Consider the following 57,671-nt stretch of genomic DNA (forward strand, 5'->3'; position numbering starts at 1 on the left):
GGCTCGCCCCCCAAGGACGGGTTTACGGCATCTTTACTGTCTGCCTGTTCTCTCCGTGGTCAGCACGTTATCATTAACCTCAACAAGAGCTACTGAGTGGTAGCTCTTTTGCTTATTAAGCAATAACCTCTACATTAGCTAAATAACTGGCTGAGTTTCATCATCACGAAATCCCAGATGCGGCTAAAGAACCCGCCCTCTTTTACTTCGTTTAATACCACCAGTGGCCGCTGTTCAATCGTTTTGCCATTAAGCTGAAAATCAATAGTACCCACTGCCTGATGCTTTGCCAGCGGCGCACGCAGTTCGGTCTGATCCAACGTATAACTGGCTTTCAGGTTCTTCATCTGCCCTTTCGGGATAGTAATAGCCGCATCCTCCGCGACGCCGAGCTCGGCCTGACCGGTGTCACCAAACCACACTTTCTGCGTAACAAAGGGTTTTGTCGCTTTAATCGGTACCACGGTTTCATAGAAACGGAAGCCCCAGGTCAACAGTTTTTCACTTTCACTAAAGCGAACCCGGTCACTCGGGGCACCTAACACCACGGAGATCAACCGCATCGGCCCGTCAGTCGCAGAAGCGACCAGATTATGCCCAGCCCCAGTGGTAAAGCCGGTTTTCATGCCATCCACATTAAGATTAGTGCTCCATAACAGACGGTTACGGTTAATCTGGCGGATCTTATTAAACGTGAACTCTTTCTCTTTGTGCAGGGCGTACTCTTCTGGTACATCACGGATCAATGCCTGCCCCAATACCGCCATATCCCGTGCAGTACTGTACTGCCCCGGTGCATCAAGGCCATGCACCGTCATAAAGTGAGTATTAGCCAGACCCAGTGCTTTGGCGTAATTATTCATCAGGCCGACAAAACTGTCCTGACTCCCGGCGACATAATCAGCCAGTGCGATACTGGCATCATTGCCTGACTGAATAACAATACCTTTATTCAAATCGGATAATTTTACCTGATCACCCGGTTTCAAAAACATCAGTGAGGAGCCGCGTAATGCCGGATTACCGGTAGCCCAGGCATCTTTACCCACCGTCACTAAATCATCTTGATTCACCTTACCGGCTTTAATCGCCTGTCCAATCACATAGCTGGACATAATCTTTGTCAAACTGGCGGGGTCAAGGCGCTGGTCACTGTTACTTTCAGCCAGCACTTTTCCACTATTGTAATCCATCAGCACATAGGCTTTGGCATCTACCGAAGGAGCCTCCGGAGAGTCAGCCGCATGCGCGGCAGGCAGTGCCAGGAGCAATAAACCAGCACTGAAAGTAAACGTCTTTATCTTGAAAGGGAGGATAAATTTCATCATGAGGTCGCCAGAGTATCCTTGCAAATAATCGGAAATAAGTGGTATTTCCAGAACCAATCACGGTCCAATTAGCGAAAAAATAACGTTTTTTCACTTAAACTGAAATATTAGCTTAGTCATACTTCAGTCCCTTCTCTAAATTTATCCCATTGCCGCCCCAATTGGGCATAGTTTTACGTTTTGTTTTGTAAAGATGCCGTTTCAATCGATATAGATGGTTATACGGCTAACCGTCTGCCTATCTGAACATCCTGACACCTAAGCACCTAAACGTCTAAATAATGATAAATATATTCCAAAAAGGAATATAAGCGGGTTATTTGTTCTTTTCAGTGCCTAAGCTGCTAGCGCTATTATCCAGCCAATAGGTTGCTAACCAAATTAATGCTGTTAAACAAATAATTGTTGGAGTATGCAATGGCTATCCCACGCTCGGTACTTGATCTTATCGGCCACACCCCGTTGCTGGAACTGACCCGCTTTGATACCGGTCGGTGCCAACTGTTTGTTAAATTAGAAAACCAAAATCCCGGTGGCTCGATTAAAGACCGTGTAGCGCTCTCCATGATTGAGCAAGCGGAGCAAGATGGGGTGCTGCAACCCGGCGGCACTATCATTGAAGCTACCGCAGGCAATACTGGCCTTGGGCTGGCATTAGTTGCCGCGTTAAAAGGTTACAAACTGGTATTGGTGGTACCTGACAAAATGAGCCAGGAGAAAATTTTCCATCTACGCGCATTGGGCGCGCAGGTGCTGCTGACCCGCTCGGATGTCGGTAAAGGCCATCCGGCTTATTATCAGGATTATGCCCTGCGTTTGGCGCAGGAAACACCCGGTTCATTCTATATTGACCAATTCAATAACCCGGCAAACCCTGCCGCACACCGGACATCAACCGGCCCCGAATTATGGCAACAAATGGGCGAACAGATTGATGCCATCGTAGTGGGTGTTGGCTCTAGCGGGACATTAAGTGGCCTGAGCCAATATTTTGCCAACGTTTCACCGGCAACAGAGTTCGTACTGGCTGATCCCGCGGGATCTATTCTGGCGGATTTCGTCGATGGCTCGCAGGTTACTGATGCCGGTAGCTGGCTGGTAGAAGGTATCGGTGAGGATTTTATCCCACCACTGAGTAACTTTTCTCAGGTAAAAAAAACCTACCGTATTGATGATGCCGAGGCTTTTAGCACCGCCCGCACGCTATTGCGGGAAGAAGGTGTACTGGCAGGGTCTTCCACCGGCACCTTGCTGGCAGCGGCATTACGTTATTGCCGCGAGCAGACTACCGCCAAGCGAGTCGTCACCTTTGTTTGCGATAGCGGAAATAAATACCTGTCAAAAATGTTCAATGACTACTGGTTATTGGAACAAGGCTTACTGAGCAAACCTCAGCATGGTGATTTACGTGATTACATCACCTATAGCCATCAGGATGGTGCCACAATTTCAGTTTCACCGCAGGATACGCTGGCCGTGGCTCATGCCCGAATGCGACTGTATGACATCTCGCAGTTACCGGTATTAGAGGGCGAAAAAGTGGTCGGTTTAATTGACGAGTGGGATCTACTGAACACCGTACAAGCCGATGCCAGCCATTTCAAATTACCTGCCAGCGCAGCAATGACCCATCACGTCATTACGTTACAAAAAGAAGCGGATTACCACTCTCTACTGGCAACCTTTAATGATGGTCATGTGGCGGTGGTGCTGGATGGTGAACGTTTCCTCGGCTTGATTACCCGTACCGATGTTTTGAATACCTGGCGTCAAAAGCTGGCTTAACCTTCTCTTATTAAGGATTTTTATCATGGCAAAATTCGATACTCTAACCGTCCATGCCGGTTATACCCCTGATAGCACCGGTGCAGTAATGCCAGCAATTTACGCGACATCTACCTTTGCGCAGCCAGCCCCTGGCGAACATACCGGATATGAATATTCCCGCAGTGGTAACCCCACGCGTACTGCCTTGGAAAAAGCGATTGCAGAGTTGGAAAACGGGACTCGTGGTTACGCTTTTGCCTCGGGTCTGGCGGCTTGTTCAACCGTACTTGAGTTATTGGATCAAGGTAGTCATATCATTGCAGTTGATGATTTATACGGTGGGACATATCGCCTGTTAGAAAAAGTTCGTAGCCGCAGCGCTGGTTTGCGAGTGACTTATGTCTCCCCTGCGGATACTGCCGCATTGGAACACGCTATTTTACCCGAAACCAAAATGATCTGGGTCGAAACGCCAACCAACCCGTTGTTAAAGCTGGCTGATCTGGCAGCCATCGCAGCGATTGCCAAAAAACACCGACTCATCAGTGTGGCAGATAATACCTTTGCCTCTCCTTATATTCAGCGCCCGCTGGAACTGGGCTTTGATATCGTGGTGCATTCAGCCACTAAATACCTTAATGGTCATTCCGATGTGGTCGCCGGTGTTGCCGCGGTGGGCAATAACCCCGAATTAGCCGAACAATTGGGCTTTTTGCACAACGCGGTGGGCGGGATTTTAGATCCATTCAGTAGCTTCCTAACATTACGTGGTTTACGCACGCTGGCTTTACGCATGGCACGGCATAATCACAGTGCTCAACGTATTGCCGAATGGCTTGAAGGGCAGCCACAAGTTGAAAATGTCTATTATCCTGGCTTGAAAAGCCACCCACAGCATGAGCTGGCCGCCCGGCAAATGGCCGGTTTTGGTGGCATGATTTCAGTGCGGCTGAAAGGGGATGATGAATTCGCTCGTGCGGTGATCAAACGCTCACATTTATTTATTCTGGCTGAAAGTTTAGGCGGTGTAGAGAGTTTGATCAGCCAGCCATACAGCATGACTCATGCCTCCATCCCGCTGGAAACTCGCCTGAAACATGGGATTACTCCGCAGTTGTTACGTTTATCGGTAGGGATTGAGGATACCGAAGATTTGATTGCGGATTTGGCGCAAGCGCTAAACGGCTAAGACCCTGATGACTTGACGTTGCGAAGATAGCCAGTACGAGTTAATACGACGCCTGCTGGCTCCACTCGCTAGACCGCTCTTTGCCACACATGGCCACGCTCTTCGAAAATTAATTTTTCCATTGATTGAAGGACTTCAGAATCTGCCAGTATGCGTAAGAAATGCCCCACATCGCTGGCCTCCTCGATAGATTCCACATAAAGAGCCCGTAAGGCAACATCTGCTGTTCGTGGCAAGCTGGTTTGCCCCTTTTCCCAACGAGCAACCGTTTGTACATCTACACCGAGTAATATCGCCAGCGCTTTTTGAGACATATTCATTTCAATACGGATAAAACGGATTTCATCAGCCGCTAATGGTCTACAGCGGTTAACCAAGACTTTACTGATTAAACGATGCAGACCCTCGACGTCATCGATACTGGTGAAATGCTCACCATCGACAATGCCACAATGATAACCATTGGCCAGCCAAACTGTTGTTAAACCACTCTCTGTGTAGTGATACATGACCTATTCTCCATTACTTAATCATCACGGTAACTACAAATACTGTAGGGTCATTCTCATGTCGTTTCAGTACCACCACGACTTCAATAACATCGCCCGCCGCCACACCTTGCAGGTTAAATTTCCAATCACCGCCAGACGTTTGGTGTGGCGCTTCAGTGAATCGACTGTGCTTACTGATAAAGACATGCAAAATTTGCCGTAACGTTACACACCGTTCAGACATCCTTTGTTTGGCATGTGCGCTGATACGAATGCGCCCTGTATGGTTTGCTGCCAGATCGTTAACTATCTTGCGGGTTGAAACAGAGCTAAGAGGGAATTCTCTGACAGCGGTCCCCTGATAGGGTAAAGGTGTATTAGATTCCATTCAATCACCTCCTCGATTTTATGCCTATCATTTTGATAGGTATCAGCGAGCGAATCAAGAGCAGACAGAGAAAAAAAGAAAAGGAGTCATAAGATTATAAATGAAGAAGAGACAGTGAAAGCCTTACCGCCGATGGGACAAAGACCGAACCCATCTATCGCCCAGGCTTTGTACGCCCTGAACCAAAATCACCAACACTATTAATGTCGCAACCATGATTTCATTATTAAAACGTTGATAACCATAACGAATAGCCAAGTCACCTAATCCACCACCACCAATAACGCCGGCCATTGATGAGAACCCCACCAGCATCACGATAGTTAAGGTTATACCGGCTAATAAGGCGGGCAGCGCCTCCGGTAATAACACCTTTTGAATCACATGCCGCGCCGATCCCCCCATTGATAAAATGGCTTCAATCCGCCCTTTGTCAACTTCATCCAGGGCCGCTTCCACCACTCTGGCAAAAAATGGGATTGCCCCCAAGGTTATTGGCACAATAGCGGCGGTACTGCCCAGCGTTGTGCCGATGATCCAACGGGTAATCGGAATCAATGCAATCAATAGCACCACAAAAGGCATTGAGCGCCCCAGATTAACCATTGCCCCTATCAATGCATTCAGCCGAGGAGCAGGTAACACACCATTAGATCGCGAAATAAATAACAACACACCTAATGGCAAGCCAATCAATACGGTGAAAAAGGTCGCGATAATCACCATATAAACGGTTTCGCCCGTCGCATTGGCGACTAATCCCAGGAGCTCCTGCCAACTCATACCGCTGTTCATATCAGTTCAGCCCTCACACCACGCTCATTAAGAAATTGTAAGATTTCAGATAAATTCACCCCCCCCTCTGGGTGACTGAAATCAACGTGTAAGCGCCCAACCCGTTGACCACCAATAGACTCCACCCCACCTCCCAGTAGAGTGACGCCCACCGCATGTTGTTGTGCCAACTCACTGAGTACCGGCGAGGCCAATAACGTGTCGAAGAATGTCAGTTCCGCAACCGGCGTACCGGATAAAGCGGACGAGCCACAAGTGGGTAACAACGAACGCCCTAAGCGGGAATGAGGAGAAGCCAGCAACTCGCTGATAATGCCGGTTTCGACCACCCGCCCTCGTTCCAGTAAGGCGGCGTTATCACAGATAGATTTCACTACGTCCAGCTCGTGGGTAATCAGCACAATGGTTAACCCCAATTGGCGGTTAATATCGCTGAGCAGTGAAAGTATTGATGCCGTTGTTTCCGGATCCAACGCACTGGTGGCTTCATCAGATAACAAGTAGGACGGTTTGGCCGCCAATGCTCTGGCAATACCGACCCGCTGTTTTTGCCCCCCCGATAGCTGCGAAGGAAAAGCATAGGCTTTGTCACTCAAGCCGACTAAATCCAACAGCTCGGCAACACGTCGTTGGCGCTGCGGCTTGGGCATCCCAATAATCTCCAAGCCAACCGCGATATTGTCCCAAACGTTACGTGAATGAAGTAAGTGGAAATTCTGGAAAATCATGCCGATATTCTGCCGTTGCAGACGTAACTCACGCTCAGAAAGAGTGGTTAATTCCCGTCCGTCCACCTGAATACGGCCCGAGGTGGGCCGTTCAAGTAGGTTCAGGCAGCGGATTAAGGTACTTTTACCTGCCCCGCTGCGGCCAATAATACCGAACACCGAGCCGGTTGGGATCTCTAGCGAGACCTCTTCCAGAGCTACCATTGGCAGCCCTCCTTGTGGATAGGTTTTACTCAGGCGTTCGATGCTAATCATGATTTAATGCCTGCCACCGGAATAACTGAACCGGCGTATTTCTCAGTGATAAATTTCGCTACTTCCGGCGACTGCAAATCTTTCGCCAATTGTTTGATGCGCGGGTCGTTGGCCAAGGCGGGTGTGGTGACCAAAATATTGGCATACGGGTTGCCAGCCGCTTTCTCCAGACCCAAAGCGTCTTTGGCGGGATTAAGCCCTGCCTCCAGGGCATAATTACCATTAATAACTGCTAAATCAACATCATCCAGTGAGCGCGGGATCTGTGGTGATTCGATCTCCAGAATGTTCAAATGTTTTGGATTACTCACAATATCCTTAGGCGTTGCCTGATTTTTAGCCGGATCAGTAAAGCCCGGTTTCAGGGTGATTAGCCCCTGATCTTGCAATAAATAGAGCGCACGGCTGAGGTTTGTGACGTTATTCGGCACGGCGACAGTGCCATTTTCCGGTACATCAGCAAAGGTTTTATGTTTGTGGGAATAGACGCCCAGTGGCTCAATATGCACCGTGGCAGCGACGGCAAATTTCTGCCCCAGCGCCTGCTCTTGTGAGCGCAAGTAAGGCACATGTTGGAAGTAGTTAGCATCGACATCGCCGTGGGCCAGCAGCTCATTAGAATTTACACCATTGGTGATTTCAATGATTTTCAGATCCAGTGACGGGTCCAGTTTTTGTACAAATTGCAGAATTTCCGCATGAGGCACTGGATCTGCCGCGACCCGCAATACTTCAGCGGCCTGTGCCGATAAAGTGAACGAAGATGCCAGTGCGGTCAGTAGTACCGCACCAACCAAGCCAGAAATAGGCGTTTGAGTCATTATTGTCTTTGTCATTCTCATCATCCCAAAAGTAAGTTTTTATCATTAAAGCGACCCAAAGAAATTGAGGCTGTAGCCAGCTAATCCCCTAGAGCGTCAATTGCACAGGGTAGTAGCGCTCGGCAACATCCGGGTGAGAGCGCAGGCGACCCTTGAGGTAATTCAGCCCGACATCACGAAACAATGGGTTGTGCGGATCACTGGCAGGCCCGCGCGCTTCAGCCGCCAAAACCTCCGGCAATTGATACAATGGGACCACCGCATCCAGACGCGCCCCGAGGAAGAATGCGATAGATAACCGGTCAGCACCGGCAGGTGGCGTTTCCACCCGGTGCACCGTGGCACGCAGATAACCGTTACTGGCCAGCTCCAGCAGCTCGCCGATATTGACCACAAAGGTGTCTGGCTGTGGAATAGCATCAATCCAGCGCCCCTCTTCCACTTCAACCTGTAAACCACGTTGTTGGTCTTGCAATAAGAAGCTGAGGAAACCTGAGTCTTTATGCGCCCCTACCCCCTGCCCGCTTTGCGTGGTTTCGCGCCCCGGATAACGGATCAACTTGATATGTTCATTGGGTTTATCGCCATACAGCTCATCAAATGCATTTTCATCCAGTTCCAATGCCAGAGCAAAAGCGCGTAGCAAGCGCAGCGCCATTCCGGTCATTTCTCGCTGCCATTGCAGTAATGCTGGTTTTAATTCAGGCAGCGCTGTAGGCCACTGGTTTGGACCTTGTAGTTGTGCCCAACTTGGGGTGCCCGGTGTTTGTGGTAATGGGTCTCTTTCTGCACCAATATCGAACTGTTCGCGCCAGTCTGGTTGGCCACGGGTTAATTCTGAGGCGGCACGGTTATAACCCCGAAAATGCGGGGAACGGACCATAGCAACGGCCAGTTTCTCCTCATCAGGCAGGGCAAAGAATGCACGTGACAGAGTTTGGATTTGTTGTAATAACGCGGGGTCAATACCATGTCCTGTGAGATAGAAGAATCCGATATCACGTGCGGCATGGCGTAAGGCGACTAAGAACTCCTGACGTTCAACTTCGCTGCCATTAAGCAGTGAAAGATCCAATAAAGGTAATGTGTTAGCAAATACCGCATTCGCGGCTAATTGATTAATGGGTAATTGATTGCTTAGTGGTTGATGACTCATTTTTCACTCCGGGATTTTCAGTCGGTTGCTTTTTTTGCTCGAAACCAATGAAAACTGGACAACCATACAAACGAATAATCAGCATAATTAGCTCCTGAGCCGTGGGGTGAAAGCAGACAGACGACAACACTCTTTCTTTAGCCATACTGGCGTTTAGTGGCAAACCGCTTTAATTACATTTCGCTCTCAGGGTAAAAGTTGTTTTAAGAGTGTTCTCGACTAGATACTTAACAATCTATATCTAAACGATATAAACAATTAACACCGAAACGCTGCAACTCACCAATATCAATCCGTTCTATGTTATTTCTTTCATTAATGACCCTAGTCTCAGTCCTATAATTACCCGCTCAAGTAAATATTATGTTTATAACTCTGTCCTATTTGATGACCAATCTGATTCGCTTCCATGTTTAGCTAGAAAGTATTAGGTTAACGGTTGATACCTTTATGGAAGGTAACCGCTATATCGGTAAGGCTTAGTCGATTTAGCGATTCTGCATGACGGGGATAGCAACCATTGGTAATGAAATTTCAAATAGAGAGAGACTGATATGTTGACGGTATGGGGTCGGAATAACTCGACCAATGTCAAAAAAGTGCTTTGGTGTTTGGAAGAGCTGGATATCAGCTATGAACGTATTGATGTCGGTGGCCAATATGGTCAACTGAATGACCCTCTTTATCGCTCATTAAATCCGAATGGTCTGATCCCTTGCCTGCAAGATAAGGATTTTATTCTGTGGGAATCCAACACCATTGTGCGTTATCTGGCGGCACAATACGGCCAAAGTACGCTTTATCTGGCTGATGCTCAGTTGCGGGCTGGAGCAGAAAAGTGGATGGATTGGGCTACCTCCAGTCTGGTGGTCCCCTTTAAAGCGGTGTTTATTGGGTTGGTACGGACTGCGCCGGAACAGCAGGATCAAGTAAAAATTGCTCACGGTATTGAGCAACTGAATACATTGATGGCAATCGCCGATCAAGCGCTGGAACAACAGGCTTATCTTTCCGGCGATAAATTCGGTATCGGTGATATGCCACTCGGGTGTCTGGCCTATGCCTGGTTTAACCTGTCGATAGCACGCCCGGAACTGCCACATTTACAGCGCTGGTATCAACGCCTGACGCAAAGAGTGGCATTTCAGAAAGTCATTGATATTGGCCTGAGTTGATTAAACAGGGGTGAGCTAGCGCAGCTAACACCCCTGCAGCGCCAAGGACGAAGGGGATTAGAAATCGTAGCTCGCACCCACCATATAACGACGCCCATCGAGAACTTTGTCGTTAACTTCGATATCCACGCGTTTATCTAACACGTTGTAGACACCGCCCATCAGACGAAGCTCTTTGGTCAACTGGTAGTTAGCCCCTAAATCGACAAAAGTGTAAGACGGGGTTTGGCTGCCCATACTGGTTCGATTGAGATATTCCGAGGTTTTACCACGGTAATTGGCTCGCACCCAAGTGGCCAGTTCTTCACTTGCCTGCCAGTTCACTGTGCCGTTTAACATGTGCTTGGGCATCTGATTCAGTGGCTGACCGGAGAACTGCCCGCTTTTCTGCTCTGATTGTGTAAAGGTATAATTAGATGTCAGGGACCAGGCTTTATTGATTTCCCACCCGAAGGTTGCTTCCACACCACGGGTGATAGCTTTATCCACGTTGGTGCGGTCACTGATAAATTTATAGCTGGTGCCATTGATCATACACTGGCCTGACGCATTGCCAGTAGTATCAGTACAACGACGTACTTCAGTAATTTTATCTTTAAAATCAGTATTAAACAGTGTCACACCGGCGTTCATACCTTCCTGGTCATCCCAGAGAATACCGATTTCCTGGCTGATACTTCTTTCAGGTTTCAGGTTGGCATTACCCACAATGATAGCTGGATCGCCACGGCCACCCCCGGTGATTTGCCCCCAATTATCGGTTGCCTGACGCAAATCAGGTGATCGGTAGCCGCCGGATACCCCCCCTTTTAATGTCCATTGCTCTGCCAGGTGCCAGACACCGTATAAGCGTGGCGTCCAGTGAGTGCCGTAGTTCTCGTCCTGATCCATACGGACACCGCCAGTCAGGGCGAAATCATTGGTCATTTGCCATTCGTCTTCGGCAAATAACGCCCAACTCCAGCGGGTCAATTTAGTCAAATCACTGGCAGAGACTAATTGGTTACCAGTGTCATTCAGCTCTTCATAACGATATTGGCCGCCCAGAATAAGGGTATGATTGTCTAACAGGAATGAAGTCTGAGTATTAAAAATATTATCAACGCTCTTCATTTCACGGGATGGGTTGCGAGTTTCATCGCGTTGAACATAGCTGGTTGAATTACCAAAATCATAATAACCGTGATGAGTCACCGCATAATTGTTACGGTCATATTGCACATCACTGCTTTGGCCGTTTAATGCCACTGAGCGCCCGGCAGTTGAATTTCTATCCTGCACATAATGACCAATATCAAAATCAAATTCGTTCTTATCGTCGGGGGTCAGGGTAAATGTCGCGCTACCATTTCTCAGGCGCTGTTCATTATAACCATTGATCATCTTATCTTCGCTACGATGAGAAAGTAACCCGCTGACTTTTAATCCCAGTAAACCGTCAATTAATGGGCCGGAGGCGTAAGCATTGGTCTGGTATATATCGCCGGAATTTGAATCTTCCTGCAAAGTGGCATCAGCACGCACCGTTCCGTGCCACTCTTTACCCACTTTGCGCGTAATAACGTTAATTACGCCGCCCATGGCATCTGAGCCATATAGAGAGGACATCGGGCCACGTACCACTTCAATGCGTTCGATGGCCGCAAGCGGTGGCAACCACCCTTGCTCAATACCCGCACCGTCGCTGTTGGGCCGCGTACCACGGGTATCTACACGTTTACCATCCACCAGAATCAAGGTGTATTTTGCCGACATACCGCGAATACTGATATCGCTGTGACTACCTCCACCGGTCACCACCACGCCTGGAACATCTCTCAACGCATCGGTAATATCGGTATAGGCTTTATTCTCGATTTGCTCGCGGGTTATCACGGAAATAGAAGCGGCGGAGTCTTGAATTCGCTGCTGGAAGCCCGATGCCGTGACCACCATGGTATCGGTTGGCGTGGTACTGGTGGTATTGGTTTCAGCAGCAACGGCCTGAGATGAGATAAGTGCAGCGATGACCCATGTCGCCGAGTTCGTTTTCCTAAAAACCTGATTAACCTTAACCATTACACGTTCTCCATGAGGTATTAATGTATTCAGAACCCTGCCCGACAGACGTTTTTTACTTGTAGCAATACCGCCTGTTAGACAGGTGACAATTTATTTTTTATAAATGTTGGCAATAGCCGACCACAGCAAAAATATCGCTTCCGACGCTCTCTGCTTAATACATTATTATTCTGTGATACCGGTTACTGCCGTAATAGAAACCTTCTCCGCGCCTTTTATATTTCAGACCATGAGGAATAAGGCATCCAAAAGTTAATTAAATGGTAAGCTCAATGGCCAGTCCGACAACCCGGCACGCCACTAAATAGATAGCACGCTATCTATTTGCACGTTGATACCTAACCCTTTAACCATCCTCAGTAACCCCAGTTGCACCTCGATCCCCTTACTTTTCCTTATAATATAATGCTAACAATAAAACAAACGATAATAATTATCAATAAGATTACCAATCTTAATTAAATACAATTTTAAGCAACTGCTTATTTTATAATATTATTTAATCAGTAGGGTTAAATCTGTCCAATTCGGATACCAACAATGAACAGAAATTAGCGAAATTACTGGTTGAGATTTGTTCAAAAAACCACCAACTTACCGGCGTAAAAAAGGGCGATATCATTATCGCCCTTCCATTCCACTTACATCATGCTAACTATTACGTCATGCTAACTATTACACCATGCTAACTATTACGTCATGTTAGTCAGAAAGCAGCACCGATTTTTTCGGCTCGGCATGATCGTCACTGTCGTCACGCCATTTCGGAAATTCCATCTCTTTATATTTGATAACTTTGGTCCCTCGGGTCAACTTATAGCCGAACCAAATTATCAGGAACAATGGAATACCGATATACGTTGCGGTCACGCCATACCAATCAATCCGGTCTTGCAGGAATGCCTGATAGTTCTGCCCCAAGGTGATTATCAAACACAGTACGAAGGCAAAAATCGGCCCAACCGGGAAGAAGCCAGACTGATAGGGTAAGTCGTTCAGGTTACGACCCTGCATCATATAGCCACGACGGAAACGGTAATGGCTGATAGCAATACCCAACCAAGCGATAAAACCTGTCATCCCTGAGGTATTCAGTAACCACAGATACACGGTCTGATTACCATACATGGAGCTCAAGAAGCATAACCCGGCAACGACCGTGGTGGCATACAGCGCATTACGCGGTACCCCCCCCTTGGACAATTTAGCAAAAATACGTGGCGCTTTACCTTCCGAAGCCAGTGTAAACAGCATCCGAGTTGAGGCATACATACCCGAGTTACCGGCTGACAATACCGCCGTCAAGATAACGGCATTCATCACCGCCGCCGCCGACAACAGACCGGCATTTTGGAATACCAGAGTGAACGGACTAACACTGATATCTTTAACATCATTACGTAACAGACTTGGATCGGTATACGGAATAATCAGGCTAATAATCAGAATAGCCAAGATATAGAACAACAGAATACGCCAGAACACTTTACGCACCGCGCGTGGGATGTTTTTGCCCGGATCTTTTGATTCACCGGCAGCAATACCAATTAGCTCAGTCCCCTGGAAGGAGAAACCGACAATCATTGCCACACCAATCATCGCAGAGAAGCCCCCGGCAAAAGGCCCGTCGCCAATAGTCCAGTTGTGCCAGCCGGCACTTTCACCGCCTTTCATGATGCCGCTAATCATCATCACACCAATGATGATGAAGATAACTACGGTGGTCACTTTTATCAGTGAGAACCAGTACTCCGCTTCACCAAACCCTTTTACTGATATCCAGTTCAGTAAAAACATCAGAGCGAGGAATAATGCACTCCAGATCCAACCGGGGGCATCTGGGAACCAGTAATTCATCACCAATTGGGCGGCGACCAGGTCAACCGCGATAGTGACCGCCCAGTTGTACCAGTAGTTCCAGCCGAGGGCGAAACCGAAGCCTTCCTCAACATATTTAGAGCCGTAAGTCGAAAACGAGCCTGATACCGGCATAAACGCCGCCAGTTCACCGAGGCTGGTCATCAGGAAATAAACCATCAAGCCAATCAATGCGTAGGAGAGCAATGCTCCACCGGGGCCTGCTTGTGATACCGTCGCCCCTGAGGCAACAAATAAACCGGTACCAATAGAGCCACCGATAGCAATCATGGCTAAATGCCGTGATTTAAGCTCTCGGCGTAAGCGCTGTGCACCCTGCTGCGCTGGGATTTTAGTATGTTGCTGAGTCATTCTTACCCTAATCCACCCTTAAAAAATAAGGCCGGATTGTAACAAATCCCACCGGCTCTGTGAGTAACAATGCGCTGATATAAGATACCTTCATGATCCCAGTACAATTATTAGCAAAAGCGCCCCATTATCAGTAAAAATCGAAAGAAATTGGGTATTTTCGCCGTGATAAATCACATGGCTGGTGTAAAACACTTAAAAAAGCGTCATTTTCACGCCTAACGCGCTTTCAGCTAAGTCGTTTAACTTTCTTCCTGACAATAGCTAAGAAAACGCTGTAAAGCGTTGGATATATGCTTTTGCCGATGATGAATCAGGTATAACGTGCGGATCAGCGGCGGCATGGGAATATTCAGTTCGATCAATTCACCGTTAGCCAGTTGATCGGCAATCACTCGGCGTGACAGGCAACTGATCCCCATGCCATAGCGCACAGCACGCTTGATGGCCTCCGAATTGCCCAACTCCATGACCAATTTAAAATGTGGTAATTTAGCCAGTAACAAGTGGTCCAGCACTTCGCGCGTGCCAGAACCTCGCTCCCGCAGGATCCAGGCCGCATCAGCTAACTCCTTTAGCGTCAGCATCTTGTGGCATAGCGGGTTGTCGGGGGCGGCAAACACCACCAGTTCATCTCGTAACCAAGTTTGTGTTAACAGGTCCGGCATATGGCACGGCCCTTCAATCAGACCTAAGTCGCCACGAAAATCAGCCACTGCGGTAATCACATCCTGACTGTTACCGATATTCAGCTCCAGCGGCGTACCGGGGAAGTCGCGCCGATATTTGGCAATCATGCCCGGCAACATATAATTGCCGATAGTGCTGCTGGCAGCGATACGTAACGCGCCCAAATCCTGCAAGAAAAGCTGTTCTATTTCAATCGCCTGATCAAGCAATGCCAGCGCTTTGGGATACAGCAACCGCCCATGTTCATTGGTGACTAAACGCTTACCGACTCTATCAAAAAGCTGCACCCCCAATTGCCCTTCCAAATCTGCTAACGCAGCGCTGACTGCCGACTGTGAAAGTGCGAGCACTACCGAGGCTTGGGTGGTAGAACCGCTTTTTAGTACCTCAGCAAAAACTTCAAGTTGACGTAAGGTTATATGCATAACGGTCTCTGTCGTGAAAAATGGAGGGCGCTATCATCACTCTGTTCGCCCGTTATTGGATAAAACGAGCTGACGTCTTAGTGGTGAATATAATGACTGACGGACAAAGTATATAGCCTCAATTACCCTATAAGACTAACACCTTTGAGCAACATCGGGAGGTTATCAGCAGGTGAAATTAAGGCGTAAAAGTCCTATTCATTATCATCTGAATGAAAGAATATGCGATAAAAAATCGTGGCTAATAAACCAATAACTATGTTTAAAATCAAACAGATAAATAATAGATAACTGAACGTTTGAGATAAAGGTATCCCGCGTTCATTCCTAAATGGATTAAAATGTGGCAGAGGGGCAATATGGAAAGGGTTCAAGTTATATAACTTGAAAAAATAAGCGAGCAAATAAGGTGGGATCAACAAATAAATAAGTGAAGCAACCACCAATATTACCCACAGCGACTTTTCATGCTTTGCTTTCTTCATATCAAAAACTCATGTCCCTGCGATGATGGGGATGACCATCGTCCGCTACTGATTTCCATGGTGCTTAGCATACCAAGTTTCATTTCCATTCACGTCATGCCGTATAAAACATCTCGATACCTCGATTAAGACAGATCAGACGTTTGCAGCTATTCGCGCCCACCTTACCACTTATATCGATTAATTATAAATATATAATGAATTTATCTATTATATTTGAAGTCGTTAAACTATGTCCAATCGTTACAAGACACAGGACATCACATGGCGACTTCTCAGACTAAAGAACGGCCTCGCCCACAGCAGTTTACTTTGGCCCGCTATATCCCGGGCCTGGCGTTAACTGGCGTGATTACCGGGTTAGCGCTCAACGTGGGTGATATGCCGTGGTTTATCAATATGGGGTTGGGAGCCCTGACTCTGGCTATTTTATTTGGCATCCTGGTCGGTAACACGCTGTATCCGTGGGTACAACCGGTCTGTTCTGACGGTGTGCTGCTCGCCAAACAGCACTTGCTACGGCTCGGGATCATTTTGTATGGTTTCCGCCTGACCTTTCAACAAGTCGCGGATGTCGGTGCTACCGGGATTATTATTGACCTTTTAACCCTTAGCTCCACCTTTATGCTGGCGTGTTGGTTGGGTAAACGGGTGTTTGGCCTGGATCAGCAAACAGTGATGCTAATCGGTGCCGGTAGCAGTATTTGTGGTGCTGCCGCCATTATGGCCACCGAACCGGTACTGAAAGCCGATGCCAGCAAAGTGGCGGTTTCCGTCGCGACAGTAGTGATTTTTGGTACGCTGGCGATTTTTGTTTACCCATGGCTGTACCAGCTAAATCTGCATTACCAATGGCTGCCGTTTAGTCAGGAAACCTTTGGTATTTTTGCGGGTTCAACTATTCATGAAGTGGCGCAGGTGGTGGCGGCCGGTCATGCTATTGGCCCTGATGCCGAAAATGCCGCCGTGATCACCAAAATGATCCGGGTGATGATGTTGGCACCGTTCCTACTGTTGCTTTCCGCTTATCTGGGTCGCAGTAGCATGAAAACCCGCGGTCAAAAACGCGAGAAAAGTGCCATTACTATCCCATGGTTTGCGGTAATATTTATCCTGATGGCGGGCGTTAACTCACTCAACCTGCTGCCAGCGGCATGGGTCAGTCACCTGATTACGTTGGATACCATTTTACTGGCAATGGCGATGGCCGCGCTTGGGCTAACCACCCATATCGGCTCCATCCGTCAGGCGGGGGTTAAACCACTGTTGCTGGCACTGCTGCTGTTTGTCTGGTTGTTGGTTGGCGGAACCGGTATCAACTTGCTGGTGCAGCATATTGCGGCGTAAAGCCGCTATCCAAGCTAGCGCATTATTGCTTAAGGGCTGTGGGTGCGGCCCTTTTCTTTTCTCACCGTTTATCCCATTCAATCATGTCCCTATCGGTGCCATAATGGCCGGGTTATCAAAGGAGAATGGAATGAAATTTGTCGGTGCACATGTCAGCGCAGCAGGTGGAGTAGATCAGGCTGTAATTCGGGCGCACGAACTTGAGGCCACCGCCTTTGCCCTTTTTACCAAGAATCAACGTCAATGGCGGGCAGCCCCCTTGGCGGAAGATGTTATTGCGCGATTCAAGCAGGCTTGTCAGCAGTATGGCTATATCTCAGCTCAAATCCTGCCGCACGATAGCTACCTGATTAACCTCGGTCATCCGGTCACCGAGGCGCTGGAAAAATCCCGCGAAGCCTTTATCGATGAAATGGCCCGCTGCCAGCAACTGGGCTTGTCATTACTGAACTTTCACCCCGGCAGCCATTTATTGCAAATTGATGAAGATAAGTGTCTGGCGCTTATCGCTGAATCAATCAATATCGCGCTGGATGCCAGTGAAGGCGTGACTGCGGTGATTGAGAATACCGCCGGTCAGGGCAGTAATCTGGGTTTTAAGTTCGAACATCTGGCCGCCATCATTGCTGGAGTGGAAGATAAAAGCCGCGTGGGTGTTTGTATTGATACCTGCCATGCTTTCGCTGCCGGTTATGATTTGCGCACTGAACAGGATTGTGAACATACCTTCCAGCAGCTCGGTGATATCGTCGGCTTCCAGTATTTGCGCGGTATGCATCTTAATGATGCCAAAAGCGAATTTAACAGCCGTGTCGACCGCCACCACAGCCTTGGTGAAGGGAATATCGGCAAAACCGTGTTCAGCTATATTATGCGCGACCCGCGTTTCGATAATATTCCGCTGATTCTGGAAACCGTGAATCCGGATATCTGGGCTGAAGAGATAGCCTGGCTGAAGTCACAGGCAGAAGTTTAGCTAATGGATATTTAGCCGAATGAGATTGAGCCAACGTAAAAAAACCGGCACTTGAGGCCGGTTTTTCATGAGCAAAGCGGGTTAAATAATCCGTTACGCCACTTTCGCGACCACTTCATCAGGGCGTTTTAGCATCGCGTATAAGCCACCGGCCAATACGGTACCGGCAATAATGGCGACCAGATACAGCAGCACCGGGTGAATCGCCCCTGGGATCAACAGCACGAACAGACCACCGTGTGGTGCCATCAGTTGTGCGCCGAAGGCCATAGACAGCGCACCCGTCAGTGCGCCACCGGCGATACAGCACGGCAAGACACGAATGGGGTCACGGGCAGCAAACGGAATGGCCCCTTCAGAGATAAAGCATAAGCCCAGTACCAGCGCCGCTTTGCCCCCTTCTTGCTCACCTTGGTCGAACTTATGACGCGCCAACAGTGTTGCCAGGCCCATTGCCAGCGGTGGAACCATCCCCGCCGCCATAATGGCTGCCATCGGCGCGTAAACAGACGAACTCAGCAATGCCACGCCAAAAGCGTAGGCCGCTTTGTTCACCGGCCCCCCCATATCGGTACACATCATGGCACCGAGGATAGCCCCCAGCAGCACCGCATTCGCGGTACCCATAGATTGCAGCCAGTGAGTCAAGCCAGCCATGATTTTTGCCACCGGCGTACCGACCACATAAATCATGACCAAACCCACGATCAAACTGGCGACCAACGGAATAATCAGTATCGGTTTAAGGGCTTCCATACTCTGTGGCAGGTGCAGCTTGGTGCTGATGGCTTTAGCAACGTAACCGGCCAGGAAACCGGCAATAATACCGCCAAGGAAGCCCGCACCGGTACTCACCGCTAACATACCGCCAATCAAACCTGGGGTCAGACCGGGACGGTCAGCAATCGAGTAGGCAATAAAGCCCGCCAGAACCGGTACCATCAGGGCGAAAGCAGAGTCACCCCCGATTTGCATTAAAGCGGCTGCCAACGTGCCTTTTACTTCAAACGCTTTGATTCCGAAGACAAAAGAGAGCGCGATACACAGACCACCGGCCACCACCATCGGCAACATGTAAGACACGCCGGTCAATAAGTGACGATACGGACCACCGGTTTCTACTTTTTTAGTGCCGCGGCTGCTGCCGGTTTTTGGTTGATACACTTCCGCTTCAACCAGTGCTTTATCCAGTTCTTGCGCGGTTTTCTTCAGTGCCAGACCGGTAGTGGTGCGGTACATAGGTTTGCCCGCAAACTTATCCAGATCGACTTCAATATCGGCAGCGACAATCACTAAATCTGCCGCAGCCACTTCTTCCGCAGTGATAGCATTACCCGCGCCGACTGAGCCGCGAGTTTCAACCTTCACCCACCAACCACGTTTTTTCGCTTCACTTTCAATGGCTTCAGCAGCCATAAAGGTGTGTGCTACACCGGTCGGGCAGGCAGTAATGGCCACAATACGTTTAGGACCGATGGCCGGAGTTGTCGCCGTCGGTACGACAGACTGATACGGTTTTGCCTGCGCGATGGCCTGTGCCAGGAAGCTCTCTGGATCACGCACCGCTTTTTCCACATCCCCTACATAGACTTTTTTGCCATTCAGCGCGCGGTCAGCCGGTGCTGATTGACCGGCCACGATCACCAGTTCTGCATCGGTTGCGTTATCAACCCAGCTCAGCCCGGCTTTTGCTGCCGCAGCACCCAGCATCAGTGTCGCGAGGTGGCCTCTGGCCTGCCCGAGCGAACTGTCTATTATTAGTCGCGTTTTCATTTCGCCTCCGGAGATTAATTAAAAGGTTTCAAATCGACTTTCGCCATCATGGCGGCCAATTGCGGGCGATCCGTAATGCCCACATTGCTCTGGCTGACGGCCAAAGCAGCAACGGCGGTGGCCAAACGCAGCGTGTGTTCGCTGGACTCACGCATCAACAAGCCATAAATCAGGCCGCCGACCATCGAGTCACCCGCACCGACGGTGCTAACCACGTCGCAGGCAGGAGGTTTTGCCAGCCATGCGCCGGATGCATTAACCCACAGCGCCCCTTCCGCACCGAGAGAAATCACCACATGGGCGATCCCCTGATCACGCAAGGCGTGTGCGGCTTCCACCACATCACCCAGTTCAGGCAACGGACGGCCAGCCCAGATTTCAAGTTCACGGCGATTCGGTTTCACTAACCACGGCGAGGCTTTCAGGCCAGCAACCAAGGCTTCACGGCTACTGTCGAAGATGATGCATGGGCATTGAGAACGCAGACGTTTCATCCAGTCGGTAAAGTCATCAGGATTGACCCCCGCTGGCAGGCTACCGCTCACCGCAACCATGTCGAATTGCCCCAACCAGCTCAATGAGTCGGTAACAAAGCGGTCCCAATCGGGTTTGGTGACGTCAAAGCCGGAAAAGTTAAAATCGGTCACTTCGCCATCTTTCTCGGTCAATTTGACGTTAATGCGGGTACGACCCGGTACTACCTGAAAACGGTTGGCGATACCCAGTTCACTGAATAACAATTGGAAACCGTCTTGGTTGTCTTTGCCAAGGAAGCCCCCGACCGTGACATCGATCCCCAGATCTTTCAGCACTTTGGCTACGTTGATACCTTTGCCTGCGGCATGTAACCCGGCGGTTTTCACCAGATTCACTTCACCACGTTCAATTTCAGGGCAAAAACCCACCAGATCGTAAGCCGGGTTCAGCGTGATAGTTGCGACTCTTCTGCTCATTCTACCCCCTCGCCCAAACCGGCTGATATGGCGGCACCAATGGCATCCAGTGCTGCTTGTGCGTCTTCACCGCTGGCGGTAAAGCGCAGGCGATTACCTTTTTTAACCCCTAAAGCCACAACTTTCATCAGACTACGTCCATTAGCGGGTTTACCGGTGCCGTCCAAATTGGTCACGGTGATTTCACTGGTAAACTGTTTGATTGTATTGACTAAAATCGTCCCTGGGCGCGCATGTAATCCGTGTTCATTACGAATGACAAACTCTGCGCTTAATACTTCTTTCTGTTCAACATACTCGCTGGTCAGTAACGCCAGCAGTGCGGCGGCATCCGCGTTCAGCAAGACGTCAGCTTTTTTCGCCAACAGCAGGTCACTTAAATAATTCAGCACTGACAGCGGTTGGTTATCGGCCACTGACAGCGTCAGTAACAGAGCCACTTTTTCGCCATGGTGTTCAAATGCAGTGGCCGGGCGGCTTACGGTAACCGCGCTGACCAAATTACCTTCGGTGCTGTCGCTCAACCAGATACCCTGCCCTAGATTCAGCGGTTCGCGGGTAATCACATCACTGACAAAATGGGCATCTACCGCACCAATTTGCTGTAAACGACCGGCGTTCAGCGCTTGCAGTGTGATCAGATTGTCAGCCGCGACATCTAATGCAATCAATGAGGTATCGAAATGAAATTCAGCGGCTTTTTGCTCGCCCATCAACACACTGCGTAATTCTTCCGCTGACGTGGTTTTTGCCAGTTGCGCAGCAACAGCGTCATCACTTAATACGTGGGTCAGTTGGCGCAACAATGCCAAATGTTCATCAGAACGGGCCGCAATACCGATAACGATATAGGCGGTTTGATCGTCACCCCACGCGATACCCTGCGGGAATTGAAAAACCTGCACGCCGGTGTTCAGCACCAAGTCGCGAGTATCAGTGGTACCATGTGGAATGGCGATACCATTGCCCAGATAAGTCGAGGTCTGCTGCTCACGCGCTAGCATGCCATCAACATAAGCGGCAGCGACACAGCCAGCCTGAGCCAGGGCGGCGGCCACTTGGGTAATAGCCTCATTTTTGCTGTCTGCCTGTGCAGCCAAATGGATATCTTGCGTCGATAACTGGAACATATATCTCCTCTCTTGCTGAGTTGAATCGTTTCAGCTTTCATAAGAAAAAGGAGCGTTACCCTTTATCACTTGGTGAAGAGATAACGCTGAAACGTTTCAAGTAGTGTGTTTCCAACTCAGAATATATGCAAGGTTTCTGCTTTTATTCATGATGGATTTTTGATGTTCCGCACATTTTCGTGTTGAATTGACGTTCATCATCAGCAAAATTAGGTGATTAGCTGATGATTGCTGACGGTTATTTAAAAGGAGATAAAACGATGTCCGTCGTAGTCGGTGTTGGCGTCATTATTGTTAATTCGCAAGGTGAGGTTCTGCTGGGTAAGCGTTGCGGTCAGCATGCCCCTTACTGGTCGATTCCCGGTGGTCACATGGAGTCCGGCGAGTCATTTGAACACGCGGCAATCCGCGAGGTTTTTGAAGAAACTGGCTTAAATATCAATGAATTGAAAGTTATTGCGCTGTGCAATAATATCGCAACCTGGCGCGAAGAAGGCAAACATACCGTTTCGGTTTGCTTACTGGCGCGGCACCCAGGCCCGCCGCCTGAGCTGAAAGAACCAGACAAGTGTCAGCAATGGCGGTGGTGTAACCCGCGGGAATTGCCCGAACCCCACTTTGAAGCGAGCCGCCACGCCATCGATTTATGGCTAAATAAGCAGTTTTATTCGTCTTTCGACTAAAAATATCGCTCCATAAGTAATTATATAACCTGTGAGATCAGCGGGTTATTAGTGCTTTCCCGCAAAAAGTTGTTCATTCATCACATTTATATTCAACAACTTTGAACTATTATTGCTAAATACCTCAATCGGGTTAGCCAGCAGCTAAGAATCCTCCTACAATAGACCCACTTATTTTATGGGAAAGAGTTATCGTTACCAGACAAAAACTCGGTGGGCGGACTAGTTGGCATGTCAAACATTCAGTGGGTATTTCAAATAGTCAAGCATTGGGTAAATCCGTTTTAACAATAATAATTAGATAAATAACAGTGGGTGCAATTATGAGCAATAAACAAACTGGCCTTGTTAAGCGACGCCGGTGGGGATGGTTATGGATCCTGCTGATCGGCATCATTATTGGTGCGGCGTTATTAGCGGGAACGGCCACAGTGTTCCATAAAACCAGTGATACCGCGTTCTGCGTGTCCTGCCACACCATGCAACAGCCCCTGGCTGAATACCAGGGCAGTGTCCACTTCCAAAATACCAAAGGCATCCGGGCTGAATGTGCTGACTGCCATGTGCCTCACGCGCCGCTGGATTATCTGTGGACCAAGATCCGCGCGGTGAAAGATATCTACGGTGAAATGGTCGGCACTATCAATACGCCAGAGAAATATGAAGCACATAAACTCGCCATGGCTCAATCGGTATGGAAAACGCTGAAAGAGAGTGACTCAGCCACCTGCCGCTCATGCCACAACTATGATGCTATGGATATTACCGGGCAAAGTGCTGAAGCCCGCATTCAGCATCCGATGGCAATTAAGCAAGGTGAAACCTGTATCGATTGCCATAAGGGTGTCGCCCATATCTTGCCGGATATGAGTGAGATGACCCAGGCGGGTGCTGCTGAACTGGCGACCGCCGCTGCGCAAACCCCAGCCAGTGCCACCACCTTATATACCATCGCTACTGAGCCGTTCTTTATGAACGCCGGTGACAGCCATAACGCCGGTAACCTGATGCCATCCACCGAAGTTGAAGTGGTGAAGCAACAAGGCGACCAGGTGTTAGTCGATGTGAAGGGCTGGCAACAAGATGGCGTGGCAGAAGTGTTCTACGCCGCACAAGGGAAACGCATTCTGAGTGTGTTACTGGGTGAAGAAGCACAAAAAGCGCTGAAAATACTCAACAGCCAAACAGACCCGGAAACCAATCAGGGCTGGCATCAGGTTGCACTACAGGTTTGGCTACCGAAGAAACAGCTAGTGGATGACCAACAAAAAATCTGGCGCTATGCCGCCGATATGATGTCCGCTAACTGTACCGGTTGCCACGGGTTAACAGCACTGGATCGCTTCAACGCCAACCAATGGATTGGGGTGATCAAAGGCATGGCACCACGCACTTCCCTGACGCAGGAACAGTTGCGTGTGATGACTCAGTATGTACAAAAGCATGCCAGTGATATGCCGGCCAAGCTGTAAATAAGAGGCGAAAATGACTAAATACCAACAACAACCATTACAAATGAGCCGCCGTCGCTTCTTAATGGGAACCAGTGCTCTGGCCGTATTGCCTTTGGTCGGCGGCCTGTGGCCCAAATCAGCATTAGCGCAGGCTATCAGCCAGGCCTTACCGCAGTTTCTGGCGCTACGTCAGGCGCAGAAAGGCATTCTGACCGGCGCTCATTGGGGCGCATTTGAAGCCATCGTTGAAAATGGCCGCATGGTCGGTGTCCAGCCGGTTAAAGATGACCCATGGCCGAATGAGCTGATCACCATGGCACCCTATCAGGTACATGCTGATAACCGTATCAAATACCCGATGGTGCGTAAAAGCTGGTTGGAAGGCGGCCCCGGCAGCCATACCGAGCTACGTGGCCGTGATGAGTGGGTACGGGTCAGTTGGGATAAAGCCACCGAGTTAGTCTGTGGTGAAATCGTGCGGGTGCAGAAAGACCACGGCCCGCAGGCACTGTATGCCGGTTCTTATGGCTGGAAAAGTGTCGGGGTACTGCATAACAGCCGCACGCTACTGCAACGTTTAATGAACCTGAGTGGCGGCTTCCTCGGCTATGCCGGTGACTATTCAACCGGTGCTGCGCAAGTGATCATGACTCACGTTATGGGGTCGATGGAGGTTTACGAACAGCAGACCGCTTGGCCAAACGTGGTAGACAACAGTGAGCTGGTGATCCTGTGGGGCTGCAACCCGATGGTAACCTTGAAGAACAGTTGGAATATTCCCGATCACGTCGGCCAGACTGGATTTGAGGCACTGAAGAAGAAAGGCACCAAGGTTATCAGTATTGACCCGGTATATAACGACAGTGCCAAATTCACTAATGCTCAATGGATTGCACCTCGTCCCTATACCGACAGCACCATGCTTATCGGGATTGCTCATACCTTGCTGACCGAAAAGCTGCACAATCCGGACTTTATAAAAACCTATACCATCGGTTTTGATAAATTCCAGGCGTATCTGTTAGGGGAGACTGACGGCCAGCCGAAAACCGCAGAATGGGCGGCAGATATCAGTGGCGTGGATGCCGATGTGCTGCGCCAACTGGCGCGTGATATGGCAAAACAGCGCACCATGATCATGGGCGGTTGGGGGATCCAGCGCCAACATCACGGTGAGCAACAACACTGGCTGCTGGTGACGGTTGCCGCAATGCTCGGCCAAATTGGCCTGCCGGGTGGCGGTTTCGGTTTCAGCTATCACTATTCTTCTGGTGGTAGCCCAACCGCCAAAGGTGGGATTTTACCGGGGATCTCAGCCGGTAACGCGCCGAAGAACTCACCGACACCCATTCCGGTGGCGCGCATTGCCGAATGTTTGGCTAATCCGGGTAAAACCATTGATTTTAATGGCACCAAAGTGACCTATCCGGACGTCAAAATGGTTTATGTTGCCGGTGGTAATACCTTCCACCAGCATCAGGATACCAACAATCTGGTGAAAGCCTGGCAGCATCCGGACACCATCGTGGTTAACGAACCCTACTGGACGGCCACCGCCAAACACGCAGATATCGTGTTACCCGCCACCACCAGTTACGAACGTAACGATTTAGAAATGGGCGGCGATTACTCGCAGCTTTATGTTTTCCCGATGCACCAGTGCGTACCACCACAGCATGAGTCCCGCAACGATTTTGATATTTTCGCCGCAATGGCCACCAAGTTGGGTGTGTTCGAGGCCTTTACCGACAGCAAAGACGAAACTCAGTGGCTGAAATCGATGTATGACGATATGAAGTCGCAGGCCCGTACCGCGCGGGTGGCCTTGCCGCCGTTCGATATGTTCTGGGAGTCGAATAACTATATTCTCTTCCCTATTCCCGAAGCGAACAAACAGTGGGTCCGTTTCGCCGATTATCGTGAGAACCCATTACTCAATCCACTCGGCACACCATCGGGCAAAATTGAGATCTACTCTGATACTATCGCCAAAATGGAATATGCCGACTGTCAGGGGATCCCGACCTGGATGCCACCTCATGAGTGGTACCGTGGCGTGGAAGCGCAAAAGTATCCATTATCCCTGAATACCGCGCATCCCATCAATCGCCTGCATTCGCAGTTAGATAACACGCCGCTACGTGAGAAATACGCCGTTGCCGATCGTGAAGCCATTCTTATCAACCCGCAAGATGCCAAACGACGTAACATTATCAATGGCGATTTGGTGCGGGCGTTTAATGATCGCGGGCAGATATTAGTCGGTGCGGTGGTGACAGAGGATGTGCGACCGGGTGTGGTACGGATCAGCGAAGGCGCATGGTTTGATCCAGCGGAACCGTCGGTGCCAGGTTCTATCTGTAAAAATGGCAATATCAACTGCCTGACGTTCGATATTGGCTCTTCCAGTTTGGCGCAGGGTAACTGCGGACAGATGGCGCAGCTTGAAATTGAGAAGTACACCGGCCCGGTATTGAAAAATACCGCTCATGCGGTTCCTGCCGGGGCTTAGTCATTTAGGTTGAATAACTCGGTAGTTTAGTGCTAACAGCGGAGAGAACTGACAGATCGTAAAGACGCCGTCAATACGTCCTTGTAGGCTCGAGCCGCGCCTTCCCTGGCGCGGACGCTTTACTCTTCTGCCCGTTCTCACCGTTTAAGATCGAGTTTGAGGACTTTGCCATTTAAGGCGCAGTATCCACTTCCAACTGAATCAAATACACCAGCGCTTCTTCACGGGTGTTATGGCACATCTCCCGCAGGGCTTGCAGGCTGGCACAGACCGCCGGACGGGATGGGGAATGAAAAATACCGCAGCGCATATGGTCATCCAAATGCAGACAACGGGTATTGGCAGGCTTACCGAATGGCATGCCGGGGATCGGGCTGGAAATCGAAGGAGCAATACAGCAGGCACCGCAATCTGAGCGACAGTCCATCAGCAGGCTCCTGTAGGCTGGTGGCATAAGAGCGGACAATAGCAATCGCCTTCATTAACTACCAGTACTATCCTTCAGCGTCCAATAAACAGCCGACCTTCCTCATCGGTTTATTTTTTAACCAGTTAAAGCCTATTTAATACGATATTACTGCGCCATCCCCCCATACCACCAAACTAACCACTAACTCAATGTTCGCCATAAGCACATTCATCTGTTTACAGCTTCGCACACATCGCGTACCATTAAGCTAGTACAAAAGAACTGTCCCATACTTGGGTATTTTAGGAGCATTAGATGTCGATGGATTTACCCCACCCCCTCTCACGACCTTCCGTCCTTGGCGGTGCAATGATTGTCGCCGGTACCGCCGTGGGCGCGGGGATGTTTTCAATTCCAATCGTGACTGCCGGGGTATGGTTCAGCGGTTCAGTGGTGCTGCTGATTTATACTTGGGCCTGTATGTTGATCTCCGGTCTGATGATTCTGGAAGCTAACCTGAATTACCCCACTGGGGCCAGTTTTCACACCATGGTGCAAGACCTGCTCGGCAAGGTATGGAGTTCAATCAATGGGTTGTCGATCACCTTTGTACTCTACATTCTGACCTACGCCTATATCTCGGCCGGTGGCTCAATCATTTCTCATACCCTGCAAAATGTAGCCGGGATTGGCCAGACGGGGGCGGGCTTTATCTTTGCGGTATTGGTGGCATTTATCGTTTGGTTATCCACCCGTGCAGTCGATCGTTTAAGTACGATCTTAATTGGCGGTATGGTTATCACCTTTGTCATGTCAGTCGGTGATATGTTTGGTCATGTTGAAAGCACCGTTCTGTTCAATCAAACCGACGACAGCGCCAGTTATTTACCTTATGCACTGGCGGCGCTGCCTTACCTGCTGACCTCATTTGGTTACCACGGCAATGTGCCGGGGCTGGTGAAGTATTACCACAAAGACAGTACAGCCGTGGCGCGTAGTCTGCTGTACGGCACACTCATCGCATTGGTCATTTATATCCTATGGCAGTATGCCATTCAGGGCAATATCACTCGGGACGCTTTCAGGCAGGTTATTGCCGACGGTGGCAATATTGGTAGTCTGCTCAAACAGATGGATAGCGTCTCTGCCAGTCAGACCGCCAGCCAGTTACTTAATGCCTTCTCTTATATGGCACTGGCCAGTTCATTCCTTGGGGTATCCCTCGGTTTATTTGATTATATTGCTGATTTCTTTAAGTTTAGCGATACTCGTGGTGGGCGGACTCAATCAGCGCTGATCACTTTTGTGCCGCCAACTATTGGCGCGTTGTTGTTCCCAAATGGCTTCTTATATGCCATTGGCTTTGCCGGTTTAGCGGCCACCATTTGGGCGGTCATTGTGCCGGCACTGATGGCCAGAGCCAGCCGTAAACGCTTCCCACAAGCAGTTTATCGGGCACCCGGTGGGCGCTTTATGATTGGTTTTATTATCCTGTTTGGTCTGATCAATGCGGTGGCCCATATTGCTGCACTATTGGGCTGGTTACCGGTCTATCGCTAGGCCCGGTTTTACACCGGGAATATCACTCTTTTTAGCGCCATAGCCACAGAGTTTAGCGTCGCCGCCAGGTCGCCAGCAAACACCTCCTGAGACTTCAACAATGAAGGTGATATTTGCTTGCCTGAAACTCGCGGCGCGAGTAACTTGTCGCAACTTATCTTCAATCCTGATTGGCGGTTAATAAATGGCAAGAGCTAATGAAATAAAACGTGGTATGGCGGTCAACCTCAACGGCAAATTGTTGCTGGTGAAAGATATTGATGTGCAAAGCCCAAGCGCCCGTGGCGCAAGTACGCTGTATAAAATGCGTTTTTCTGACGTGCGTACCGGCTTAAAAGTAGAAGAGCGTTTTAAAGGCGATGAAATCCTCGATACCATCACCCTGACCCGCCGGTCAGTGAACTTCTCTTACATCGATGGTGACGAATATGTCTTTATGGATGATGAAGATTTCACCCCTTATAACTTCAAGAAAGAGCAGATCGAAGAAGAGCTGTTATTTATTCCTGAAGCGGGCATGCCAGGCATGCAGGTTCTGACGATGGATGGCCAATTATTGGCGCTGGAATTGCCACAGACTGTTGATATGGAAATTGTTGACACTGCACCCAGCATCAAAGGCGCATCTGCTAGCGCCCGTAACAAGCCTGCGGTGATGAGCACGGGCTTATCTATTCAGGTGCCGGAATATATCAGCCCAGGTGAGAAAATCCGTATTCATATTGCGGAGCGTCGTTATATGGGGCGGGCAGACTAATACCCAATACCCTTCATCTTTCAAGTTGCAGGTGTGTTGGTTGCTCTCAATAACCCGAATCACTTACTGATGTAAGCTCATCGGGATTAATGAGCCTCATCCTTGAGGCTCACCCTATAGGCTAGCATAAATGCTGTTCAAATCGGTTCCCGACCGATTTGTATCTCGCTTGTCGCCTTCCTGCACCTTGAAATCTATAGGGTATAGTTTGGGCATAAAACAGCTAAGGGCCGTTTCTTGGCCCTTAATGTATTGAAAGATGACAGATATATTATTTTAGCTCAGGGAAGAACGCCCGCTTCAGCGCCAACTCCACACCACGCACCTCAGCTAACCCTTTCAAACGGCCAATCGCCGAATAACCCGGATTGGTTTTCTTATGTAAATCATCCAACATCTGATGACCGTGGTCTGGTCGCATCGGGATCGGGCGCATATCACCAGCAGCCTGGCGGCGTTGCTCTTCAGTTAAAATCGCTTTAACCACCGAGTACATGTCTACATCGCCTTGCAGATGGCCGCCTTCATGGAAGGTCTTCGGGTTCCCTTCGCGGCAGGTCGAGCGTAAATGCGTAAAGTGAATACGATCACCAAAGGTTTCGATCATCTTCACTAAATCATTATCAGCCCGTACACCATAAGAGCCGGTGCACATGGTGAAACCATTATGGATGCTATCAACCGTCTCTTTCAGCCACTGCATATCTTCAATAGTTGAAACAATACGCGGCAGGCCCAGGATCGGGCGCGGTGGATCATCAGGATGAACCGCCATACGTAGACCGACCTGTTCGGCAACCGGTATAATGGCTCGCAGGAAATAAGCCATATTTTCACGCAGTTGCGCTTTATCGATGCCGTCATACTCCGCCAGACGAGCACGGAATTGATCCAGCGTATAACCTTCTTCAGCACCCGGCAAACCCGCAATAATATTGCCCGTCAGTTTAGCGATATCCGCCTCAGACATGGCATCAAAATAGTCTGCCGCCTGTACCTGCTCTTCAGCCGTATAATCATTCACGGCGGCTAGGCGTTTCAGAATATGTAGTTCAAAGGTGGCGAAAGCTATCTGATCGAAACGCAATGCTTTGGAACCGTCTGGCAGTTGATACTCTAGATCGGTACGTGTCCAATCCAGCACTGGCATAAAGTTGTAGCACACGGTATCAATACCACAGGCTGCAAGGTTACGCAGAGTTTGTGTATAGTTTTCAATGTGCTGCTGGTAGTTGCCGCTGTGAGTTTTGATTTCTTCATGAATCGGTACGCTTTCCACTACCGACCAAACCAAACCTTTAGCGGCTAATTCAGCCTGGCGTTGTTTGATTTCACTCACCGGCCATACTTCGCCATTCGGGATATGATGCAATGCAGTCACTACTCCGGTAGCACCCGCCTGACGGATATCATCTAACGACACCGGATCATTCGGGCCATACCAACGCCATGTTTGTTCCATTTGTTTTTACCTTCTGCGTAGACTGTTCGGGTTCTAAAAATGTTGTTATACCGATTTCCAAGAGGTATCACTCAGCTTTATCCTCACTCTTTCGTCACTGGGTGTCAAAAAGCAAAACCTCATTGGTTGATCCAACTCACGAATATAACCAATATTGGACTTACCAATTTTATTTTCTGCCATATGGCATTACACTGCAAGCCAATATTCATGGCAACGAGCAAAAGAAAATGGTCGGTATGGTGTGGCTTTCTTCCGACAAACAGCCAACCAAAACTGGTCTAACAACTTTTTATTTGCCACCTTTTATGTCAGCCCCTGAGTGATAATCGTGGGGTGAATGATTTTGGAGCCACGTATGAACACTATTGCCAACAGCACCCTCCCCTCAACCGTACAGCAGCCCACTTATGATAGGACAGCGCTGAAAAGCCGTATTGTTCACCTTGGTTTTGGCGCATTTCATCGCGCCCATCAGGCACTGCTCACCGATAGGGTATTAAATAAACAAGGAGGTGACTGGGGTATTTGCGAAATCAGCCTGTTTGGTGGTGACGTACTGATTCAAAATTTACGCCAGCAAGGTCATCTCTTCTCGGTACTGGAAAAAGGGGCGCAAGGTAATCAGGCGATTATTGTCGGTTCGGTCTGTGAGTCAGTGCATGCCCGGCTGGATGGCATTATCCAAGTACTGGAAAAATTAGCCGAACCACAAGTGGCTATTGTTTCGCTGACCATTACCGAAAAAGGGTACTGCATCGAACCGGGTACCGGGCAACTGGATCGACAGAATGAGTCTGTTCGCGCAGATCTTGCTATCCCTGAGGCCCCGACCTCAGCTCCCGGCGTTTTGGTAGAAGCCTTGCGCTTACGCCGCTTGCGCGGGTTGCCCCCTTTTACCGTGCTCTCCTGCGATAACATTCCGGAAAACGGCCATGTAGTGAAAAATGCCGTACTGGGTCTGGCCACTGCTCGCGACCCAGAACTGGCCCGTTGGATCAGCCAGAATGTCACCTTCCCTAACACCATGGTCGATCGCATTGTTCCCGCCGCAACCGCCGAAACGTGGCAGGAAATTGCCGATACACTGAGCGTAGCTGACCCTTGCGGTATTGCCTGTGAGCCTTTCATTCAATGGGTGGTTGAAGACAAGTTTGTGGCGGGTCGCCCTGATTGGCAGGTAGCAGGGGTGCAGTTAGTCGATGATGTATTGCCGTTTGAAGAAATGAAGTTACGTATGTTGAACGGCAGCCATTCCTATCTCGCTTATCTGGGTTATCTGGCCGGTTATCAACATATCAATGATTGCATGGCCGACGATAACTATCGCCTGACAGCCCGGCGTCTGATGATGGATGAACAAGCCCCAACCCTACGGGTCACCGGGGTTTCACTAAATGCCTATGCTGACCAATTGATTGAGCGTTATAGCAACCCGGCACTCAAACATCGCACCTGGCAGATTGCTATGGATGGTAGCCAAAAATTGCCACAGCGAATGCTGGATTCAGTACGCTGGCATATACAGCATGGTGGTAGCTATCGTTGTCTGGCATTGGGTATTGCAGGTTGGATGCGTTATGTCAGTGGCGTGGATGACAAGGGTCAAGCGATTGATATCCGTGATCCCATGGCTGACAGCTTTAAAAAATGCGTGGCTAGCAGTGAAGATGGCGCGGCACGCGTAAAAAGCCTGCTGACGCTGAAAGCCCTGTTTGGCGAGACCTTACCGCAACAACCGGAATTTGTTCAGGCCGTGACAGACGCATATCTCAGCCTACAACAGTTTGGGGCGAAAGAAAGTGTGAAGCGTTTGGCACAACAAGCTTAATTTAGCGAGCCTCACAATGAGGCTCATTCTTTCTAATCGGGTTTATGAGCGCAGCCAACACCCCTGTAGCTTCAAGGCCAAAGGGTAAATTATTCTTCGAGTTGATACGGCGCAGACTCAAACAAATAACCATCAAAGTCCGGATGGTCAGCATCTGAAAGTTCCAACAACTTAAGTTTTACATTTTCCAAATGCTGCCACATCGCTTGCTTGGCGGCTTTGCTATCACGGCGCAATACGGCTTGCAGGATTTTCTGATGATCTTCCAGCCATTGCCAGCGGTAGCTGAAATCAAGGGTATGGCTGTGAGCACCTTGCCACATGGCGCTGTTTTTCCGTGTTTGCCAGGCCTCTGCGACCATATTAGCCAGCACGCTATTTTGTGTCGATTGTGCGAGCAGACAATGAAACAGCTCATCAGCACTTTCATCCACTGCACCTGCGGCTAAAGCAGTTTTTTCCTGTTCGATGGCATGACGCATTTTGATAATATCAGCCTTGGTAGCCTGCAGAGCAGCAAAAGCCGCCACTTCACTTTCCAGCAATTGACGGGCTTGCAGCAATTCAAATGGGCCGTAACCACTATCAGTCGCAATAGCAGATTCACCATTCGCTGATATATCGGGCACATTAACCACGTATACGCCCGAGCCTTTGCGCACTTCCACCAATTTCTCCAGCTCCAACATAATCAGTGCTTCACGTACCACACTGCGGCTGACACTGAAACTTTCGGCAATGTCACGCTCAGGCGGTAAACGATCGCCCAAACTGTATTGTCCGCTGATAATTGCTTCACGCAGTCGACTGCCCACTTCCTGATATAACCGCATAACCTTATTTCCTGCATCAGGCATTGGCGTAGAGAATACCAAATTGGCCTGACCAAAGGGTGTCTGAATGAGGGTGAGTATATCATGTGGTTGAACAATATCATTGTGGCTAAATAAGATGATCTTATTCAAGCAGCATCAGGCTATCTAACACGGCTTATCACTGTGATAAGCCGTGTTAGTATGAATAATTCATATTGCCTGAATAAATTAGAGGTAAGTGACGGTCAGAACGCCCAGGCTACGTTGCGGGTTCAGCCATTCCATACGGGAAGACGCTAAATTACCGGGCAATATGCCGCTAAGCGGCATATTGCGTGAGAGAGTTTGTCGACGAGTCAGTATTTTGCCATCACGATAACAACGGGTGGTAATGGTTTGGTCTAATACCGCGGTATCACATGGGCTGTCTACAATGGCACCGGAAAATGTGATGATTCCAGTCGCAGACTGGGTAGATTGTGCACTACTTGCAGCAAAAGAGATCATCCATGAAAACATGATTGCTACGATAATTAATACTCGATAATTGCGCATAACCACCTCGACGCTCATTACTGTCATTTTAAATGATAGAGGATCCCAGCCAGAGTAATGGAAATGATAGAGCATTTTTTATTGCCCTAATCCGTCGATAACTCACTAAAATACCTCGTAGAAGTGAATTATATTGCTTGTCGATATATAACGATTAGGCAGGACTCCTACCTTTCCTAGGAAATATTCTCCATTTGGGCTCTTTTCGTTTAATAATAAGTTTACTCGGTGTTATACCCTCTGCTGAGAGCCGCCTTGAAAAGGAACTTAATGCTGATAAGGTATTGAACAGAAATTTATGCTGGAGACCCCCGATGACAAAAACAAACCTGATTACTGGCTTTTTAGGCTGCGGCAAGACCACCACGATCCGTCATTTACTGTCACAGAAACCACAACATGAGAAATGGGCGGTACTGGTGAATGAATTTGGCGAAATTGGTATTGATGGTGCGCTATTAGCAGACAGCGGTGCGGTATTAAAAGAAATACCGGGGGGGTGCATGTGTTGCGTTAATGGATTACCGATGCAAGTGGGTTTGAATATGCTGCTACAACAGGCAAAACCCGATCGTTTGTTAATTGAACCTACTGGGTTGGGCCATCCCAAACAAATATTGTCATTATTAACCTCCGATATTTACCAGCCATGGATCTCTTTGTGTGCCACTCTCAGCCTGTTGGATGCCCGTCAATTGAGCGACCCACGTTACACCGAAAATGAGAACTTTCGCGACCAACTGGCCGCCGCCGATATTATCGTGGCGAACAAACAGGATACTTACACCACATTGGATTACACCGCATTACAGCAATGGCGTGATCAACAATCGATTTCACGCCCGTTATACTACGCAGAACAAGGGAAAATTGATGTTGCCCTGCTCGATTTACCGCACACTAATCATGACGAATTGCCTGATGGAACACATCACCACAGTTCAACGCGGCAAAAAGGCTTGGCTGCATTAAGTTTGAAAGGAGCCGAACCGTGGCGGCGGGCATTGAATCAGGGGCAAGGTTATCTGAGCTGTGGCTGGGTATTTGATGCTGATACGGTATTTGATACGGTTCCCCTATTAGAATGGGTGCGATTAAATCCAGTAGCACGGGTTAAAGGCGTGATGCGTATTGCCGAAGGAACATTAGTGATTAATCGACAAGGGGCTGATTTACAAATAGAAACACGGCAAATACCGCCACTGGACAGCCGGATCGAACTGATTAGTGCCACCGAGGCTGATTGGAATGTATTACAGCATGAATTACTGAATATTCGATTACGTAAAAAGATATAGTATGCCCCGAATTTTTATTTGTTACCCATTTGTACACTGACAATAGCCAGGCATCGTATGACCCGTCGTAATTTACCGACAATTTTACTGCTCAACCTGCTTGGGATTGCCCTGTTTTTCTCCTGGTATATTCCGGAGAACCATGGCGTGTGGTTTAAGTGAGTTAACCGGTATCCCGACCAAAGATGCATCCGGTGACAGTTTCCCCGGTGACCATGGCATGATGTTGATGATCTTGGCCTGCTTTATGTTGCGCTACTTTTCCCGTGGTGCTTTTGCCATCAGCCCTGCTGATCGTGGTTATTTTCTCGCTGCCACGAGTGATGATTGGCGCGCACTGGTTTACTGATATTGCGGTTGGCTCACTCTCGGTGGTACTGGTTGGAATAAGCTGGATATTAATGACGCCATTAAGTGACAAAATCATTGATGTCATTAACCGGAATCTGCCTGGGGCAAAAAACCAATAACTGCACCGGTGTTATATTGAGGCAAAAAGTCTATTTTTGTCTCTTCCTGCTTTAACGCTCCCCCCTCATTTATTGTTACTAAATGGCTACAAATGCAGCTATTCGCTTTTAATATAAAACCTTACATTATGTTACATACTCTTTAGAAATAATAAGGGGCATAAAAGCTCTCGCCTTTTATTAGTCATTACGGTAATCTCAAAAACGTTTGTGTTCGGATATGGGTCTTTCGCCTCTTGCATGATTAATATTGTGCGTTCTAGCACAGTTATTCAGTTAAGTGATTGTCTAATCGGATCTCAATCAATAATCTCGATTCGTTTGGTTTTTTTGGTAGCGACATCCGTCGTAAGGACAGCAAGGGAAAACAACAACAATGGTCAAGTCTCAACCTATTATGAGATATATTCTGCGGGTAATTCCTGCGGTTGCAGCAGCGGTAATACTATCAGCGTGTAGTTCACCACAGACTTCGGACTTACATAATACGCAAACTGAGATGCGTGCAGTCAATGACAAAGATGGGCTTTTACTGCAAGCCTCTCAGGATGAATTCGAAGCAATGGTGCGCAACGTTGACGTCAAGTCGAAAATTTTAGAACAGTATGCAGGATGGAAAGGTGTTCGTTATCGCTTAGGCGGTAGTAGCAAACGCGGTATTGATTGTTCTGCATTTGTACAAACCACTTTCCGTGAACAATTTGGTATGGATTTGCCGCGCTCGACGTCTGAGCAGCAGGATATCGGCAAGAAAATCCAGCGAACCAAATTGCGCCCTGGTGATTTAGTACTGTTCCGAGCAGGATCGACTGGCCGCCATGTGGGTATCTATCTAGGTAACGATAAATTTGTTCATGCATCGACCAGCGCTGGCGTGACAATATCGAGCCTGAATGAAGATTATTGGAATAAGCGTTATCGCGATGGCCGCCGAGTACTCAGTAGCGGTTCACGCAGTTAGTCAATTTTTATTCCTGTTGTCCGAGATACCAAACGAAACTATAAAACGCTGCCATTGGCCGCGTTTTTTTATTGCCTGAAGGTAGCTCTTGGTACACTTATTTCCAGTACCACTTCTGGCCAGCTTGTAGGAAACGTCTTTTTTGGGCTGGATAGCACGAAACTCAGAATTTTCTCTGTATGATAATACCCGCTTAGCCCAGCATTTTTAGTACCAAGGCATGTCAATCCGCGATTCATCTTTCTAACATGATGTAAATTGTGTGAATAAACTAAAATTTGTTTACCAAAGCGTATTGGCAAAATGCATCGATATAAATGGACTTTGCCTGTTTCCTTTATTTGATGCATTTAAAGAGCATCTTTTATTTATATTGGATGAATATTCAAATGGATAGGCTATTAATGTCAGCAATGTTCATTGGCAAACTGGTGGCGCAGTGTCGCTAACTTAACTTATACTCATAACACTTTACCGATCATGCTGAGGAGCGGCGTAACATGGGTTCAAACAGTGCGTTCTCCCGCAATATTTTATCCAAGCGCCATCAGGTAAAAAATAGCGTCATCTTCGCACTCTGTTTCTTTATTTTTTTTGTCATAATTACGTTGTCATTACTTTATCGCAGCAGCGAACATAAATTGACAGCGCAAAGTGATCACATCATCGCCTATTCGTCTCAGTTTCTTAATGGGCTGACCACCACCATGTCTCAGCTTATCCCATTGAGCCGTAAGAGTTGTGAACAGGCGAGTCCAGCACTTAACTATCAGGCCGCATTTACCAATGGTGTCAGAGCGCTCTTATTAGTTAGGGATGGCATCACTTATTGTTCTTCCGCGACCGGTAATATGCAGGTACCTGTTAATGTGTTATATCCTAAAATTAATGTATCCCAGCCGCTAGATTTTAAAATTCAGCAAGGCACCCCGATGATGCCGAGTAAGCCGGCAATTGGAGTATGGTTACGTGAAGCTGGGCGCGGAAATACCGGAGTGTTGGTTACACTGGAATTAACCTTACAGCCCTATTTGTTACTGAATGGCGCTGATCATGAAGTGAACGGTTTAGCCATTATTATTGATGAGCGCGCGGTAACGACTTTTAACGCTAAAGTCATACCTATCAGCCAGTTACCCGTACAGTCCTCACATGAGGTCCAATTACCCGGCTACCCGATTAAAATATTGATTTATCATAACAGCCTAACTGCAAATGATATTCGTATGACCCTGTTGGGAGGTTTGTTACTTTCAGGTCTGGTCGGTATCCTCGCTTATTATATTTTAATCACCAGGCAAAGTGCCGAGGCTGAAATTTTGCGCGGTATACGACGTGGTGAATTCTTCGTTGAATATCAGCCGGTATTCCGCTCACACGATCGTACAATAACAGGTATGGAAGCACTTATTCGTTGGCAACATCCCATCGAAGGGCGTATTTCTCCGGATCTCTTTATTCCCTATGCAGAAGCTCAACATCTGATTCAACCACTGACCCGGCATTTATTTGAATTAATCATCAGAGATAGCAAATTAATGGCAAGCTCTGTCCCGGTCGGGACCAAACTTGCCTTTAATATTTCGCCGATCCATCTGGCTGATGATGAATTCCGCAAGGACGTATCTCAAATGTTAAAAAAATTAAATACCGAGATCTTTGCTCCAGTATTTGAGATTACCGAGCGGGGCATGGTTGAGGAAGAATTGGCGATTAAGCAATTTGCCTGGCTGCGTTCTCAAGGAATACAAATCGCCGTCGATGACTTTGGTACCGGCCACAGCGCCCTGATCTATTTAGAACGTTTTACTTTAGATTATATTAAAATTGATCGTGGTTTTGTCAGCACCATAGGTATTAATACTGTAGCAGCACCGGTATTAGATGCAGTATTAATGTTAGCCAACAAACTCAATATTGAAACTGTTGCCGAAGGTGTCGAAACGGAACAACAGCTCCAGTATTTGACACAGCACGGTGTTAAATACCTGCAAGGTTATTTACTCAGTAATCCGTTGTCTGTTAAGGATTTAGTCGAATTTTGTAATAAAAAAAATTAGTAACAAAAAACGAATTGGCTTAATGTTTGCTTTACTCATGAAAACTGGTAATTTCAATTAGTCAGGATATGAGATTATTATCTGAATGAAATTCGGGAGATCACCACTAATATGTCGTTACGCCTACTTGCTGCCTTGGTACTTTCAGCCCTGAGTTTTAGTCTACAGGCTGAAACCATCAAAGAAGGTGTTTCTTTTGCCATACTGGGCGAACCTAAGTATTCATCAGATTTTAGCCATTTCGATTACGTGGATCCGGCAGCACCTAAAGGTGGAGATATCACGCTGTCCGCCATTGGTACCTTTGATAACTTCAATCGTTATGCATTACGTGGCAACGCGGCTATCCGTACTGAAAGACTGTATGACTCGCTGTTTGGCACCTCAGACGATGAGATTGGCAGTTACTACCCATTAATTGCCGAGTCCGCGCGTTTTGCCCCAGATTTCCATTGGATTGAAGTGGATATCAACCCTCGCGCCCGTTTTCATGATGACACTCCCATCACCGCGCAAGATGTCGCCTTCACTTTCAATAAATTCATGACCGAGGGGGTACCGCAATTTCGCATCGTCTATAAAGACGTGAAGGTAAAAGCGATTTCCCGCCTGACGGTGCGTTTTGAATTCCCAGAACCCAATAAAGATAAAATGTTAGGTTTGTTTGGCTTGCCGGTACTGCCTGCACATTTCTGGAAAGACCACAAACTGAGTGATCCGTTGAGTAAACCGCCGGTAAGCAGCGGCCCTTATCGTATTGGTAAATATAAGATGGGCCAGTTTATTACTTATGAGCGGGTAAAAAACTACTGGGCCGCTAACCTACCGGTTAATCGCGGGCAGTACAATTTTGACACCATCCGGTATGATTATTATTTAGACGATAAAGTGGCGTTGGAGGCTTTTAAAGCCGGTGCTTTTGATTTCCGCGAAGAAACGTCGCCGAAGAGCTGGGCCACTCAATATGTCGGGGGGAACTTTGCGAAAAACTATATTGTTAAACAAGATATTGTCGATAACTCCGCGCAAAACACCCGCTGGCTGGCGTTTAACGTCCAGCGCCCTATTTTTAGCGACCGACGAGTTCGTCAGGCACTGACACTGGCGTTTGATTTTGACTGGATGAATAAAGCCTTTTATTTCAATAGTTATCAACGTACCAGTAGCTTCTTCCAGAATACCGAGTACGCAGCAAAAGGTTATCCGGACAGTGCCGAGCTGGCTTGGCTAGCCCCCCTCAAAGGTAAAATACCCCCAGAGGCGTTGACTCAAGTTTATCAGCCACCACACACTGATGGTAGCGGTGACTCACGGGATAATCTGTTAAAAGCGCGCGAGTTGCTGAGCGAAGCCGGTTGGGAAGTGAAAAACCAGCAGTTGGTCAACAGCAAAACCGGTCAACCTTTTGTATTTGAATTGCTGTTACTGAATGGCAGTAATTTCCAATATGTTCAACCGTTCAAACATAATTTACAGCGCTTGGGCATAACCATGAATATCCGCGAGGTTGATAGCTCACAGTTTGTTAATCGCCTGCGCAGCCGGGATTACGATATGATCCCCACGGTTTACAGTGCATTCCCTTACCCTAGTCCAAACCTGCAAATCTTGTGGAGTTCTGCTTATATTGATTCCAGTTATAACGCATCTGGCATTAAAGACCCGGCCATCGACCAGTTGATCACGCAGATTATCCAGCATCAGGATCAACCTGAGGCGTTGCAGTCTCTGGGTCGGGCGCTTGACCGGGTGTTGACCTGGAATCATCTGATGATCCCGATGTGGTACTCCAACCATGGCCGTTTTGCTTATTGGGATAAATTCTCGATGCCGGCTGACAGGCCCACCTATTCGCTAGGATTTGATAGCTGGTGGTTTGATGTCAATAAGGCAGCTCGCCTGCCAACAGAACGTCACTAGGGGGCGGTTGTGGGTGCATATCTGTTACGGCGGCTATTGCTGGTCATTCCCACGCTGTGGGCGATTATTACTATCAACTTTTTTATTGTGCAAATTGCACCTGGTGGGCCGGTTGATCAGGCCATCGCCAATATTGAACTGGGTCACTCCAGTGGCTATACCGCAGGGGGCGGTGACGGCGGATTAGGTGGCGCGAAAGTCGGCCTGAATGCGGCACAAGTGGGTGACAGTAGCTATCGAGGCTCACGCGGCTTAGACCCAGAAGTCATTGCCGAAATCAAGCAACGCTTCGGCTTTGATAAGCCACTGCATCAACGCTATTTCGATATGCTCTGGAGCTATGTGCGCTTTGATTTTGGTGACAGTCTGTTCCGTGGCGAATCTGTCATGTCATTAATTAAACATAGCCTGCCGGTTTCTATCTCTCTTGGGCTATGGAGCACGCTAATTATCTATCTGGTCTCCATTCCATTGGGGATTAAAAAAGCGGTGCGCAATGGCACTGCTTTCGATACCTGGAGTAGTACCTTAATTATCATCGGCTACGCTATCCCCTCGTTTCTGTTTGCGATTTTACTGGTGGTGCTGTTTTCTGGTGGCAGCTATTTCGATCTGTTCCCCCTGCGTGGGCTGGTGTCCAGTAACTGGGATACGCTACCCTGGTACGGCAAGATAACTGACTATTTGTGGCATATCACCTTGCCCGTTCTGGCTACCGTCATTGGCGGGTTCGCTACCCTGACGATGCTAACTAAAAACGCTTTCCTTGATGAAATCCGTAAACAATATGTAGTTACCGCCCGCGCCAAAGGGTTGCCTGAAGAAAAAATCCTGTATCGCCATGTATTCCGCAATGCCATGTTACTGGTCATCGCCGGTTTCCCAGCCACCTTTATCAGTATGTTTTTCACCGGTTCGCTGCTGATTGAAGTGATGTTTTCACTCAATGGGTTGGGGCTACTGGGTTATGACGCCACCTTACAGCGTGATTATCCTGTGATGTTTGGCACTCTTTATATTTTCACCCTGATTGGTTTGCTGTTAAATATCCTCAGCGATATCACTTACACCTTGGTTGATCCACGGATTGATTTTGAGGGCCGCCAATAATGATAAGGTTAAGTGCGATTAATCAGGCCCGCTGGGCGCGCTTTTGCCATAACCGCCGGGGTTACTGGTCGCTGTGGATCTTCCTGACACTGTTTATTATCAGCTTGTTTGCCGAGCTGATAGCCAATGACAAGCCGCTGCTGGTGAGCTATCAAGGCAAGATTTACATGCCCTTTATGGCCAATTACAGTGAATCAACCTTTGGCGGTATTTTAACCACCGCAGCAGATTATCAAGACCCATACGTGATTGGCCGGATTAATGACCATGGCTGGGCCATTTGGGCCCCTATCCGCTTTAGTAATAACACCATTAATTTCGCCACTGAAGTGCCCTTCCCCTCACCACCAAGTCGCACTAATTTACTGGGCACCGATAGCACCGGCGGTGATGTATTGGCCAAGGTAATATATGGATTCCGTATCTCGCTATTATTCGGCCTGACATTGACCCTATTCTCCAGCGTGATTGGTATCTGCGCCGGGGCAATACAAGGTTATTACGGTGGCAGAGTTGACCTGTGGGGCCAGCGATTTATTGAAGTCTGGTCGGGTATGCCAACACTGTTTTTAGTGATTTTGTTGTCCAGTATCGTGCAACCTAATTTCTGGTGGCTGTTAGCCATCACCGTGATTTTCGGCTGGATGGGATTGGTGGGTGTGGTACGGGCGGAGTTTCTACGTACCCGCAATTATGACTATATCCGTGCGGCGCGCGCCATGGGAGTACCTGACAGAGTTATTATGTCTCGTCATATGCTGCCAAATGCCATGGTCGCAACACTGACCTTCTTACCCTTTATTTTATGCGGTTCGATCACCACGCTGACCTCCCTGGATTTCCTCGGTTTTGGCCTGCCAATGGGCTCACCGTCATTAGGCGGACTATTATTGGAAGGCAAAAATAACCTTCAGGCCCCCTGGCTTGGGATCACCGCATTCCTGGTATTGGCCGTGCTGTTATCTCTGTTGATCTTTATTGGCGAAGCCGTGCGCGACGCCTTTGACCCAAGTAAGGTGTACTGATATGGCGACATCTCCACTCCTGGATATTCAAAATCTCAGCGTTGCATTTCGTCAGGCAGGCATTGAACGCCAGGTTGTCACTGAGCTGTCATTACAAATAGATACCGGTGAAACATTGGCGCTGGTTGGGGAATCCGGCTCAGGCAAAAGTGTCACCGCATTGTCAATATTACGGTTATTGCCCTCGCCACCGGTGATTTACCCTACCGGCGATATTCTGTTCGCGGGTAAATCACTGTTGCATGCCGATGAGCCGACATTACGCGGAATTCGTGGCAATCAGGTTTCAATGATTTTTCAAGAGCCAATGGTGTCACTAAATCCGTTGCACACCATTGAAAAGCAATTGGCAGAAGTGCTGTCGCTGCATCGAGGCATGCGCAGGGAGGCCGCCAGAGTTGAGATTATTCACTGTCTCGACCGAGTAGGTATTCGCAATGCTAAGGATCGACTGGCCGATTTCCCGCATCAGCTTTCCGGCGGGGAACGCCAGCGGGTAATGATTGCCATGGCCGTGTTAACTCAACCCAAATTGTTGATTGCCGATGAGCCAACTACCGCGTTGGATGTCTCGGTACAGGCTCAGATTTTGAGTTTGCTGAAAGAGTTAAAGCAAGAGATGGGGATGAGCTTACTGTTTATCACTCATAACCTGAATATCGTCCGTCGGCTGGCAGATAACGTGGCAGTGATGCGTGAAGGACGCGTGGTTGAGCTTAATACCCGTCAGGCGCTGTTTAGTGCACCGCAGCACCCTTATACCCGCCAGTTATTGGATGCTGAGCCACAAGGCGACCCGCTGCCTCTTAACACAGACCAAGAGCCACTGCTCAAAGTAAAAGGGTTACAAGTGGCCTTTGCTGTCAAACGGGGTTTATTGCGGCGAACAGTCTCTCATCATTATGCGTTGAAAGATCTCAGTTTTGATTTAAAACCCGGAGAAAGTCTGGGATTAGTCGGTGAGTCCGGTTCAGGAAAAAGTACCACCGGGCTGGCATTACTGCGGTTGCTGCCCTCAAAAGGGGAAATTTGGTTCAGTGGTCAGCCGCTACACAATTTCTCACCAAAACAGATGCTCCCTTACCGCAGCCGCATTCAAGTGGTGTTCCAGGATCCTTACTCGGCACTTAACCCGCGTTTGAATGTTCAGCAAATTATTGCCGAGGGGCTGGAAGTTCATCAGAAACTCAGTGCGATACATCGTGAACAGCGGGTCATTAAAGCTATGGAGGAAGTCGGATTGGATCCGGTTAGCCGTTATCGTTATCCGACTGAATTCTCTGGCGGGCAGCGTCAGCGCATTGCCATTGCCCGGGCCTTGATCCTGCAACCGCAGTTGTTGATCCTCGACGAACCCACTTCGTCACTGGATAAATCGGTACAGGCACAGATTCTGGCCTTACTGAAATCCCTCCAGCAGCGTCATCATCTCAGCTACCTGTTTATCAGCCATGACTTACAAGTGGTGCGTTCGCTGTGCCATCAAGTGATTGTATTAAGGCAGGGGGAAGTGGTAGAGCAAGGTGACTGTCAGGCCATATTCGCGGCACCTAAACAGCAATATACCCAGCAATTGCTGCAATTCGCAGACTAGTCTGGTGCACATCAGGTATCAAGGCAGCCAAAAACGCCCGCATGTACTGCCGACGAACGCGCCATCGCGGATCAGAAGGGATACAGTGCGGTCATCGTCTCGGCAATAGCGACGCCAACATCTTTCAGACGGCACATAGTGGCACTTTCATCCTGACGGTGAACAAACAGGCAAGGCTCGCCTTCCCATTCAATAATCGCGGAATCCACTTGTATATCTTGTAATGAGAGGTGGAGCCGCTGCATGATAATCTGCGCATGGTTACCATCGTGGCTAAGTAACTTCAGCCCTATAAGGTCATTATTGGTATCGGCTATCGCCGCCAGTGGTATCGGTTCAACTTTAACCCCGATAAACCCAGACAACCAACGGTAACTTTGCGGCAGACGATGTACTACCGAAAGTTGGATATTATTCACGTGTTTTTCCTAGTCAAAATAAAAATTTAAAAATTACAAAAAAGCACCACAAAGACTTATGCTCACTAAAGTTATAGCCGCTAAGTTGCCATTGCGCCTGATTAAAAATCCGCCAAAATACAACATTGATAACAATTTAGAAACTTAAAACCAACAAAAGCATTTTTGCGCTGTTTTTGACCCTGCGTCACCCTTTTTGCCCAGGTTAAGACTACGGGTTTGGGATTTAGATCCCATTTTTCGTTATATTTATACCTTTATGGCGGTTAGCTCAACCATTTTTATTGCAAAGCCATTACCTAATACCAGCCAAAATTTTACATTTAAAAAACAATTAAAGATTAACATCAACGCATAAATTAATATAATGCATTGATAGATAAATATATTACCTGATCTCAACCACCGTTTTATTGCTAGAAATATCTAATAAAAACGGTTCAATACCCATTTGGGATTTTTTATATTATTGTTCAAAAATTTAACAAAATGATATCAATTGTAACTATAAAATAAATAATTATATTCATACTTTTTATATTGATGGTACGCAAAAAATTCATATTTTTGAGGGGTAATGGGGGCAATATTAAACAGAGTGAATGACTCAAGGTGGGAGATAATTAAGCCAGCAATTAATCGACAAACTGGCGGTCAATCATGTGAATAAAAGGGAACGCCCTAAGGCGCTGGCCCTTATTGATATTGATACCTGCTGCGGGGGTTATTTCACCGCATTTTTATTCGGGCGGCTGGCATAAAGATACAATAACATAGCGACAATGATACAAAAAGCCATTGAGCTGACCATCGGCCAGGCACTCCGTGATGGTGCCATCGACAACAGTGTTCCGATTACGGCACCGATACCAAAACGTAAGGTCCCTGCCAGAGAAGACGCCGTACCCGCCATATGCGGAAAATCATCCAAAATGACCGCCATGGCATTTGAGGTGATCATCGCGATACAACCGACATAAGCCGCGACCCCCAGTACCAATGCCCAGAACCCCATTCCGGTCGCGCAAACCACCAGCAGCCAGATCCCCATAACAAACTGCACTAACATGCCAAATCGGAACATCTTCAGCGCCCCGTAGCGGCGCACATTGCGACTGTTTATCAGCGTCATAACGAATAAAAAGACAATGTTCAGTGCAAAGTAATAGCCAAAGTTCTGCGGAGAAACACCGTTTAAATCGATATAAACAAAAGGCCCGGCACTGAGGAATGAGAACATACCGGCAAAAGAGAAGCCGCTGGCCAACATATAGCTCAACACCCGTTTATGGCGGAATAATGTCGCAAAATTACCGATGGTAGTGCGTAAATGAAACCTTTGTCGCTTCTCTGGCGGCAGGCTTTCTTTGATAAACAGTGCCACCAGTATCGCACCAACCAATGCCGCCCCAGCCATAGTCCAGAAAATGGCATGCCAGCTAAACCACACCAGCAAGGCACCACCGATGATAGGTGCCAGCAATGGCGCGATGGTCATGACCAAGACCACAAAAGACATCATGCGGGAGAAGTCATCTTTGGTGAACATATCGCGCATCAATGCGTTAATCACCACACTCGCCGCAGCGGCGGACAAACCATGCAGGAAACGTAAATTAATCAGTTGTTCAATAGATTGCGCCATCGCACAAGCCATGCCCGCAAGCGCAAAGATTAACGTGCCCCAAAAAATAACCGGTTTACGCCCTATGCTATCGGCCATTGGCCCATAGAACATTTGCCCGATGGCAAACCCCAGCACATAAGCACTCAGGGTCATTTGCACTGCACCACTCTCTACACCAAACTCCTGCGCAATAATGGGCATACTCGGCAGATACATATCAATCGCCAAGGGCATCAACATCGATAGCAAGCCGAGGATAAAGATTAAGCCAAAGTGGGATGTCTGGTTCTTCTCTGCATTCTGATTACTGGCGTGCACGCTAAACAACTCCTTCAATAACCTACCGCGGGTTATATCAACGGCAAAACAGCGCGGAAACAGCCCATCCACGCTGCAATAAAAAATCAATTACAGGTGGGGAGCGCCTACGCTGGCAATCTCTTCTGCGGTCAACGGACGATATTCACCGGGGGCCAAATCATCAAGTTTGATGTCGCCAATTCGCTCACGGTGTAGCGCCAACACACGGTTCCCGACCGCCGCAAACATCCGTTTTACCTGATGATATCGCCCCTCACTGAGGGTCAAACGCACTAACTGTGGCTCAATAACCTCAAGCTGGGCCGGTTTGGTCAGCGAGTCTTCATTATGCAGTTGCACGCCATCAGTAAACTGTTGTGCAGTGTCATCGGACAGCGGGTGTTCCAGTGTCACCAGATAGGTTTTTTCACAATGATGGCGTGGAGAGGTGATCCGATGTGACCACTGACCATCGTCGGTCATCAGGACTAATCCCGTGGTATCGATGTCCAACCGCCCGGCGGCATGAAGCTTGTAAGCCACTGGTTCATCAAGGAAATATAGCACGGTAGGATGATCTGGGTCTTCTGTCGAACACACATAGCCCTGCGGTTTGTTCAGCATGAAGTAACGTGGGCCAACGGTCTGTTGTAATGGGTTGCCATCGAATCTCACGTCTTGTTCTGGCGTCAGCTTAATCGAACCACTTTTGACCACCTCGCCATCAATAGTGACGCGTTTTGCCCGTAACTCGCGCGCGACTAACGCCCGGCTGACACCTAATTGCTGAGATAAAAACTTGTCCAATCGCATTGAATCTACTTTGCCTGTTATAGAGTCGTGCCGTTGACGGGCACGATACCCGTAATCACACCTGCCAACGACGACAGGGTGCTAATAATACGGTGTGAAATGAATGAAGCAGTTTAGGAGGAAATCATTTGCTGCCTACCTGACTCATCAGTATAGCGGCGGTTACCCTATCATCCTAGGAACAGTTACTTAAAAAGCCGTTATTGAGAAACGGTTTATCCCTTCTTATGCGGTATATAACCTTATACGGCCCGACGCTCTCGCTCCAGTCGCATCAGACTGGCATAATAATAGAAAGTTTTTAGTGATGAGGAGAGATAAATGTCACTCATACCGCCCGGGAAAGTGTTACCAATAATGAATAAATTAAAAATGACAAATGCACCTACCGAGGCCCTGTAATGGCCTTTACGCTACGCCCGTATCAGCAAGAGGCCGTGGATGCCACCCTTGCTCATTTTCGCCGCCACGCCGAGCCGGCACTGATTGTGTTGCCCACCGGAGCAGGTAAAAGTTTGGTCATCGCCGAATTAGCGAAACTGGCCCGTGGGCGCGTTCTGGTACTGGCACATGTCAAAGAACTGGTGGCACAGAATCACGCCAAATACTGTGCCTATGGTTTAGAGGCCGATATCTTCGCCGCGGGGCTGCAACAGCGCCAAAGTGAGGGGAAAGTGGTATTTGGCAGCGTGCAGTCAGTGGCACGCAATCTGGCACTGTTTGATAGCGCCTTTTCGCTGCTGATTATCGATGAATGCCATCGAATCAGCGACGAAGAGGACAGCCAATACCAGCAAATCATTCAGCATTTACGTCGCACCAATCCACGCCTGCGCCTATTGGGACTGACCGCAACCCCCTATCGTTTGGGCAAAGGCTGGATTTATCAATTCCACTATCACGGTATTACCCGTGGTGATGAGAAATCCCTGTTCCGCGACTGTATTTATGAATTACCCCTACGGTACATGATTAAGCACGGCTTCCTGGTGCCACCGGAGCGGCTGGATATGCCTGTTGTACAGTATGATTTCAGTCGCCTAACCAGCAACAGTGACGGGATGTTCCGTGCAGCGAATTTAGATCGTGAACTTAAGCAGCAACAAAGGGTTACCCCACATATTGTTAGCCAGATCATTGAGTATGCGGCTGATCGTCGCGGCGTGATGATTTTTGCCGCCACGGTCGAACACGCCAAAGAAGTGTATGGCCTGCTACCCAAAGGCGAAGCGGCATTGGTGAGTGCCAACACACCTCCCGCCGAACGAGATGCCCTAATCTCAGCCTTTAAACAACAGCAATTACGCTATCTGGTGAATGTAGCGGTGCTAACCACCGGCTTTGATGCCCCCCATGTAGATCTGATCGCTATTCTTCGCCCGACCGAATCGGTCAGTTTGTACCAGCAAATTGTTGGTCGTGGCCTGCGGCTATCGCCGGGCAAAGAAGATTGCCTGATTCTGGACTATGCCGGTAATCCTCATGACCTGTTTACACCTGAAGTAGGTACCCGCAAACCCCACAGTGACAGCCAGCCGGTACAGGTATTTTGCCCGGATTGCGGCTTTGCCAATATGTTTTGGGGGAAATGTACCGAGTCTGGTGAAATTATTGAGCACTATGGCCGCCGCTGTCAGGGCTGGTTTGAAGATGATAATGGCGCGCGGGCGCAATGTGACTATCGTTTCCGCTTTAAATCCTGCCCCCATTGCGGGGCGGAAAATGATATTGCGGCCCGCCGCTGCCACCAGTGTCAGGAAGTTCTGGTCGATCCTGATGATATGCTAAAAGCGGCACTGAAATTGAAAGATGCGCTGGTGCTGCGCTGTGGCGGTATGAGTCTGGAAACGGGCCAAGACGCCAAAGGGGAATGGCTGAAAATCACGTATTACGACGAAGATGGCACCAATACCAGTGAGCGCTTTCGCTTAACCACCGCCGCACAGCGCATGGCATTTGAGCAAATATTTCTGCGTCCCCACCAACGGGCACCGGGTGTCGCCCTGAAATGGCAAACAGCGGCGGATATCATCGCTCAGCAAGCACTGCTACGTTACCCTGATTTTGTCGTCGCCCGCCGTCGTGGGCAGTGGTGGCAAATCAGAGAAAAGGTATTTGATTATCAGGGGCGTTTCCGGCAGGCTGACTCCCTCGCCTGAGCCGCATTCAGCCTGATATTTTCGCAGTTTTATTTGCTGTCTGGTCGATATTTCGCTAGAATGCAGCCCGCTTTGCTCTGGGTTTACCCAATCAAAGCCGAGTATCGAACCTGTTGCTGGGTCGCCTGTAGCAGGGTAAATTTTCTTTAAGAGAAAACAAAATGACCACTATCAAAGTAGAAGTACGTAACGACCAGGGTAAGGGTGCGAGCCGCCGCCTGCGTGTAGCAAATAAATTTCCGGCCATCATTTACGGTGGTTCAGAAGCCGCTATCTCTATTGCTCTTGACCATGACACCACCAAGAACCTTGAACTGAAACCGGGCTTTTATGATTCCGTACTGACTCTGGTTGTTGACGGTAAAGAAACCAAAGTTAAAGTACAGGCTGTTCAGCGTCACGCTTTCAAGCCAAAACTGACTCATATCGACTTCGTTCGCGTTTAATCGCATCGCTTTCGATATTCGGGACGCCGAAATAAAAAACGCCGCTGATGCGGCGTTTTTTATTGGCTGAATAAATTCACCGTGCCAACCGTTACTTCTTCCCCGAATTGCGCTGTAACTGGTCACGCAGATTGGGTGGCGTGCCTTTAATGGTCAGCGTATCGGTGGCGGCATCCCAGAAGATACGTTCCCCCAGCAGCAAGGCGTCAAAATTGATACTCAAGCCACCGCCACTGCCTGCAAATTTGGTCAACTGACGCAAGGTTCCACGATCCGCCGGGAAGCTCTCTTCCAGGGCATAGCCCTGTTCAGTTGAGAATTGCTGGAAATCCTTTTCGCCCAATTTTGGCAGTTCCTGGGAAAGCGCCTGCAAAGCAATCTCTTCACCGGCCTGCAACTGCTCATTACAATAGCTATAAACTTGCTGGCGGTATGCCTGACGCTCATTTTTGCCCAACTCAGCATCAGCACAGTAGTCGTCAACCGCCTGTAATAACCCACGGTTTTGCGCTTTGGTATCCAGCCCTTCTGCTGCAGACAGAAAATCCATAAAGAAGTCAGATACTTTACGCCCTACCCGCCCTTTCAGGAACGTCAGATAACGGGTTGATTCCGGATTGTTTTCCCATTCAGTCAAATCAATGCGGGCGACAATATCAGCGCGATTAATATCGAGATAATGGGTCGAGCTCAGATCAAGCTGCTCGTTCACTCGCATGCTATTACAACTGCTCAGCACCGAGATCAACAAATACTCCACCGCCAGATAACGGTATTGGCAAAACAGCACCACACCACCTTCAGCAAACGGATATTTGGCTAACTCATCACGTAAACGCCCAGTTGCTGCACGGCTAAAGCTGAGGAAGTCTTCATCACCCTTACGGCTTCGTTTCAGCGCATTAGCCAGCTCACTCTGCTCATTAAACAGCCCATAAGCTTTACTTTTGGCGCTGTAAACACGATGCAGCTCGGCCATCATTTCTTCAACTACAGCATTGGCAGGTAACAGAGAATCGCGCAACACCACATCAAGCGTTTGTTCATCACGTTTGATAAGCTGATGTAAGGCTATCTGGTCGATATCCAGACTCATGATAAATACTCCTTTTGGCTAGGGGCGTATTCAATCACTGATGCCTGAGAGCTGCAACCCTAAAGCGATGACACCCCTCAATTAATGGCTAATGATTCTTAATGCTATAAAATAGCGGAAAAGCGCGTCTCTATACGGTAAGATGTGGGACTTTGTCAGGTGTTGAGTACAATTTTTATGCCACAATCATCCCGTTATAGCGACGAACACGTTGAACAACTACTGTCTGAATTGGTCTGCGTACTGGAAAAACACCGTACCCCAACCGATCTTTCTTTGATGGTGTTGGGAAATATGGTAACAAATCTGATCAATACCAGCATTGCTCCGGCGCAACGCAAAGTATTGGCACGTTCTTTCGCTGAAGCTCTTCAGGCTTCGGTACGTGAAGATAAAGCTCATTAATTTATCGGCCAAGACTGCAATCTCAATATGGTGACAAATAGTCAGCGCTATCGTGAAAAAGTCTCCCAGATGATCAGCTGGGGGCACTGGTTCGCCCTGTTTAATATCCTGTTCAGCCTGGTGCTGGGTAGCCGCTATCTGTTTGTCTCTGATTGGCCCTCATCGCTACTTGGCCGTGTCTATGCTCTGGTCAGTTGGCTCGGGCATTTTAGTTTTATTGTTTTTGCCGCCTACTTGTTGGTGATATTCCCACTCACCTTTGTGGTGATGTCACAACGGCTACTGCGTTTTCTTTCCGCCGCCTTTGCCACCGCGGGCTTAACCCTGCTTTTGGTTGATACCGAGGTTTTCACTCGTTTCCATTTACACCTTAATTCTGTGGTATGGGAATTAGTGGTTAACCCGGATCAAACCGAACTGGCGCGCGACTGGCAATTAATGTTTATTGCCGTACCGATCATTTTTCTGATCGAGATGCTAGTGGGCACCTGGGCTTGGCAAAAACTGCGTAGCCTTAACCGGCAGCGCTTTGTTAAGCCATTGGTTGTTGTCTTTATTTCTGCATTCTTTGCTTCTCATCTGCTTTATATTTGGGCCGATGCCAATTTCTACCGCCCAATCAGTATGCAGCGAGCCAATCTACCGCTCTCCTATCCGATGACTGCCCGTAAGTTCCTTGAGAAACACGGCTTACTTGATCAACAGGAGTATCAACGTCGGTTGGTGGAGCAAGGCAATCCGGATGCATTGGCAGTTGAATATCCGCTCAACCCAATTACCTTCAGCGATAAAGGCAGTGGTTATAACCTGCTATTAATTGTGGTTGACGGTATTCGTGTCAGTAGCCTGCAAAAAGACATGCCTACATTGGCAGAGTTTGGCCGTTCAAATATTCAGTTTGATCAACACTACAGTTCGGGCAACCGTCAGGATACTGGCTTGTTTGGTCTATTTTATGGTATTTCGCCTACCTATTTAGACGGTATTCTCTCTGCGCGTAAACCGTCTGCATTTATTACCGCATTGAGCGCGCAGGGTTATCAATTTGGCCTGTTCTCATCTGATGGCTTTGAATCGCCACTCTACCGTCAGGCGCTGTTAACTGATTTCACCTTACCTGCACCGGCAGAGCAAACGGACCGAGAGACTACGGCACAATGGCAACAATGGCTATCGACACTAAAAAGCAATGCCCCATGGTTCTCGTACATTAACTTGAACGGGGCGGCTGAAGCACAAGACCCGGTCACCGGGCAGAAAGTTGCATTACCGGCTAACTTTATCCACAACTATCAGGCAGGCGCAAAAGATGTGGATCAACAGATCGCGACTATTCTGGAGACCCTGAAACAGCGCGGCCAGCTCGATAAAACCGTGGTTATTATTACTGCGGCCCATGGCATCGAGTTTAATGATAGTGGCAATAATAACTGGGGTGCAGGCAGCAGCTTTAACCGTCAACAGCTCCAAGTGCCATTAGCAGTCCACTGGCCGGGTACACCAGCGCAGGCCGTGAATAAGCTGACCAATCATGAAGACATCATGACGACACTGATGCAACGGTTGTTACATGTAAAAACTGCATCAGAAGATTATTCGCAAGGGGAAGATTTGTTCGCTGCACAGCGTAACAATAACTGGGTGGCGACGGGCGACAATGGCATGCTGGTTATTACTACGCCAACACAAACGATTGTATTAGATAATAACGGTAAATATCGGACTTATGATGCACAAGGCAATGAAATCAAAGATGAAAAGCCTCAGTTGCCACTGTTGCTGCAAGTGCTGACAGATATAAAACGATTTATTGCGAATTAGCTCTAAAAACAGCCCTTAGAGCGTACAAAAAGCAGACAATAACTTTGCCAAGTCTTGCATTAATAACAATAAAATGTAGTATAAACATCGCAGCATCGGCATGTAGCGCAGCTTGGTAGCGCACCGTCATGGGGTGTCGGGGGTCGAAGGTTCAAATCCTTTCATGCCGACCAAAATACCTCAAGAAAACCAATCCGTTAGGGTTGGTTTTTTTGTTTGTGGGATTTGGCTGGTGTGGCTGTGGTGTGAAACCGTTACCCGCACCTGGCCAGCCAGGTAATCATGAACAGACCGGGCCATTGTTACTCTGGCGCTACTGGCCACTCGATATCAGGAGCAGTGCCAACATCATCGCCACCACCTCAATATACATCCCTGCCCCATCATCATATGCGCGACTTATCGCCGGAATTACTGTCTTTAAATTAAACGATCGTTTTAAACGATCAATAAGCTCGTATTGATCTGTGTAACCAATTTGAATATTTAGCGTTCAACTCCTACCCTATCGCCATAACTTAAAAGGACGATCACATATGAAATGGAACATTATCTCTGGCAATGAAGCGCACTTTTCCAATGCGCCCGAGTGGGCTATAAAATTAATATTAGTAGATGGGAGCACGGCGTGGTGGGATGGTCAAAGTAAACTTATTGATAGTCCTGTAGTTGTTCCCCCTTGCCTCTTCGAGTATGAAGAAGAATTTAAACTTATCGCAGAACGTAAAGCCTGCTGATTATTCAGGCTCATCGGTCCCAACAGTCGGTACGTAAGTGGGAGCAGCAATAAGTTCCCGCATCGACTCCGGAAAGCTATGATAGTAATCATGCCATCGTTTATCACTGTATTCTACATGTCCAATCCTCCGGTGAAAATTCACCACAACCCCACGCTATTATTTTCTGTTCTGTATTATCTTCAAACGCGACACTAGCCATATATTTATCTCCTAGAAAGTATACCCACTGACTACCATGGCATATGCATATGAAGTACCAGTCCCGGTTATTGTTATATACACCGAAGCGATGTTATTAAATATAGTACACCACGCCGTACCACAAACTAATGCCGTGCTTGATTGAAATCTAATTCGTCCATTCGCATTCGTATTTTGTGGCGAGGTAGTCACTGTTGTATTACCAGACCCCCCAATGTTCGCGGAAGATTCACACAATACAGACAACGAGTTAGCCGGAATTATCCCCGTCATGTCTACTTTTTGCCCTGTCGCTGATGTGGACCCACTTATCGCCGGATAAGATGTTATTGTTACTGTCCTATCAACTTGATATCCGAAAGCAAAAGCGCTTGCGGATATACGGCGAACACTGATTAAGGCTGATGCAGTGTACCCCGCAGGTAGTGTTACTCCGCATATTTCCGGCGCTACCGATCCGCCGATGCTTACAGCTCATGCGGGATATTCTTTATGTGGTAGTTGGAAGTGAGGCCCGTCTTTCAGTCACCGCCCCACTCAATCGGAACGCCAATATCTTTGGACGCCTGTTTGAATGCGCTGGCTATCTGTTCGTAGTATTTCCATTCCCACGATCCGGCAGATGTGGGGTAAGCAAACACATCAATAGCGTGTCCGGTCAAGTGGCGGCTGTTCATCGTCTGACTTTTACCGCTGGCTACCAGCTCCTTTTGCCGTTCTACTGGGCGGAGACCTTCGATAACACCAAAATCAACTGCTGACAGCTCAAGGGCGCATCGAACCAGATAAACAGCACAGAATGCCCAATATATAGTGAACACGGAGATTCCCGTACTCAAAAAGTCTAAAGCCTGCCTCTGTGTTAACAGCCAAAAAGAAGAACCTATACCTACTATTAGGATGCTTAGCAGTTTGTACCCATTTTCTTTATTCAGTGCATTTGATTGGTAAATTTCTCGGATGCAATCTTCGCCCTATTTTTCCAGAAAGTTTACCAATTCATCATCAGCATCCAGAAAATAATCATCAGCCAACTTTTTCATAACTATGATCTCGTCGGCATTGCAATGGGAGGATTTTACCTTAATGCTTTCAGTGTAACATCTGCGCATTCACCACATTCGGCTGGGTACTGTTTCACAACGATTGGATTAACCAACCCAGTACCCATGCGAATGTAGAAATGAAAAAGCCCAACCAGTTAGGGCTGGGCTTTGAAATATAGTGTTGTGATAGCTAGTTCCACGGGAAGAACGACTGAGCCAACAATCACTATAAAAGCAACTATCACAACAGAGAAGCGCATCAGGCAATTTCCGTAAGGAGACGCCGATAGTGCAATCAACAACACCTGATGCACTTTTCTCTTGGAACTCACTTAAGAAAGCAGGCTGGACATCTCAGGGTATCCCGTCATCGACTTAAACCCAGCCTATCCATTATTTGGTCCGCCATCGAGGACTTGAACCACGTACCTTCAGCTTAGAAAGCTGTTGCTCTTTCCGGATGAGCTAATGGCGGTTAGGGTGTGCATTCTACCATCAATTAATAAACATATTATCAACAGGGTTATTTTTCAGATAATTCAGACATTACTCACCCCTTCCAGTGAAGTAAATCTACCAATGTGCTGACCGCATACCCTAAAAACGACAAAGCCCCGCGATATTCGAGGCCTTTTTTAAGGGTGTAAGCTACGTGACTAAGTAACCACTCTTAACGCAATAAAGGGTAAGATTCGTAACGAATAGCTTTTTATTCAGTTTTCCCACTATTATATTTAGTTGTCCATTCATCCATTTCTAATTTTACTCCCGCCATAAGCAGGCAGGCATCAACAAAAGTTTCCGCTATCATAAGTTTTAGTCTGACCTTCCCCTCAGAACATTTCTGATGTCGGGCAATAGCCGACTTCGAAATACCTTTTTTGTAGTGCTGCACAATCAGGTCATAATCCTCTTCACGCGCGACCTTCTTAAGTCGCCCTACCGCCGCATCCACCAGCAGCCCATCATCATCACAACAAGATTCTTTACGACTGGCGGTCACTGGCAATAACCCCTTAAATCCCGCCGCGATAGATGAATAATCGGTACCGGAATTATCGCGCGCCCAAACGCCCCAGCGGGCCAAAACTAAAGAAAGGTCTCTCATGCTAAAGCCCCTATACCGATCGAACGATCCATAAAACGAAATAACAGAACTATCTGGCTGCCATATTCTTCTTCCCATGCGCGCTGGTTGTCATGCAATTTGTCATGGCAGGTACGACACCACGGGAATGTGAACAAGTCATGAGCCTTAGTTGCTGTCCGATGATATGGTGAGGGTCACAGCCACCGTTACCACACCCGCAGCAAGGCTGCGATTTCACCCATTGCAGGTATTTCCGGTTCTCCCACTGCCGCAGTTTTGGCCTAAGCATAAAACCTGCTGGTGGTTCGGCATCGACCTTTAAGGCCCCGCAAGTCCTGAGTTGGGATATTTAGCTTTGTGCTCATTATGTTCCCGTAGTCAGGCTCATTCAGTGTAAAAGGACTGGTTTTGATAAAAGCTAATATATGTCGGCAGTATTGATGCTCACCGCGCAACTTCTCAACGGCGCGAACAGCATACCCACAGATGGCCTCATATCTCTTTCTGGCATTCCTTTGGCTTGACCCGTAGAGTGCCAAAATGCAAAAAGCGTTCACATGAAAGTGGCTTTAATACTGCTGTGAATTTACCATTTAAATATTGCGCGATAGTAGTAACATTAAGCATTATATTGTCAATATGTAATAAGCGTAATAATTAAAATAGTGTTAGTTAATTATATAAAAAATCATCTTGTTTGGTTAGTGTATTTCCCCCATTTTTAGTTTAAAATAATATTTACTTATTGTTAGTTATTTCTTTAGTGAAGGTATGATTAATTTATATTGCTTGATGTATATATCCATAGTCCATTTTTAATTGAGAAATTATTTCTCGCATGATTATTTTTATTGGTTAGCGTTTTTCCAT

The 57,671-nt window shown here is 48.2% G+C and carries 45 protein-coding genes, 2 tRNA genes and 4 pseudogenes; 25 read left to right on the forward strand and 26 right to left on the reverse strand.

The features are described 5' to 3' along the window. Positions 1-134: 134 nt before the first annotated feature. A complete protein-coding gene (locus AEP37_RS12055; protein ID WP_049613538.1) occupies positions 135-1,328 on the reverse strand; it encodes a serine hydrolase in 1,194 nt (397 codons plus the stop codon). A 417-nt stretch (positions 1,329-1,745) separates the two neighbouring features. Between AEP37_RS12055 and AEP37_RS12060 the strand changes: the two genes are divergently transcribed. Both AEP37_RS12060 and AEP37_RS12065 read left to right on the forward strand, forming a co-directional pair. Beyond that, positions 1,746-3,113: a pyridoxal-phosphate dependent enzyme gene (locus AEP37_RS12060; protein WP_049613539.1), complete on the forward strand. Its 1,368-nt coding sequence runs from the start codon at positions 1,746-1,748 to the stop codon at positions 3,111-3,113. A gap of 25 nt (positions 3,114-3,138) precedes the next feature. Further along, positions 3,139-4,284: a trans-sulfuration enzyme family protein gene (locus tag AEP37_RS12065; RefSeq protein WP_049613540.1), complete on the forward strand. Its 1,146-nt coding sequence runs from the start codon at positions 3,139-3,141 to the stop codon at positions 4,282-4,284. 68 nt (positions 4,285-4,352) lie between these two features. On the opposite strand, the gene AEP37_RS12070 is transcribed toward AEP37_RS12065, so the two are convergent. The 6 genes from AEP37_RS12070 to AEP37_RS12095 all read right to left on the reverse strand — a co-directional run bounded on the left by AEP37_RS12070 (position 4,353) and on the right by AEP37_RS12095 (position 8,918). Beyond that, positions 4,353-4,793, reverse strand: a complete 441-nt coding sequence (locus AEP37_RS12070; RefSeq protein ID WP_049613541.1) for a helix-turn-helix domain-containing protein — start codon at positions 4,791-4,793, stop codon at positions 4,353-4,355. A 13-nt stretch (positions 4,794-4,806) separates the two neighbouring features. After that, entirely contained in the window at positions 4,807-5,163 is a 357-nt protein-coding gene (locus tag AEP37_RS12075) for a DUF4258 domain-containing protein (protein ID WP_049613542.1), read from the reverse strand. A 123-nt stretch (positions 5,164-5,286) separates the two neighbouring features. Further along, positions 5,287-5,958: a methionine ABC transporter permease gene (locus AEP37_RS12080; protein ID WP_049613543.1), complete on the reverse strand. Its 672-nt coding sequence runs from the start codon at positions 5,956-5,958 to the stop codon at positions 5,287-5,289. Next, positions 5,955-6,941 (reverse strand): methionine ABC transporter ATP-binding protein, encoded by a 987-nt coding sequence (locus tag AEP37_RS12085; protein ID WP_049613544.1) that lies wholly within the window; start codon positions 6,939-6,941, stop codon positions 5,955-5,957. Before AEP37_RS12085 ends, AEP37_RS12080 begins: the two co-directional genes overlap by 4 nt. Next, positions 6,938-7,762 (reverse strand): MetQ/NlpA family ABC transporter substrate-binding protein, encoded by an 825-nt coding sequence (locus AEP37_RS12090; protein WP_049613545.1) that lies wholly within the window; start codon positions 7,760-7,762, stop codon positions 6,938-6,940. The genes AEP37_RS12085 and AEP37_RS12090 overlap by 4 nt, the downstream gene beginning before the upstream one ends. An 88-nt stretch (positions 7,763-7,850) precedes the next feature. After that, positions 7,851-8,918: an isopenicillin N synthase family dioxygenase gene (locus AEP37_RS12095; protein WP_049613546.1), complete on the reverse strand. Its 1,068-nt coding sequence runs from the start codon at positions 8,916-8,918 to the stop codon at positions 7,851-7,853. A 554-nt stretch (positions 8,919-9,472) separates the two neighbouring features. Here AEP37_RS12095 and AEP37_RS12100 point away from each other — a divergent pair. After that, positions 9,473-10,093 (forward strand): glutathione S-transferase family protein, encoded by a 621-nt coding sequence (locus tag AEP37_RS12100; protein WP_049613547.1) that lies wholly within the window; start codon positions 9,473-9,475, stop codon positions 10,091-10,093. Between the two features lie 57 nt (positions 10,094-10,150). On the opposite strand, the gene AEP37_RS12105 is transcribed toward AEP37_RS12100, so the two are convergent. From AEP37_RS12105 to yieE, 3 genes are all read right to left on the reverse strand, one after another. Next, positions 10,151-12,151 carry a ligand-gated channel protein gene (locus tag AEP37_RS12105; RefSeq protein ID WP_049613548.1) on the reverse strand — a complete coding sequence of 667 codons (2,001 nt, stop codon included), beginning with the start codon at positions 12,149-12,151 and terminating at the stop codon, positions 10,151-10,153. Between the two features lie 705 nt (positions 12,152-12,856). Further along, the gene (locus tag AEP37_RS12110; protein WP_049613549.1) at positions 12,857-14,383 is read right to left on the reverse strand and encodes an amino acid permease; all 1,527 of its coding nucleotides are present in this window, start codon (positions 14,381-14,383) and stop codon (positions 12,857-12,859) included. 242 nt (positions 14,384-14,625) lie between these two features. Continuing rightward, on the reverse strand, positions 14,626-15,498 hold the full coding sequence (gene yieE, locus AEP37_RS12115; protein WP_049613550.1) for a DNA-binding transcriptional regulator YeiE: 873 nt from the start codon (positions 15,496-15,498) through the stop codon (positions 14,626-14,628). A gap of 749 nt (positions 15,499-16,247) precedes the next feature. Between yieE and AEP37_RS12125 the strand changes: the two genes are divergently transcribed. Continuing rightward, positions 16,248-17,330, forward strand: coding sequence for a YeiH family protein (locus tag AEP37_RS12125; protein WP_049613552.1), 1,083 nt, complete (start codon positions 16,248-16,250; stop codon positions 17,328-17,330). Between the two features lie 130 nt (positions 17,331-17,460). Beyond that, a complete protein-coding gene (nfo, locus tag AEP37_RS12130; RefSeq protein ID WP_049613553.1) occupies positions 17,461-18,306 on the forward strand; it encodes a deoxyribonuclease IV in 846 nt (281 codons plus the stop codon). A gap of 93 nt (positions 18,307-18,399) precedes the next feature. Here nfo and fruA read toward each other — a convergent pair whose 3' ends face one another. From fruA to fruB, 3 genes are read right to left on the reverse strand one after another with little or no spacing between them, the layout of a single operon-like run. Then, on the reverse strand, positions 18,400-20,079 hold the full coding sequence (fruA, locus tag AEP37_RS12135) for a PTS fructose transporter subunit IIBC (protein ID WP_049613554.1): 1,680 nt from the start codon (positions 20,077-20,079) through the stop codon (positions 18,400-18,402). Between the two features lie 14 nt (positions 20,080-20,093). Beyond that, positions 20,094-21,032: a 1-phosphofructokinase gene (fruK, locus tag AEP37_RS12140; protein ID WP_049613555.1), complete on the reverse strand. Its 939-nt coding sequence runs from the start codon at positions 21,030-21,032 to the stop codon at positions 20,094-20,096. Beyond that, a complete protein-coding gene (fruB, locus tag AEP37_RS12145) occupies positions 21,029-22,162 on the reverse strand; it encodes a fused PTS fructose transporter subunit IIA/HPr protein (protein ID WP_049613556.1) in 1,134 nt (377 codons plus the stop codon). Before fruB ends, fruK begins: the two co-directional genes overlap by 4 nt. A 260-nt stretch (positions 22,163-22,422) precedes the next feature. Here fruB and AEP37_RS12150 point away from each other — a divergent pair, with 260 nt between their 5' ends. The 3 genes from AEP37_RS12150 (at position 22,423) to torA (ending at position 26,811) form a co-directional block, all read left to right on the forward strand. After that, positions 22,423-22,845, forward strand: coding sequence for a nucleotide triphosphate diphosphatase NUDT15 (locus AEP37_RS12150; protein WP_049613603.1), 423 nt, complete (start codon positions 22,423-22,425; stop codon positions 22,843-22,845). A 323-nt stretch (positions 22,846-23,168) separates the two neighbouring features. Further along, positions 23,169-24,317, forward strand: coding sequence for a NapC/NirT family cytochrome c (locus tag AEP37_RS12155; RefSeq protein WP_049613557.1), 1,149 nt, complete (start codon positions 23,169-23,171; stop codon positions 24,315-24,317). A gap of 13 nt (positions 24,318-24,330) precedes the next feature. After that, complete coding sequence (gene torA / locus AEP37_RS12160) at positions 24,331-26,811, forward strand: trimethylamine-N-oxide reductase TorA (protein WP_049613558.1); 2,481 nt, start codon at positions 24,331-24,333, stop codon at positions 26,809-26,811. Positions 26,812-26,983: 172 nt separating this feature from the next. Here the strand turns inward: torA and AEP37_RS12165 are convergent, their stop codons facing one another. Further along, positions 26,984-27,238, reverse strand: coding sequence for a YkgJ family cysteine cluster protein (locus tag AEP37_RS12165; RefSeq protein WP_049613559.1), 255 nt, complete (start codon positions 27,236-27,238; stop codon positions 26,984-26,986). 297 nt (positions 27,239-27,535) lie between these two features. Here AEP37_RS12165 and mtr point away from each other — a divergent pair, with 297 nt between their 5' ends. After that, complete coding sequence (mtr, locus tag AEP37_RS12170; protein ID WP_049613560.1) at positions 27,536-28,780, forward strand: tryptophan permease; 1,245 nt, start codon at positions 27,536-27,538, stop codon at positions 28,778-28,780. A gap of 184 nt (positions 28,781-28,964) precedes the next feature. Then, the gene (gene yeiP, locus AEP37_RS12175) at positions 28,965-29,537 is read left to right on the forward strand and encodes an elongation factor P-like protein YeiP (RefSeq protein ID WP_049613561.1); all 573 of its coding nucleotides are present in this window, start codon (positions 28,965-28,967) and stop codon (positions 29,535-29,537) included. A gap of 271 nt (positions 29,538-29,808) precedes the next feature. On the opposite strand, the gene uxuA is transcribed toward yeiP, so the two are convergent. Next, complete coding sequence (gene uxuA, locus AEP37_RS12180) at positions 29,809-30,999, reverse strand: mannonate dehydratase (RefSeq protein ID WP_049613562.1); 1,191 nt, start codon at positions 30,997-30,999, stop codon at positions 29,809-29,811. A 358-nt stretch (positions 31,000-31,357) separates the two neighbouring features. On the opposite strand from uxuA, the gene AEP37_RS12190 reads away from it, so the two are divergent. Beyond that, entirely contained in the window at positions 31,358-32,830 is a 1,473-nt protein-coding gene (locus AEP37_RS12190; protein WP_049613564.1) for a mannitol dehydrogenase family protein, read from the forward strand. 89 nt (positions 32,831-32,919) lie between these two features. On the opposite strand, the gene AEP37_RS12195 is transcribed toward AEP37_RS12190, so the two are convergent. Both AEP37_RS12195 and AEP37_RS12200 read right to left on the reverse strand, forming a co-directional pair. Then, positions 32,920-33,663, reverse strand: coding sequence for a GntR family transcriptional regulator (locus tag AEP37_RS12195; RefSeq protein WP_049613565.1), 744 nt, complete (start codon positions 33,661-33,663; stop codon positions 32,920-32,922). 210 nt (positions 33,664-33,873) lie between these two features. After that, complete coding sequence (locus tag AEP37_RS12200) at positions 33,874-34,200, reverse strand: fimbrial protein (protein ID WP_049613604.1); 327 nt, start codon at positions 34,198-34,200, stop codon at positions 33,874-33,876. A gap of 314 nt (positions 34,201-34,514) precedes the next feature. Between AEP37_RS12200 and AEP37_RS12205 the strand changes: the two genes are divergently transcribed. The 8 genes and pseudogenes from AEP37_RS12205 (at position 34,515) to yejF (ending at position 44,638) form a co-directional block, all read left to right on the forward strand. Beyond that, positions 34,515-35,498, forward strand: coding sequence for a CobW family GTP-binding protein (locus AEP37_RS12205; RefSeq protein ID WP_049613566.1), 984 nt, complete (start codon positions 34,515-34,517; stop codon positions 35,496-35,498). A 57-nt stretch (positions 35,499-35,555) separates the two neighbouring features. Beyond that, positions 35,556-35,968, forward strand: a pseudogene (locus tag AEP37_RS12210) (phosphatase PAP2 family protein). A 376-nt stretch (positions 35,969-36,344) separates the two neighbouring features. Then, positions 36,345-36,929: a bifunctional murein DD-endopeptidase/murein LD-carboxypeptidase gene (mepS, locus tag AEP37_RS12215; protein WP_049613567.1), complete on the forward strand. Its 585-nt coding sequence runs from the start codon at positions 36,345-36,347 to the stop codon at positions 36,927-36,929. 500 nt (positions 36,930-37,429) lie between these two features. Beyond that, the gene (locus AEP37_RS12220) at positions 37,430-38,989 is read left to right on the forward strand and encodes a cyclic di-GMP phosphodiesterase (protein ID WP_049613568.1); all 1,560 of its coding nucleotides are present in this window, start codon (positions 37,430-37,432) and stop codon (positions 38,987-38,989) included. A gap of 111 nt (positions 38,990-39,100) precedes the next feature. Continuing rightward, positions 39,101-40,909, forward strand: a complete 1,809-nt coding sequence (locus AEP37_RS12225) for an extracellular solute-binding protein (protein WP_049613569.1) — start codon at positions 39,101-39,103, stop codon at positions 40,907-40,909. Positions 40,910-40,918: 9 nt separating this feature from the next. After that, on the forward strand, positions 40,919-42,019 hold the full coding sequence (locus tag AEP37_RS12230; RefSeq protein WP_049613570.1) for a microcin C ABC transporter permease YejB: 1,101 nt from the start codon (positions 40,919-40,921) through the stop codon (positions 42,017-42,019). After that, on the forward strand, positions 42,019-43,044 hold the full coding sequence (locus tag AEP37_RS12235) for an ABC transporter permease (RefSeq protein ID WP_049613571.1): 1,026 nt from the start codon (positions 42,019-42,021) through the stop codon (positions 43,042-43,044). Before AEP37_RS12230 ends, AEP37_RS12235 begins: the two co-directional genes overlap by 1 nt. 1 nt (position 43,045) lies before the next feature. Next, the gene (yejF, locus tag AEP37_RS12240; protein ID WP_049613572.1) at positions 43,046-44,638 is read left to right on the forward strand and encodes a microcin C ABC transporter ATP-binding protein YejF; all 1,593 of its coding nucleotides are present in this window, start codon (positions 43,046-43,048) and stop codon (positions 44,636-44,638) included. A 71-nt stretch (positions 44,639-44,709) separates the two neighbouring features. Here the strand turns inward: yejF and AEP37_RS12245 are convergent, their stop codons facing one another. The 3 genes from AEP37_RS12245 to rsuA all read right to left on the reverse strand — a co-directional run bounded on the left by AEP37_RS12245 (position 44,710) and on the right by rsuA (position 47,797). Further along, positions 44,710-45,057 (reverse strand): YejG family protein, encoded by a 348-nt coding sequence (locus AEP37_RS12245; protein ID WP_049613573.1) that lies wholly within the window; start codon positions 45,055-45,057, stop codon positions 44,710-44,712. A 724-nt stretch (positions 45,058-45,781) separates the two neighbouring features. Beyond that, positions 45,782-47,002 carry a Bcr/CflA family multidrug efflux MFS transporter gene (locus AEP37_RS12250; protein WP_049613574.1) on the reverse strand — a complete coding sequence of 407 codons (1,221 nt, stop codon included), beginning with the start codon at positions 47,000-47,002 and terminating at the stop codon, positions 45,782-45,784. A 90-nt stretch (positions 47,003-47,092) separates the two neighbouring features. Then, entirely contained in the window at positions 47,093-47,797 is a 705-nt protein-coding gene (gene rsuA, locus AEP37_RS12255; protein WP_049613575.1) for a 16S rRNA pseudouridine(516) synthase RsuA, read from the reverse strand. A gap of 401 nt (positions 47,798-48,198) precedes the next feature. On the opposite strand from rsuA, the gene AEP37_RS12260 reads away from it, so the two are divergent. Then, the gene (locus AEP37_RS12260) at positions 48,199-49,956 is read left to right on the forward strand and encodes a DEAD/DEAH box helicase (RefSeq protein ID WP_049613576.1); all 1,758 of its coding nucleotides are present in this window, start codon (positions 48,199-48,201) and stop codon (positions 49,954-49,956) included. A gap of 161 nt (positions 49,957-50,117) precedes the next feature. Beyond that, complete coding sequence (rplY, locus tag AEP37_RS12265; protein ID WP_049613577.1) at positions 50,118-50,402, forward strand: 50S ribosomal protein L25; 285 nt, start codon at positions 50,118-50,120, stop codon at positions 50,400-50,402. Positions 50,403-50,493: 91 nt separating this feature from the next. On the opposite strand, the gene yejK is transcribed toward rplY, so the two are convergent. Beyond that, on the reverse strand, positions 50,494-51,498 hold the full coding sequence (gene yejK, locus AEP37_RS12270; RefSeq protein ID WP_049613578.1) for a nucleoid-associated protein YejK: 1,005 nt from the start codon (positions 51,496-51,498) through the stop codon (positions 50,494-50,496). Between the two features lie 177 nt (positions 51,499-51,675). On the opposite strand from yejK, the gene AEP37_RS12275 reads away from it, so the two are divergent. From AEP37_RS12275 to AEP37_RS12290, 4 genes are all read left to right on the forward strand, one after another. Beyond that, complete coding sequence (locus tag AEP37_RS12275) at positions 51,676-51,903, forward strand: YejL family protein (RefSeq protein WP_049613579.1); 228 nt, start codon at positions 51,676-51,678, stop codon at positions 51,901-51,903. A gap of 27 nt (positions 51,904-51,930) precedes the next feature. Continuing rightward, positions 51,931-53,724: an LPS biosynthesis-modulating metalloenzyme YejM gene (yejM, locus tag AEP37_RS12280; RefSeq protein WP_049613580.1), complete on the forward strand. Its 1,794-nt coding sequence runs from the start codon at positions 51,931-51,933 to the stop codon at positions 53,722-53,724. Between the two features lie 96 nt (positions 53,725-53,820). After that, positions 53,821-53,897, forward strand: a tRNA-Pro gene (locus AEP37_RS12285). 363 nt (positions 53,898-54,260) lie between these two features. Then, the gene (locus AEP37_RS12290) at positions 54,261-54,461 is read left to right on the forward strand and encodes a hypothetical protein (RefSeq protein ID WP_049613581.1); all 201 of its coding nucleotides are present in this window, start codon (positions 54,261-54,263) and stop codon (positions 54,459-54,461) included. A 678-nt stretch (positions 54,462-55,139) separates the two neighbouring features. Here AEP37_RS12290 and AEP37_RS12295 read toward each other — a convergent pair. From AEP37_RS12295 to AEP37_RS26530, 5 genes and pseudogenes are all read right to left on the reverse strand, one after another. Further along, positions 55,140-55,504, reverse strand: a pseudogene (locus AEP37_RS12295) (M15 family metallopeptidase). A 605-nt stretch (positions 55,505-56,109) separates the two neighbouring features. Further along, positions 56,110-56,186 (reverse strand) — tRNA-Arg (locus AEP37_RS12300). Positions 56,187-56,420: 234 nt separating this feature from the next. Next, positions 56,421-56,819 (reverse strand): antiterminator Q family protein, encoded by a 399-nt coding sequence (locus tag AEP37_RS12305; RefSeq protein ID WP_049613582.1) that lies wholly within the window; start codon positions 56,817-56,819, stop codon positions 56,421-56,423. Next, positions 56,816-57,090, reverse strand: a pseudogene (locus AEP37_RS24895) (DUF968 domain-containing protein). The gene AEP37_RS12305 and the pseudogene AEP37_RS24895 overlap by 4 nt, the downstream one beginning before the upstream one ends. 31 nt (positions 57,091-57,121) lie before the next feature. Continuing rightward, positions 57,122-57,295, reverse strand: a pseudogene (locus tag AEP37_RS26530) (DinB/UmuC family translesion DNA polymerase); the annotation flags it as partial. Between the last annotated feature and the right edge of the window lie 376 nt (positions 57,296-57,671).

It is taken from the genome of Yersinia pekkanenii (assembly GCF_001152565.1).
In the GTDB taxonomy this organism is placed as follows: Bacteria; Pseudomonadota; Gammaproteobacteria; order Enterobacterales; family Enterobacteriaceae; genus Yersinia; species Yersinia pekkanenii.

What these genes read in the sequence shown, in the direction of transcription:
- AEP37_RS12055 (WP_049613538.1), bottom strand. Translation starts at nt 1,328, where the DNA reads ATGATGAAATTTATCCTCCCTTTCAAGATAAAGACGTTTACTTTCAGT.
- AEP37_RS12060 (WP_049613539.1), top strand. Translation starts at nt 1,746, where the DNA reads ATGGCTATCCCACGCTCGGTACTTGATCTTATCGGCCACACCCCGTTG.
- AEP37_RS12065 (WP_049613540.1), top strand. Translation starts at nt 3,139, where the DNA reads ATGGCAAAATTCGATACTCTAACCGTCCATGCCGGTTATACCCCTGAT.
- AEP37_RS12070 (WP_049613541.1), bottom strand. Translation starts at nt 4,793, where the DNA reads ATGTATCACTACACAGAGAGTGGTTTAACAACAGTTTGGCTGGCCAAT.
- AEP37_RS12075 (WP_049613542.1), bottom strand. Translation starts at nt 5,163, where the DNA reads ATGGAATCTAATACACCTTTACCCTATCAGGGGACCGCTGTCAGAGAA.
- AEP37_RS12080 (WP_049613543.1), bottom strand. Translation starts at nt 5,958, where the DNA reads ATGAACAGCGGTATGAGTTGGCAGGAGCTCCTGGGATTAGTCGCCAAT.
- AEP37_RS12085 (WP_049613544.1), bottom strand. Translation starts at nt 6,941, where the DNA reads ATGATTAGCATCGAACGCCTGAGTAAAACCTATCCACAAGGAGGGCTG.
- AEP37_RS12090 (WP_049613545.1), bottom strand. Translation starts at nt 7,762, where the DNA reads ATGACTCAAACGCCTATTTCTGGCTTGGTTGGTGCGGTACTACTGACC.
- AEP37_RS12095 (WP_049613546.1), bottom strand. Translation starts at nt 8,918, where the DNA reads ATGAGTCATCAACCACTAAGCAATCAATTACCCATTAATCAATTAGCC.
- AEP37_RS12100 (WP_049613547.1), top strand. Translation starts at nt 9,473, where the DNA reads ATGTTGACGGTATGGGGTCGGAATAACTCGACCAATGTCAAAAAAGTG.
- AEP37_RS12105 (WP_049613548.1), bottom strand. Translation starts at nt 12,151, where the DNA reads ATGGTTAAGGTTAATCAGGTTTTTAGGAAAACGAACTCGGCGACATGG.
- AEP37_RS12110 (WP_049613549.1), bottom strand. Translation starts at nt 14,383, where the DNA reads ATGACTCAGCAACATACTAAAATCCCAGCGCAGCAGGGTGCACAGCGC.
- yieE (WP_049613550.1), bottom strand. Translation starts at nt 15,498, where the DNA reads ATGCATATAACCTTACGTCAACTTGAAGTTTTTGCTGAGGTACTAAAA.
- AEP37_RS12125 (WP_049613552.1), top strand. Translation starts at nt 16,248, where the DNA reads ATGGCGACTTCTCAGACTAAAGAACGGCCTCGCCCACAGCAGTTTACT.
- nfo (WP_049613553.1), top strand. Translation starts at nt 17,461, where the DNA reads ATGAAATTTGTCGGTGCACATGTCAGCGCAGCAGGTGGAGTAGATCAG.
- fruA (WP_049613554.1), bottom strand. Translation starts at nt 20,079, where the DNA reads ATGAAAACGCGACTAATAATAGACAGTTCGCTCGGGCAGGCCAGAGGC.
- fruK (WP_049613555.1), bottom strand. Translation starts at nt 21,032, where the DNA reads ATGAGCAGAAGAGTCGCAACTATCACGCTGAACCCGGCTTACGATCTG.
- fruB (WP_049613556.1), bottom strand. Translation starts at nt 22,162, where the DNA reads ATGTTCCAGTTATCGACGCAAGATATCCATTTGGCTGCACAGGCAGAC.
- AEP37_RS12150 (WP_049613603.1), top strand. Translation starts at nt 22,423, where the DNA reads ATGTCCGTCGTAGTCGGTGTTGGCGTCATTATTGTTAATTCGCAAGGT.
- AEP37_RS12155 (WP_049613557.1), top strand. Translation starts at nt 23,169, where the DNA reads ATGAGCAATAAACAAACTGGCCTTGTTAAGCGACGCCGGTGGGGATGG.
- torA (WP_049613558.1), top strand. Translation starts at nt 24,331, where the DNA reads ATGACTAAATACCAACAACAACCATTACAAATGAGCCGCCGTCGCTTC.
- AEP37_RS12165 (WP_049613559.1), bottom strand. Translation starts at nt 27,238, where the DNA reads ATGGACTGTCGCTCAGATTGCGGTGCCTGCTGTATTGCTCCTTCGATT.
- mtr (WP_049613560.1), top strand. Translation starts at nt 27,536, where the DNA reads ATGTCGATGGATTTACCCCACCCCCTCTCACGACCTTCCGTCCTTGGC.
- yeiP (WP_049613561.1), top strand. Translation starts at nt 28,965, where the DNA reads ATGGCAAGAGCTAATGAAATAAAACGTGGTATGGCGGTCAACCTCAAC.
- uxuA (WP_049613562.1), bottom strand. Translation starts at nt 30,999, where the DNA reads ATGGAACAAACATGGCGTTGGTATGGCCCGAATGATCCGGTGTCGTTA.
- AEP37_RS12190 (WP_049613564.1), top strand. Translation starts at nt 31,358, where the DNA reads ATGAACACTATTGCCAACAGCACCCTCCCCTCAACCGTACAGCAGCCC.
- AEP37_RS12195 (WP_049613565.1), bottom strand. Translation starts at nt 33,663, where the DNA reads ATGCGGTTATATCAGGAAGTGGGCAGTCGACTGCGTGAAGCAATTATC.
- AEP37_RS12200 (WP_049613604.1), bottom strand. Translation starts at nt 34,200, where the DNA reads ATGCGCAATTATCGAGTATTAATTATCGTAGCAATCATGTTTTCATGG.
- AEP37_RS12205 (WP_049613566.1), top strand. Translation starts at nt 34,515, where the DNA reads ATGACAAAAACAAACCTGATTACTGGCTTTTTAGGCTGCGGCAAGACC.
- mepS (WP_049613567.1), top strand. Translation starts at nt 36,345, where the DNA reads ATGGTCAAGTCTCAACCTATTATGAGATATATTCTGCGGGTAATTCCT.
- AEP37_RS12220 (WP_049613568.1), top strand. Translation starts at nt 37,430, where the DNA reads ATGGGTTCAAACAGTGCGTTCTCCCGCAATATTTTATCCAAGCGCCAT.
- AEP37_RS12225 (WP_049613569.1), top strand. Translation starts at nt 39,101, where the DNA reads ATGTCGTTACGCCTACTTGCTGCCTTGGTACTTTCAGCCCTGAGTTTT.
- AEP37_RS12235 (WP_049613571.1), top strand. Translation starts at nt 42,019, where the DNA reads ATGATAAGGTTAAGTGCGATTAATCAGGCCCGCTGGGCGCGCTTTTGC.
- yejF (WP_049613572.1), top strand. Translation starts at nt 43,046, where the DNA reads ATGGCGACATCTCCACTCCTGGATATTCAAAATCTCAGCGTTGCATTT.
- rsuA (WP_049613575.1), bottom strand. Translation starts at nt 47,797, where the DNA reads ATGCGATTGGACAAGTTTTTATCTCAGCAATTAGGTGTCAGCCGGGCG.
- AEP37_RS12260 (WP_049613576.1), top strand. Translation starts at nt 48,199, where the DNA reads ATGGCCTTTACGCTACGCCCGTATCAGCAAGAGGCCGTGGATGCCACC.
- rplY (WP_049613577.1), top strand. Translation starts at nt 50,118, where the DNA reads ATGACCACTATCAAAGTAGAAGTACGTAACGACCAGGGTAAGGGTGCG.
- yejK (WP_049613578.1), bottom strand. Translation starts at nt 51,498, where the DNA reads ATGAGTCTGGATATCGACCAGATAGCCTTACATCAGCTTATCAAACGT.
- AEP37_RS12275 (WP_049613579.1), top strand. Translation starts at nt 51,676, where the DNA reads ATGCCACAATCATCCCGTTATAGCGACGAACACGTTGAACAACTACTG.
- yejM (WP_049613580.1), top strand. Translation starts at nt 51,931, where the DNA reads ATGGTGACAAATAGTCAGCGCTATCGTGAAAAAGTCTCCCAGATGATC.
- AEP37_RS12290 (WP_049613581.1), top strand. Translation starts at nt 54,261, where the DNA reads ATGAAATGGAACATTATCTCTGGCAATGAAGCGCACTTTTCCAATGCG.
- AEP37_RS12305 (WP_049613582.1), bottom strand. Translation starts at nt 56,819, where the DNA reads ATGAGAGACCTTTCTTTAGTTTTGGCCCGCTGGGGCGTTTGGGCGCGC.